The sequence below is a fragment of the Saccharopolyspora sp. 6M genome (assembly GCF_020176775.1).
In the GTDB taxonomy this organism is placed as follows: Bacteria; Actinomycetota; Actinomycetes; order Mycobacteriales; family Pseudonocardiaceae; genus Saccharopolyspora_C; species Saccharopolyspora_C gregorii.
In genome coordinates this window covers 1-40,875 of sequence record NZ_JAIUJZ010000067.1, presented here as the reverse complement: position 1 = coordinate 40,875, position 40,875 = coordinate 1, and the positions used below count along the sequence as shown (strand labels likewise).

Annotated in this window: 32 protein-coding genes and 1 pseudogene; 22 read left to right on the top strand and 11 right to left on the bottom strand. The window is 73.3% G+C overall.

The genetic code is table 11. The annotated features are described in order from the left end of the window. Window positions 1-109: 109 nt before the first annotated feature. Together LCD31_RS11135 and LCD31_RS11130 are read right to left on the bottom strand one after the other, a co-directional pair. The gene (locus LCD31_RS11135; RefSeq protein WP_224957800.1) at window positions 110-2,740 is read right to left on the bottom strand and encodes a DUF6493 family protein; all 2,631 of its coding nucleotides are present in this window, start codon (window positions 2,738-2,740) and stop codon (window positions 110-112) included. Then, on the bottom strand, window positions 2,737-4,092 hold the full coding sequence (locus LCD31_RS11130) for an SWIM zinc finger family protein (protein ID WP_224957798.1): 1,356 nt from the start codon (window positions 4,090-4,092) through the stop codon (window positions 2,737-2,739). Before LCD31_RS11130 ends, LCD31_RS11135 begins: the two co-directional genes overlap by 4 nt. Before the next feature lie 560 nt (window positions 4,093-4,652). On the opposite strand from LCD31_RS11130, the gene LCD31_RS11125 reads away from it, so the two are divergent. Together LCD31_RS11125 and LCD31_RS11120 are read left to right on the top strand one after the other, a co-directional pair. Further along, window positions 4,653-5,165 (top strand): DUF4190 domain-containing protein, encoded by a 513-nt coding sequence (locus tag LCD31_RS11125; protein ID WP_224957796.1) that lies wholly within the window; start codon window positions 4,653-4,655, stop codon window positions 5,163-5,165. Between the two features lie 43 nt (window positions 5,166-5,208). Beyond that, window positions 5,209-6,201, top strand: coding sequence for an LLM class flavin-dependent oxidoreductase (locus LCD31_RS11120; RefSeq protein ID WP_224957794.1), 993 nt, complete (start codon window positions 5,209-5,211; stop codon window positions 6,199-6,201). Between the two features lie 21 nt (window positions 6,202-6,222). On the opposite strand, the gene LCD31_RS11115 is transcribed toward LCD31_RS11120, so the two are convergent. The 4 genes and pseudogenes from LCD31_RS11115 to LCD31_RS11100 all read right to left on the bottom strand — a co-directional run. Then, on the bottom strand, window positions 6,223-6,690 hold the full coding sequence (locus LCD31_RS11115; RefSeq protein WP_224957792.1) for a flavodoxin family protein: 468 nt from the start codon (window positions 6,688-6,690) through the stop codon (window positions 6,223-6,225). 114 nt (window positions 6,691-6,804) lie between these two features. Further along, window positions 6,805-7,638, bottom strand: a complete 834-nt coding sequence (locus LCD31_RS11110) for a sugar phosphate isomerase/epimerase (RefSeq protein WP_224957790.1) — start codon at window positions 7,636-7,638, stop codon at window positions 6,805-6,807. A gap of 25 nt (window positions 7,639-7,663) precedes the next feature. After that, window positions 7,664-9,049 (bottom strand): alkaline phosphatase family protein, encoded by a 1,386-nt coding sequence (locus tag LCD31_RS11105; protein ID WP_224957788.1) that lies wholly within the window; start codon window positions 9,047-9,049, stop codon window positions 7,664-7,666. 259 nt (window positions 9,050-9,308) lie between these two features. Further along, a pseudogene (locus tag LCD31_RS11100) lies at window positions 9,309-9,899 on the bottom strand (sorbosone dehydrogenase family protein); the annotation flags it as partial. Between the two features lie 437 nt (window positions 9,900-10,336). Here LCD31_RS11100 and LCD31_RS11095 point away from each other — a divergent pair. From LCD31_RS11095 to LCD31_RS11075, 5 genes are all read left to right on the top strand, one after another. Further along, window positions 10,337-11,113 (top strand): E3 ubiquitin ligase family protein, encoded by a 777-nt coding sequence (locus LCD31_RS11095; protein ID WP_224957786.1) that lies wholly within the window; start codon window positions 10,337-10,339, stop codon window positions 11,111-11,113. A 287-nt stretch (window positions 11,114-11,400) separates the two neighbouring features. Next, a complete protein-coding gene (locus LCD31_RS11090; protein WP_224957784.1) occupies window positions 11,401-12,180 on the top strand; it encodes an isocitrate lyase/phosphoenolpyruvate mutase family protein in 780 nt (259 codons plus the stop codon). Between the two features lie 219 nt (window positions 12,181-12,399). Continuing rightward, complete coding sequence (locus LCD31_RS11085) at window positions 12,400-13,467, top strand: beta family protein (protein ID WP_224957782.1); 1,068 nt, start codon at window positions 12,400-12,402, stop codon at window positions 13,465-13,467. A gap of 127 nt (window positions 13,468-13,594) precedes the next feature. Beyond that, on the top strand, window positions 13,595-13,942 hold the full coding sequence (locus tag LCD31_RS11080) for a PadR family transcriptional regulator (protein WP_224957780.1): 348 nt from the start codon (window positions 13,595-13,597) through the stop codon (window positions 13,940-13,942). Next, on the top strand, window positions 13,939-14,571 hold the full coding sequence (locus LCD31_RS11075; protein ID WP_224957779.1) for a hypothetical protein: 633 nt from the start codon (window positions 13,939-13,941) through the stop codon (window positions 14,569-14,571). Before LCD31_RS11080 ends, LCD31_RS11075 begins: the two co-directional genes overlap by 4 nt. 154 nt (window positions 14,572-14,725) lie before the next feature. On the opposite strand, the gene LCD31_RS11070 is transcribed toward LCD31_RS11075, so the two are convergent. Beyond that, the gene (locus tag LCD31_RS11070) at window positions 14,726-15,559 is read right to left on the bottom strand and encodes an alpha/beta fold hydrolase (RefSeq protein WP_224957778.1); all 834 of its coding nucleotides are present in this window, start codon (window positions 15,557-15,559) and stop codon (window positions 14,726-14,728) included. A 149-nt stretch (window positions 15,560-15,708) separates the two neighbouring features. Then, the gene (locus LCD31_RS11065) at window positions 15,709-16,287 is read right to left on the bottom strand and encodes a TetR/AcrR family transcriptional regulator (protein ID WP_224957777.1); all 579 of its coding nucleotides are present in this window, start codon (window positions 16,285-16,287) and stop codon (window positions 15,709-15,711) included. 219 nt (window positions 16,288-16,506) lie between these two features. Here LCD31_RS11065 and LCD31_RS11060 point away from each other — a divergent pair, with 219 nt between their 5' ends. The 5 genes from LCD31_RS11060 (at window position 16,507) to LCD31_RS11040 (ending at window position 24,559) form a co-directional block, all read left to right on the top strand. After that, window positions 16,507-16,959, top strand: a complete 453-nt coding sequence (locus LCD31_RS11060; protein ID WP_224957776.1) for a (2Fe-2S)-binding protein — start codon at window positions 16,507-16,509, stop codon at window positions 16,957-16,959. Further along, the gene (locus tag LCD31_RS11055; protein WP_224957775.1) at window positions 16,946-17,905 is read left to right on the top strand and encodes a xanthine dehydrogenase family protein subunit M; all 960 of its coding nucleotides are present in this window, start codon (window positions 16,946-16,948) and stop codon (window positions 17,903-17,905) included. Before LCD31_RS11060 ends, LCD31_RS11055 begins: the two co-directional genes overlap by 14 nt. Beyond that, on the top strand, window positions 17,905-20,079 hold the full coding sequence (locus LCD31_RS11050) for a xanthine dehydrogenase family protein molybdopterin-binding subunit (RefSeq protein WP_224957774.1): 2,175 nt from the start codon (window positions 17,905-17,907) through the stop codon (window positions 20,077-20,079). Before LCD31_RS11055 ends, LCD31_RS11050 begins: the two co-directional genes overlap by 1 nt. Window positions 20,080-20,444: 365 nt before the next feature. Next, complete coding sequence (locus LCD31_RS11045) at window positions 20,445-20,825, top strand: hypothetical protein (RefSeq protein WP_224957773.1); 381 nt, start codon at window positions 20,445-20,447, stop codon at window positions 20,823-20,825. Beyond that, on the top strand, window positions 20,822-24,559 hold the full coding sequence (locus LCD31_RS11040) for an AAA domain-containing protein (RefSeq protein ID WP_224957771.1): 3,738 nt from the start codon (window positions 20,822-20,824) through the stop codon (window positions 24,557-24,559). Before LCD31_RS11045 ends, LCD31_RS11040 begins: the two co-directional genes overlap by 4 nt. Before the next feature lie 30 nt (window positions 24,560-24,589). Here LCD31_RS11040 and LCD31_RS11035 read toward each other — a convergent pair whose 3' ends face one another. Continuing rightward, on the bottom strand, window positions 24,590-25,963 hold the full coding sequence (locus tag LCD31_RS11035; RefSeq protein ID WP_224957769.1) for a class I SAM-dependent methyltransferase: 1,374 nt from the start codon (window positions 25,961-25,963) through the stop codon (window positions 24,590-24,592). Window positions 25,964-26,639: 676 nt separating this feature from the next. Between LCD31_RS11035 and LCD31_RS11030 the strand changes: the two genes are divergently transcribed. Next, entirely contained in the window at window positions 26,640-26,906 is a 267-nt protein-coding gene (locus LCD31_RS11030) for an acyl carrier protein (RefSeq protein ID WP_224957767.1), read from the top strand. Window positions 26,907-27,141: 235 nt separating this feature from the next. Further along, complete coding sequence (locus tag LCD31_RS11025) at window positions 27,142-29,373, top strand: germacradienol/geosmin synthase (RefSeq protein WP_224957766.1); 2,232 nt, start codon at window positions 27,142-27,144, stop codon at window positions 29,371-29,373. A 261-nt stretch (window positions 29,374-29,634) separates the two neighbouring features. Here the strand turns inward: LCD31_RS11025 and LCD31_RS11020 are convergent, their stop codons facing one another. After that, window positions 29,635-30,867 carry a sodium:proton exchanger gene (locus LCD31_RS11020; protein ID WP_224957764.1) on the bottom strand — a complete coding sequence of 411 codons (1,233 nt, stop codon included), beginning with the start codon at window positions 30,865-30,867 and terminating at the stop codon, window positions 29,635-29,637. A gap of 547 nt (window positions 30,868-31,414) precedes the next feature. On the opposite strand from LCD31_RS11020, the gene LCD31_RS11015 reads away from it, so the two are divergent. Both LCD31_RS11015 and LCD31_RS11010 read left to right on the top strand, forming a co-directional pair. Then, on the top strand, window positions 31,415-32,179 hold the full coding sequence (locus tag LCD31_RS11015; protein ID WP_224957762.1) for a class II glutamine amidotransferase: 765 nt from the start codon (window positions 31,415-31,417) through the stop codon (window positions 32,177-32,179). A gap of 290 nt (window positions 32,180-32,469) precedes the next feature. Next, the gene (locus tag LCD31_RS11010; protein ID WP_224957760.1) at window positions 32,470-34,086 is read left to right on the top strand and encodes an APC family permease; all 1,617 of its coding nucleotides are present in this window, start codon (window positions 32,470-32,472) and stop codon (window positions 34,084-34,086) included. Window positions 34,087-34,158: 72 nt separating this feature from the next. On the opposite strand, the gene LCD31_RS11005 is transcribed toward LCD31_RS11010, so the two are convergent. Continuing rightward, window positions 34,159-34,830, bottom strand: coding sequence for a GntR family transcriptional regulator (locus LCD31_RS11005; RefSeq protein WP_224957758.1), 672 nt, complete (start codon window positions 34,828-34,830; stop codon window positions 34,159-34,161). A 98-nt stretch (window positions 34,831-34,928) separates the two neighbouring features. Here LCD31_RS11005 and LCD31_RS11000 point away from each other — a divergent pair, with 98 nt between their 5' ends. The 6 genes from LCD31_RS11000 (at window position 34,929) to LCD31_RS10980 (ending at window position 40,763) form a co-directional block, all read left to right on the top strand. After that, on the top strand, window positions 34,929-35,834 hold the full coding sequence (locus tag LCD31_RS11000) for a rhodanese-like domain-containing protein (RefSeq protein WP_224957756.1): 906 nt from the start codon (window positions 34,929-34,931) through the stop codon (window positions 35,832-35,834). Between the two features lie 86 nt (window positions 35,835-35,920). Further along, window positions 35,921-36,760: a hydroxyethylthiazole kinase gene (gene thiM / locus LCD31_RS10995; protein WP_224957754.1), complete on the top strand. Its 840-nt coding sequence runs from the start codon at window positions 35,921-35,923 to the stop codon at window positions 36,758-36,760. Next, window positions 36,757-37,869, top strand: coding sequence for an LLM class flavin-dependent oxidoreductase (locus LCD31_RS10990; RefSeq protein WP_224957753.1), 1,113 nt, complete (start codon window positions 36,757-36,759; stop codon window positions 37,867-37,869). Before thiM ends, LCD31_RS10990 begins: the two co-directional genes overlap by 4 nt. A gap of 155 nt (window positions 37,870-38,024) precedes the next feature. Next, window positions 38,025-38,114: a putative leader peptide gene (locus tag LCD31_RS29740; protein ID WP_344928209.1), complete on the top strand. Its 90-nt coding sequence runs from the start codon at window positions 38,025-38,027 to the stop codon at window positions 38,112-38,114. 55 nt (window positions 38,115-38,169) lie between these two features. Beyond that, entirely contained in the window at window positions 38,170-39,402 is a 1,233-nt protein-coding gene (locus LCD31_RS10985) for an LLM class flavin-dependent oxidoreductase (protein WP_224957752.1), read from the top strand. Further along, window positions 39,399-40,763, top strand: a complete 1,365-nt coding sequence (locus LCD31_RS10980; RefSeq protein ID WP_224957751.1) for an NtaA/DmoA family FMN-dependent monooxygenase — start codon at window positions 39,399-39,401, stop codon at window positions 40,761-40,763. The genes LCD31_RS10985 and LCD31_RS10980 overlap by 4 nt, the downstream gene beginning before the upstream one ends. The last annotated feature ends 112 nt before the right edge of the window (window positions 40,764-40,875 follow it).

Sequence of the window (40,875 nt, the reverse complement as noted above, 5' to 3'; positions counted from 1 at the left end):
CGGCCCCCCCCCGGGGGGGGGCCCCCCCCCCCCCCGCCCCCCCCGCGCGGCGGGGGGGGGGGGGCCCCCCCCCCCCCCCCCCCCCCCCCCCCCCCCCCCCCCCGCGGTGCTAGGCCAGCGCGTCCCGCAGGGCGCGGGCGCTCTGCTGGGTGGACCCCTTGCGGGCGGCGACCTCCGCGACGGCCGGGATCTCGCCCGTGGCGCCGCAGCGCGCGGCGCATTCGGTGGCGAGCGCGAGCAGGCGTGCCGAATCGCGGGGGATGTCGCCGCCGAGCAGGCCGGGCAGCGCCGCGGCGAGCACGCACCAGGTGGTGCGGTAGGCACCGGTGTCGGCCGCGGCCTGGAGCGTGGCGTGCACGTCGCTCACCTTCATCCTGCCCCCGCTCAACATCGCCCCGAGCTGCTCGCCGAGCAGCCCGGTGTCCAGCTGCCCGCGGGCGGCCAGCACCAGGAACGAGTCGAGCACGAGGTCGCGCAGGGCAGGACGGCAGCTGCCGATCTCCCCGGCCAGCAGGCGGTGCACGGCGAAGCCCGCCGGGCCGCCCGCGGCGGCGAGGTGCGGCAGGAACCGCTCGTTGCCCCACCCCCGCACGAACGCGGTGTTGATGTCGCGGGCCACGACCTCGTCGCGGTGGTGCGGCAGCTGTGCGAGCCAGAAGGGGTCCAGCCCGCAGCGCACCCGCTCCCGCTGCGCGTCGCCGACCAGGTCTGCGGCCGCGGGCGGCAGCGGCAGCTCGATCCCCGGGCCGGGGTGCGCCGGGCGGCACAACGCGTCGCGGTGCGCGGCCGGTTCCGCCCAGCCGGCGGGGGTGGAGTCCTGGTGCGGCAGGCCGCCGCCGCGCAGCCACCGCGCGAGCCGCCGCCCCGGTTCGGAGCGCAACGCCTCGGCGGTGCGCACGACCCGCTCGCCGGGGGCCGGGTCGACCCGCAGCAGCGCTTGGGCGAAGTCGTGCTCGGCCGCCACCACCCCGAGCTCCTCGAACGCCGCGATCCGCTCCACCAGCACGTCCGCGTCGAGGGCGCCCGTGGACCACGTGGGCGTGGCGAGCAGGAACGGCTGCGAGCCGGACTCGACGATGCGCAGCACCTCCAGCATCCGCGCGTCCAACATGGACTCCGGCGGGGACAGCACGGCCTCGTCCCTCCGGTACCGGTTCCAGATCGCACCGGTGAGGGCGAACTCCCGCGGCTCGTCACCGCGCAGCGTCCGCACGACGTCGAACAGGTACGGCCCCTGCCCGAAGAGCCCACGCGGTTCCTTGCGGGCGACCGGGCGCAGCGCCTCGGTGAGTCCGGCCCGGTCGAGGGCGGCGTGGCGGACCACGCCGTCGAGGGCGCGCTCGAAACCGATCGGTTCCCAGTCGTCGGCGATGGCCACCGCCACCTCCTGCGCGACTTCGACCACCGTCTCGATCGGTCCCGGTACCGGTTCCGGTCGCGGGGCGGGCGGAAGCGCCTCGACGCAGGTGCCGCCCGCTTCCTCGCTGCCGAGGACTTCCGCGGCACGCGGTGCGAGGCTCGCGTGCAGCCGCGCGGCCGAGGTGCGCAGCCGGGGCAGCACGTCGTCCCCCGCGGACCGCAGGTGCCGGGCGATCACGTGGAGCGCGCGCTCCTGCAGCACCACGTCCCGGTTGTCGAAGGCGAGCGCGGCGTCGAGCACCACGCGGTGCGCGCGGGCGGGATCGCCCTTCGCCAGCCGGTCGAGCCAGGACAGCTGGGTGCGGACCAGCTTCTTCTCCTCCCGCAGCAGGATCCGCGCGGACGCGTCGGAGACGAGCTCCGGTTCCAGCGGTTCCACCCGGTCGACCTCGACCAGCTGTTCCTGGGCGAGCGCGGCCACCGGCAACGACTTGTCCAGCAACGCGAGGTGGTCCCGGACGTACCGGACGTTGTCCGCGGGATCGGCGAGCAGCACGCGCAGGTAGTCCCGCGTCGGCTCGGTGGTCTTCCGGGTGCCGTCCTGGTGCAGGCGGGTCAGCTGGGCCTCGACGATCGCGGCGAGGTCGTCGGCCAGTTCGGCCCGCTCCTCCCGGGTGGGGGCGAGCAGCTCCCACTCCTGCGCGTGGCCGAAGGGAACCTCGCCGTCCTGCCGCACCTCCGCCACGACCCGCCGCAGCAGCGCCCGCCGCTCCAGCAGTCCGTCCTCGGCGAGCTGGACGAACGGCAGCAGCCAGGACCGCACCGGCACTCCGGGCCGTTCCAGGGCCAGGGGCAGGAACACCGGGGTGAGCGGGTCCGCGCGCAGCCGCTCGACGTCCGCCGGGTCGAAGCGGGAGCTGCCGACGTGCCGGTAGTGCCCGAAGTGGTTGAACAGCCACGCGCGGAGGAACACGTCGCGGTCCGGCATCGGCGCCCCGGTTCCGCGGGCGATGTGCTCGACGAGCCGGAAACAGCACGAGTACCCCTCGTCGGGCACGGCGTCCCGGATCCGTGCCACCAGTTCGATCCGCCAGGCGACCGGGTGCACGTCGACGGCACCGCTGAGCTGCCCGCTCCGGTCGGTTGCGGTGCCGCGGAACCTGATGAGCTGCTCCGCGGCCTCCGCCGGGCTGATCGCGCAGCCCAGCGTCGCCGCGAGCCAGGCCCACTCCTGCGCGAACGTCCACTCGTCCGACCGCGCGCGTCGCGCCGCGAACAGCCGTTCGCCGCATTCGGCGTCGCGCTCCTCGGGCGGCAGCCCGGGCAGGGCCTCGATCACCCCGTCGCAGTCGGCCGCCTCCACCAGTTCGAGCAACGTCACTTCGCGACCTCCTGGAACATGCGGGTGGCGAGCACGTGCGCGCACGGCCCCCGTCCGCCGCGGTACCTCGCCCACCACGGGCAGGTGCAGCTCAGCGCCCCCGCTCCGTCCGCTCGGACCAGCTGGGCCCGGGCGGGCGTGCCCACCTGGAAGATCTCGCGGTCGCGCCGGACCAAGCCCTCGGCGATCAGCGCCCGCGCCCGCCGCAGCCGGGGGTTGCGGGTCTCGACGGCACCCGCCGAGAACGGCAGGCAGCGGTGGAAGTACGCCTGCTCGGCGAGGTCGTAGCCGACCTGCCCGGAGGTGCCGAGCACGGTCAGCGCGGCGCGCACCCGTTCCGGCGGCAGGTCCGCCTGCCGGGCCAGTTCGGGCACGTCGATCGTCGGCTCCCACGCCAGCAGCGCGGAGATCAGGTCGGCGTCGGCCTCGGCGCTGCCCGTCGCGAGATCGTCGAGCACGCCGCCTTCGCCGGAGAACCCGCGCCCGGGTTCCGGCGAGAGCATCAGGGTGAGCCGCAGGTGCGGCAGCTCCACCTCCCAGGCCACCGCGGTGCTCTCCTCGGCCGCCGGGGAGTACGCGCGCAACGCGACGGCGTGCGGCAGCACGTGCCGCACCGCGTGCAACCGCTCCGGACCGGGCAGCGGGATCGCGCCCGGCGCCGGCCGGGTGACGGGCCGCAGCGCGCCGCCCACCGGCAGCACCCACCGCGTGCCGCGGACGCCGGCGGACGGGTTCGGCCGGGGCAGCATCCGCAGCAGGGCCGCCGCTTCCGCCGCGGGCACCTCGGCACGCAGCTCGAAACCCGCGCCGAGCACCTGGGCTTCGGCGAAACCGCGCAACCAGCGCTCGGGCAGCGGGACCCGCTTCTCCACGAACCGGCCGTCGAAGGTGCGCACCGCCAGCTCGTCCGGGCCGATCGCCAGGTGCAGCGGGTCCAGACCGCCGAGCGTGGCGAGCGCCCGCTGCAACGGCGGGTTGACGTCGACGTTCGTGGTGCCGTGCCCGATCTCGTCGCCGTCGAGCCCCGGAGCCAGCACGTCGAGGCGCGCGTACACGCCGCCGCAGCCGGAGAAGGACTCCACCCGCAACCGGTCCCCGTTCGCGGTCACCACCGGGTCCCGGGACCGCGCGGCGTCCTGCCGGACGTAGCGGGCCTGCGCCACCTCCGCGACCGCCAGCACGCCTGCCGCGGCGGCGAGCGGCGCCGTCAGGAAACCGCGGAAGAACACCGGGTTGGCGACGTCCCCGCTCGGCGTGGAACCGCCGGAGGTCTCCAGCGCGAGCGCCCGGCCGGAACCGGATCCGCGCACGGCCGACGGCCGCACGTAGGAATACGTCTGGACTGCTGTCATGCGCGAACCCTACGAAGGGTCTACGACGATTCCCCCGCGGAACGCAGAACCGTGACCGACGCCTTCGAACGAGCATCCGCGCTGCTCGAACCGCAGGTCGAACGGGTGCGCACCAGTTCGTGTGCCGACGATTCCGGCGAAAGTCGCGGTGGCGCTGAGCCGATCAGCGCAATGCGCGATCGTCCCGTTCCGACCGCCCGGCATGCGGTCCTCCCGCGAATCGGCACGATCGGGCACGGGCATTTCCCCTTCGCCCGCCGAGAACGTTCTGCCCCGGTGATCCACCCGGGCGCTGATCCGCGGGAGGAACCGGAGCGGGCGGTGCTCGCGGCGCCGGGGCGCCGGACGGCCGAGGGGGCGGGGTTTGCCCGCCCTGGTGGGCGGGGCACCCGCACGGTGAGGCCAGGCCTCGGGGGGAAGACCGCCCGAGGTGCTCGCCGGGGAGGCGGACGGGCTCCGGCCCGCACCGCGAGGAGGCACGAGCGGCGTCCGCAGCCCGCGACGGTGTCGGCGAGCCTGGTCCTCCACCGGAGATCCGCGCGGGGGAAAGAGGAACCGCCATGGCGCACTCGTACGACTCGCACGACGTGGAACGGCAGACCGACCCGCGGCAGGTGCGGCAGACCGGCACCTCGGAGGCCGAGGCGCAGCACCCCGGGGCGAGCCAGGTCGACCCGCGGCAGACCGACACCGGGCAGCAGCCCGAGCAGGGAACTTCGTGGACGACGGGCGCCCCCACCGAGATGCCCAGGGCCAAGACCAGTCCGATGGCCGTGTTCGGCCTCGTGCTCGGGTTGCTGGCCCTGCTCTGCGGGCTGACCGGAGTGCTGGCGCCGCTGGCGATCGTGTTCGGGATCGTCGGCATCGTGCTCGGCATCCTCGGGCGCAAGGACGGCATGCAGCGCGAGCGCACCGGCAAGGGCGTGGCCACCGCGGGGCTCATCATGGCCATCATCGGACTGGTCCTGGGCGTGCTGGCCGGGATCGCGTTCGTGCTGGGCGCGATGAACCCGGACCTGTTCATCCCGGCGCAGCAGCAGGTCGGTGACCTGATGACGCAGGTGCCGCGCTGATCCGCGGGGCGGGCTCCCCGGGCCACCGGGGAGAATCCCGCGGGTGGCGTGCGATCTGACGTTGTCGGTGCTGGACACCTCGCCGATCGTCGAGGGTTCTTCGGCGGCGGAGGCGCTGCACCGGACGCTGGACCTGGCCCGCCTCGCCGATCGGACCGGGTTCCACCGCTACTGGGTTCCCGAGCACCACGGGATGCGCGGCGTGGCGTGCGCGGAGCCCGCGGTGCTGGCGGGAGCCATCGCGTCCGCCACGAGCGGGCTGCGCGTCGGCGCGGGCGGAGTGCTGCTGCCGAACCATCCGCCGCTGCTGGTGGCCGAGCGGTGGGGCATGCTCGCCGCCCTGCACCCGGGCCGAATCGACCTGGGGATCGGCCGGGCGCCCGGCGGCACGCCCGCGATGGCCGCGGCGCTGCGGCGGCCCCCGGAGGCGACGACGGCACCGGCCCACGCCACCGCGCTCGGCGAACTGCTGGCCTGCTTCGAACCGGAGTCGCGGGCGGTACCCGCGCGCGGGAACCGCCCGGAGATCTGGCTGCTGGGGTCGTCCGGCACCGGGGCGCGGTTGGCCGCCGAGCACGGGTTGCCGTGCGCGCACGCCCACCACCTCGATCCGGAGGGCGTGCCGGAAGCCGCGCGGGTCTACCGGGAGTCGTTCCGGCCGTCGGCGCAGCTGGCGGAGCCCGTGACGCTGGTCAGCGTGGCGGTGATCTGCGCGGAGAGCGACGCCGAGGCCGAGCGGCTCGCCGGGTCGACGCGCTGGAAGACGCTCAGCCGCCGGCGCGGTCGGCGCATCCTGCTACCGAGCCCGGAGCGGGCCGCCGCGGAGCTGGCCGGGCTGGACCGGGCGGAGGTCGAGTCCTGCTCCCCCGGCCTCGTCGCCGGATCTCCAGGAACAGTCCGGCGGGAACTGCTCGCCATCGCGGCGCGGACCGGCAGCACCGAGCTGATGATCACCACGCCGGTGCACGACCACGCGCGGCGGCGGCGCTCCTACGAACTCCTCGCCGACGCGGTGCACCCGGCCCGGCCGCGGTGACCGAGCCGGTTCCCCGCCTCGTCAGCCCACCGCCCGCCGCATCCGCCCGGCGAACTCCCGGGCCGCGGCCAGGTCCCGCTCGTCCGGCCGCCGCCGGTGCAGGCCGCCGACGAGCCCGAACGGCCCCCAGGTATCCCACGCCCGGCAGGTGAAGGTGCCGCGCACCGCCAACCCCGCGCCGGCGAGCGACCGGGCCAGCGGCCGGGTGAACGGCAGCAGCGGGAACTCGGGGAACCCGCTGGTGGCGAACGCGAAAGCGCTCCCCCGCCCGCGCGGCAGCGCCCGCGCGAGGCCGAGCAGGTCCGCGTGCATCCGCCCGTGGAAGACACCGGAGCCGAAGCCGACCAGGTCGGCGCGGGCGAGCAAGTCCGGATCGGCCCGCTGCGGCGGGACGACCTCGGCGTCCAGCACCCCGGCCATGGCCTCGGCGATCCGGCGGGTGCCGCCGTGCGACACCGACGTGCACACGATGACGTTCTTCGACTCCATCCGGTCCCTCCTCGTTCCAAGAGGGGGACGTGGTGGCCGCGGGAAGTGTGACGGCGTGCGTCGCACCACGGCGGATCGGGCGCCGGTGCCGGGCTGCGGCACCGGCGGCCCGCGTCACCAGCGGACGGCGCGGAGGTAGTCGAAGCCGACGCCCGCGGTGCGCAGCGGATCGGTCGGCTGGTCGTGCTCGACGATGTACTCGCAGGCGGACCGGGCGTGCGCGAAGATCGCCGGGAAGTCCATCGTGCCGGTGCCCGGGTCGGCCATCTCGCCGTCGGGGGCGCGGTCCTTGACGTGCAGCTGGCGGATGCGGTCGCGTTCGGCGTCGATCAGCGCGAGCACGTCCTGGCCCGCGTGCACCGCCCAGTACAGGTCGAGTTCGAAGTGGACGAACCTGCGATCGGTGCGCTCCCGCAGGACGTCGTACGGGAGGACGCCGTCCACCGGCGCGAATTCGTGGTCGTGGTTGTGGTAGCCGAACCGCAGCCCGGCGGCGCGGCACTTCCGGCCCGCTTCGTTGAGCTCGTCGGCGAACGCGCGCCAGCCGTCGGCCGTGTCGAACACGGCGTGCGGGACGACGACCTGCCGGTTTCCCAGCGCGCGGGCGTCCTCGATCAGCGCGTCCACCCCGCCGTCGAGGTCGGCGTGCCCGGAGGTGGCGCGCAGCCCGAGGTCGTCGAGGACGGTGCGGAACTCGGCGGCGGTGCGGCCGTGCGTGCCCGCCGTCTCGACGCTGCGGTAGCCGAGCTCGGCCACCTGGCGCAGCGTGCCCGGCACGTCCTCGTCGAGCAGGGTGCGCAGCGTGTAGAGCTGGATGCTGATGGCCTCGTGCGGGATGCGGCCCCGTGGATGTCCGGCGGCCGCGGCGGCGGTGCCCGTCGCGGCGGTCGCGCCGACGGCGGCCAGCAGGGCGGTGGTGTGCAGCAGGGTTCTGCGGGTGAGCGGCATTGCTCGTCCTTTCGAAGCGTCGTTCTCAGCGGATTCCGTGCAGCTCCAGCAGCAGGTCGTGCACATCGGTGGCGGCGAGGCGCCCGGTGCGCTCGACGGCGGCCGGGACGCGCGGGTCGGAGCACAGCAGGACCGGTCCGTCCGCCGGGGAGTCCGGCAACCTGCCGTGCGAACCGCGGACAGCGCGCCCGTCCAGCGGCACGACGTTCATCGCGTAGCGCAGACCGGTCTTCTTCTTCACCAGGTTCAGCGCGGCTTTGGCGCGCACCCACCGGTCGTCGGGGTCGAGGAACAGTTCGGCCGGGTCGTAGCCGGGTTTGCGGTGGATCTCCACTCCCCCGGCGAAATCGGGTGCGCGGTCCCGGTCCAGCCAGTAGTAGTAGGTGAACCAGGAATCGGGTTCGGCGACGGCGACGAGGTCCCCGGCGCGCGGGTGGTCCAGCCCGTACCGGGCCTGCGCGGCGCGGTCGAGCACCTCGTCGACGCCGGGCAGCGCGGCGATCAGCGCGCGGACCCGGTCCACATCGGACTCGTCGCGGACGTGCAGGTGCGCGACCTGGTGGTCGGCGACGGCGAACGCGCGGGAGGCCCACGGGTCGAGGTATTCCATGCCCGCCTGGGTGTGCACGTCGAGCAGACCTTCCGCGCGCAGCGCCCGGTTGAGGTGGACCTGCCGGTGCACCGGGGTCATGCCGTACTCGCTGAGCACCACCGTCGTCGCCCCCGCCTCGCGCGCGTCGGCGAGCAGCCCGCCGAGCACTCCGTCGACCTCGGCGGCCGCGGTGCGGGCCTGCGGGCTGTGCGGGCCGTGGCGCTGCAGGTCGTAGTCGAGGTGCGGGACGTAGCACAGCAGCAGGTCCGGCCGGTGGTCGCGCAGCACGCGGCGGGCCGCGGCGGCGATCCACCGGGAGGAGGCCAGGCCCGCGGTCGGCCCCCAGTAGTGGAACAGCGGGAAGGTGCCGAGCTCGGCGGTGAGCTCGTCGTGCAGCTCGGGCGGCCGGGTGTAGCAGTCCGGGGACTTGCGGCCGTCGGCGTGGTAGATCGGCCGCGGTGTGACCGTCCGGTCGGTGCCGGCGCCCATCGCGTACCACCAGCACACGTTGGCCGCGGTGTAGCCGGGGTGGTGGCGGCGGGCGCTGTCCCACACCTTGTCGCCGAGCACGAGACCGTTGTGCTGCCGCCAGAACAGGACCTCGCCGAGCTCCCGGAAGTACCAGCCGTTGCCGACGATCCCGTGCTCGGCGGGCATCGTCCCGGTCAGGAAGGTGGATTGCGCGCTGCAGGTGACCGCGGGCAGCACGGTGCCCAGTTCGGCCTGCCACCCGTCGGCGGCGACGGACCGCAGGTTCGGCATGTGGGCGAGCAGCGCGGGCGTGAGGCCCACGACGTCGAGCAGCAGCACGGGTTTCACGAGCCCTCCCGATCGTCGATCAGCCGCTGGGTGAACGCGAGTTCCGCGGCGATGCCCGCCGCCAGGTCGGTGGGCGGCTCGGGCAGCACGGTCCAGGTGTAGGTCTCCACCTCGACGTCCGGCAGCGGAGCGGGCAGTGCGGTGAGGACGTCGCGCAGCACCCCGGTCGTGGGCCGCACCGGCCCGTCGGACCGCCAGTGCACGGGCACGTGGAAGTGCACCCGCCACGGCCCGTCCCCGCGGAGTTCGTCGAAGGCCCGCTGGTGTTGCCCGCGGTGCGCTGCGCGTCGAACGCCGGGTTGTGCTCGGGGCGTTCGTCGATCGGCGTGTAGCCGTCCGAGGAGAACAGGTTGGTGTCGTCCCCGGTGGACAGGTACAGGTTCCCGTCGGCGTCGAAGTCGATCTCGCCACCGGCGTGGCAGCAGGTGCCGCGGTTCGCCGCGACACGCAGGATCTCCTGCCCGGCGTCGAGGTCGAGCGCGCCGTCGTCGGTGAGCGGGAACCGGGACAGCGAGTTGTAGCCGTCGAACGGCGCGAAGTCCGCCGCGGTGCCCTCCTCGGGGGCGTCGCCCTCCGGGGTGTCCAGCGGGGGCGCGTAGTACAGGTACACCCACCGGTTCTCGGCGAAGCCGGGGTCCACGGCGACGCCCTGCAACCCGTCCTCGTCGTGGTCGTAGACCGGCAGGTGCGCGGCCAGCGTGGTGGTGGCGTCCGGCGTGGTGAGGAGGACATCGCCGTCGCGGGAGGTGTGCAGCACGCGGCGGTCGGGCAGCACCGCCAGCGCCATCGGCTCGCCCAGCTTGGTCTCACCGCGGGCCAGCGTGATCTGGTCGAACGCGGTGTCCGGTGGTGGCGCTGCGGTCGCGGGCGGGAGGGTCAGGGCGGTCGCGGTCACGACCGCGAAGGTCGCGCAGGTGACCGATCCGGGTAATCGCACCAGGAGGCTCCTCATCTTCGCGGTCCCGTCGGCGGTGCCGGGACGGGTCGGGTGGTCCGCCCGGCGGCGGTGCGGAAGCCGCCGGGCGGCGGGCGAGACGGGTCGCGCCTCGACGACGCCCCGGACCCGACGCCTGACGTCCCAGCACCGCCCCATCGGCGCTTCGCCGGCTGTGCACAGCCGAACACGTGTGGTGAGCGGGTGAACCGGGCGCCGCACCGGTGCCGGACCGCCGAAGGGGATCGTCGAGAATCCGATCTCGCAGCAGAACTTCCGATCCGCACCCGCCGGTGCGGTGCGGCGAATACGATCTCCGACCGCAGGGTGGGAGCGAAGGACGGGAACGGGACATGTGGCTGGTGGGATTGGTCGTGGTGGCCCTGGCGGTCGCCGGGTTCTTCTGGATGCGCCGCACCCGCAGCGAGCTCCACGCGATGATCGGCACCGAGACCTCCACGATCGACGAGCTGGAGGAGCTGCGCCGCATCTCCGACGAGCTCGGCGCGCGGGGCGGGTTCCGCAGGACCGCCGAGGTCGTCGGCGCCGCCCACCCCCGCCCCGAAGGCCTGCTCACCGCCGCGCTCAGCGAAGCGCCCTGCGTCTGGTACCGCTACCAGGTGGAACGGATCTACGAGCAGGTCGAGCAGCGCGACGGCCGGACCAGGCGGGTCCGCAAGACCGAAACGGTCTCCGAGCACACCTCGGAGGAGGGCTACGCGCTGATCGACGAGCAGGGCCGGACCATCGGGATCGCCCCGGCGGGGACGAAGCCCGAGGGCGTCGAGCAGTCGGTCGAGCGGTTCGAACCGCACAACGGAGGCGGTGGCGGATTCGGGTTCCAGCTGGGCGGGTTCAGCTTCGGGAATCGGAGCTCCACGATCGGCATGCGCTACAAGGAATGGCTGATCCGCCCGGGCACCCGGCTCTACGCGCTCGGCGAGGTGCACGACGCCATCGGCCCGCTGGTCCTCGGGAAGCCGCAGGAGAAGGGGCACTTCATCATCGCCGCGAAGACCGAGCAGCAGCTGCGGGAGGAGCGCACGAAGCGCCACCGGCTGCTCGCCATCGGGGTGCCCGTCGCGTTCGTCGCGGGCGCCGCCCTCACGATCTTCGGCCTGGTCCGCTGATCCGCACAGGTCGCGGCGCCGGCGGCTGCGCACCGCAGAGCAGGGCATACTGCTGTCGTCGAACCTGCTCGGTGAGTTCTTCGGCTGTTTCCTGTCAGCGGCGAAGCCGATGAGCAGCGACCACCCGATCAACCGGACCACCCGCGGGTCCTCAGCGGTTCCCTCGCGAGGACAGCGATTTCTCCTGTGGCGGAGCCACCGGTGACATCGATCCCGCAGCGGGGGAACCGCTGAGGTTCTGCCACCCGAGTGCTACGCAACACGAGTTCGGAAGGCAGGCAGTTCACATGACATCGACCGTTGAGAAGGCCGCACGGCTGCAAGAACTGCACGCGGCACCCGAACTGCTGCTCGTCGTCAACGCGTGGGACGCGATCACCGCGAAGGTGGTGGCCGAGACCCCGGGCACGAAGGCGCTGGCCACCCCGAGCCACGGCATCGCGGCCTCCCGCGGCTACCCCGACGGGGAGCGGATCCCGCGCGACGAGATGATCGCCGAGGTCGGACTGATCGTGCGCGTCGCCGGGGACCTGCCGGTGACCGCGGACCTGGAGGCCGGCTACGGCGACCCGGGCGGCACCATCGCCCGCGCCATCGACGTCGGCGCCGTCGGCGCGAACCTCGAAGACCAGATGAAACCGCTGGACGAGGCGGTGCGGGCCGTGGAGGCCGCGGTGTCCGCCGCGCGCTCGGCCGGGGTGGACTTCGTGCTCAACGCGCGCACCGACGCGTTCCTCAAGGCGGGCGACCGGGACCCGGAGGCGGTGCTCGACGAGGCGATCACCCGGGGCCGGGCCTACCTGGACGCGGGCGCGTCGAACTTCTTCGCGCCCGGCAAGCTCACCGAGGACCAGATCTCCCGGCTCGTCGCGGAACTGGGCGAGCGGAAGGTGAACATCATCGGCGTGCCCGGCTCGGTGCCGCTGGAGACCGCGCAGCGGCTCGGGGTGTCCCGGGTGTCCTACGGGCCGTGGAGCCAGAACGTGGCGCTCACCGCACTCGCCGAGCTGGCCGAGGATGTCTACGCCGGCGGCGGCCTCCCCGAGGGGACCCGCAAGCTCAACTGACGCCTCGGGTGCGCGGCCCTTTCCCGTGTCCGCGCGGTCGGCACCCGCACCGCCTGCCAGCCCGGAGCGTGCCAGGCCGCCGGGTGCGCGGTGATGCCGGGCTGAGCGCACCGCTCCGCCGCACCGCCGGACGTCACGCTCGCGGCGGATGCTCCGCGGTGCTCGAGCTGCCTACGCTGGCGGTGCTGTAGGGCTTCGCGGTCGGCGGCGGGAGGGCCGGTGTCCACTTCCGGGGGGTTCGGAGCGCTGGTCGTGCTCCGCGCGAAGCAGGGCGAGTTCGCCGCGCTCCACGCCGTGGACGAGCGGGCGCACGTCGAGCGCGTGCAGCCGCTGCTCGAATTCATCCCGAACGGATCGACACCGGCGGGTCAGCTGGACGGGGCGGAGGCGGTGGCGCGGCGGCTGCACGGGCTCGGCCGCACGATCATGGTCGACGCCGCCGAAGTGACCGGCGCACCCGGGTTCGGTGCAGGCCCGGTGGGCGCACTCGGGGAACTGGCCGACCGGCTGGCGCACCCGGTGGACCTCTTCGACGAGCAGGTGCCGGTTCCCTTCATCCCGGTCGTCCGCGGCACCGCGACCGCCGCCGAGCTCCCCGCGCTCGGACGCCTCTGCCAGGAGCTCGGGGCGGGCGGGGCGCTGCGGATCGGGACGGCCGCGGCGGATCAGGACGTGGTCGAGCGGCTGCTCGACCGGCTGCGGGTCGTCCCCGCCGACCTCGATCTCATCGTCGATCTCGGTTATCTGCCGGAGCTGCCCGCGCGGGTCGTCGATCGGGCCGCCGCCGCGGTCGGTGCCGCGACCGGGTGCGGGCCGTTCCGATCGGTCAGCGTGCTGAGCGGTTCCATCCCCCGGTCGCTCGACCGCACCTCGCTCTGGGAGCAGCCGCGCGTCGAGGAGCGGCTGTGGCGCTCGATGGTCGAGGACGGGCGCACCGACCTCCGGCTCGGTGACTACGGCATCGCGCACCCGGTGATCGGCGAGGGGTATCGCAGCAAGCACGTCGCCCTCCGGTACTCCTGCCCGGACCACTGGCTGTACTCGCGCGAGCGGGAACCGGTCGCGGACGGCGCGGTGGAGGCGGAGAGCGGGCGGGCGCGCACCGTCCGGTCGGTGTGCCGGAACCTCGTCGAGTCCGACGGGTACGCGGGGCCCGAATTCTCCTGGGGCGACCGGGAAATTCTCGACGCGGCGGAGGGCCGGGGCAGCGGGCTCGGCGCGACGAGCAAGCCGCCCGCGCTCGCCACATCGCACCACCTCGCCTACCTCGCCGCCCACGCCGCGTAGCGGGAGCCCGGGGGTCCGCACGGGACTGACGTGTCCGATGTGGACTCCATCGGACACCGCCGCACCACCGCGCCCGAACCGGGGGGCGGCTTTGCGCGCAGCCGATCTTGCCGGTACCTTGCGTGGCATGGTTCTAGACGAGAGCGGCGTGCTCACCCACTTGCGCCGCGGAGTGCTGGAGTACTGCATCCTCGCGATGGTCGACGTCGAACCGCTGTACGGCCTGGAGATCGCGCGCAGGCTCGGCGAGCACGACATCCTGCTGCAGAGCGAGGGAACGCTGTACCCGCTGCTCGCACGCCTCCGGCGACAGGGACTCGTGGAGACCAGCCAGGTGAAGTCCACCTCCGGCCCGCCGCGCCGCTACTACGCGCTCACCGCGGAGGGCAGGACGGCGCTGGCCACCTTCCGCAGCACCTGGTCCACCTTCCGCAACGCCGTCGATTCCGCCATGACAGGAGAACAACGATCGTGACCAAGACCCACGCCCGCGTGCACAGCTACCTGGAAGAGCTCAACGACCTGTTGCGCGACGCACCCGCTTCCGTCCGCCGCGACGTGATCGCCGGCGTGCACGAGCACTTCGACGCCAGCGTCGGCCCGGACGCGGACGCGGCCACCGTCGACGACGCCATCGAGCGGATGGGCACCCCCGAGCAGGTCGCCGCGGAGGCGGGCGTCGAGCCCGGCCGCACGCAATCCGCCCGGCAGGGTTCCGTGCTCGCCGCAGCGCTGGCCTGCCTCGCCCTGGCAGGCGCCTGCTCGCTCACCTACCTCATCGGCGGCCTCATGGCGCTGTCCGCGGGCTTCGACGCCGACCCCGACTGGGAGATCAACGGCGCCACCGCGGCCGCCGCCATCGTGCTCTCGTTCGCGGCCTGGCTCTGCGGCACGGTGCTCGTGGCCGTGAACCGCTCCTGGTCGCGGCGGCAAAAGGCGCTGCTGATCGCCTCCTGGCCCGCGGCCCTGGTCCTCTCCGAGCTCTGCAACCTGCCCACCGGGCCGCTGTTCGCGGTCAACGTGATCAGCTTCGTCGTGCAGGGCGTCATCGGGGTCCTCGTCGTCGTCGCCCTCGCCAAGCTCTGGTTCGCGACACGGAGCTGACGGGAATGCCTGCCGCCCCGCGGGGGGGCCCCCCCCCCCCCCCGCGGGGGGCGCGGCCCCCCCCCCCCCCGGGGGGGCCCCCCCTGTGTGCTCTGGGCCGGCCCCCCCGCCGCCCCCCCCCCCCCCCCCCCCCCCCCCGGTTCCGCTGCCGACCTCAGCCGCGGAGGAAGCCCAGCAGCGCTTCGTTGAACCGCTCGGGGTGGGAGGCGTTGATGGCGTGCGGACCGTTCTCGACCACCACGAGTTCGCTGTTCGCGAGCGCCTCGGCGGAACGCCGCCCGCTGACCTCGAACGGCACGATGGCGTCCGAGTCGCCGTGGATCACGAGGGTCGGCACGGTGATCTCGGCGAGGTCGCCGCGGAAGTCGGTGCGGCCGAACGCGGCGATGCAGTCCAGGGTGCCCTTCGGGGACGCGAAGGACGCGATCGTCTGCGCGTGGGCGCGCTGCTGCTCGCTGACCAGCAGCCGCCCGTTCGCGGAGAAGAAGTCGGTGGTGAAGCCCTCCAGGAAGGCGATCCGGTCGGTGCGGACCCCGTCCTCGAACCGGGCGATCGTCGCGTCGTCCAGGCCACCGTCCGGGTTCTCAGCGGTCCGGTGCAGGTACGGCGGCACCGCGGCCGCGAGCACGGCCTTGTCGACCCGGCCGGAGCCGCGGGCGCCGAGGTAGCGGACCACTTCTCCCCCGCCCATGGAGAACCCGACGAGCGTCGCCCCGCGCACGTCGAGGTGGTCCAGCAAGGCGTGCAGGTCGGCCGCCAGGGTGTCGTAGTCGTACCCGCCCCACGGCTGGGAGGACCGGCCGAAACCGCGGCGGTCGTAGGTGATCACGCGGTACCCCGCGTCGATGAGCACCGGGACCTGCGGCTCCCAGGAACGTCCGCTGAGCGGCCAGCCGTGGATCAGCACGACGGGCGGGCCGGAGCCGTGGTCCTCGTAGTGCAGCTCGATCGGGCTGCCGTTCTCGGTCCCGACGGTGACGGCGGGCATGGGCTCCTCCGGTGCGGTCGATGCCGGTTGCGCGCCATCCGCATGCCCTCTCGGCCGCCGCACCAAACCTCCGGCCGAGCCGGTGCGCCGCGCGCGGAGCGCCCGCGCGACCGGTTCCGACCGCCCCGAAGCTCGGCGCGAGTCCTGGATCAGCGCCCGCAGCAGCGGGACATTCCGCGCCACAGCAGGTCGATGAGGGCTTCGGTCTGGGCCCGCCAGGGGCCGCGCTGGTCGAGGAAGAGGAGGCCGCCGAGGCCGCGCAGCACGACCTCGGGGTCGAGGCCTGCGCGGACGGTCCCGGCTTCGACGTTGGCGGCGAGCAGCGTGGCCACCGAGCCGACCAGTGCTTCGTGCGCGGTCTTGGGCAGCTCGCCGCGGGCGGCGGTGGCGGCGCTGAGCGCGTTCGCGAGGCCGCGCTTGGTCATCATGTAGTGCGCCAGGTGGTCGGTGGTCCACACCCGGAACGCCTGCTCCGGCGGGTGGTTCTCCAGCAGGCTGGGCACCACCTCGACCAGGTGCCGCACCTCCCGCTGGTAGACGGCGAGGATGAGGTCCTCCGGTGCCGGGAAGTGGCGGTAGACGGTGCCGACACCGACTCCGGCGTGCTTGGCGATCGCGTTGAACGACACCTCGCCGCAGCTCGTCAGCGATTCGGCGGCGGCCGCGAGGATCAGCTCGTGGTTGCGCCGCGTGTCGGCGCGCCGGTGGTTCACCGCTCCCGTGCTCATCGTTCCCTCCCCTTCCGCTCCGCCCCCGAGAGCCTCCTGACCTGCGTGAAAAGACCGCGCCTACGCATGTTTGCCGACCGGATACTAATCCGCTAGCCTCGATGAGGACAGCGGATTTTTATCCGGTTCCCGGCGCGGCGTCGTGCGCGACGTGGCCACCACCCCACCACATCATGCCGCCCGGCTCCGGGGCGCGGTTCCAGCGGAGAAAGAGTTCCTTTGCACATCTCACTCGAAGTCAACGGCAGCCAGGAGCAGCTCGACGCCGAACCCGGCGTGACGCTGCTGGACGCGCTGCGCGAACGGCTCGACATCACCGGCCCCAAGAAAGGTTGCGACCGCGGCCAGTGCGGTGCGTGCACCGTGCACGTCGACGGCCGCCCCGTGCTCTCCTGCCTCACCCTCGCGGCCGCGGTGCGAGCACCGGTGACCACTGTGGAGGGTCTGGCCGAAGGCGAGGAGCTGACCCCGCTGCAGCAGGCGTTCGTCGACCAGGACGCCATGCAGTGCGGGTTCTGCACCTCCGGGCAGATCATGTCGGCCCAGGCGGCCATCGACCAGGACGTCACCGACGTCCGCGAGTTCATGTCCGGCAACCTGTGCCGCTGCTCGGCCTACCCGAACATCATCGCCGCGATCGACCAAGCTAAGGGCACCGATGCGACAGTTTGAGCTCACCACCCCCGCCTCCGTCGAAGCGGCCACCGCGGAACCTGCCACCTTCCTGGCGGGCGGCACGACGCTGGTCGACCTGATGAAGCTGGACGTGCTGACCCCGCAGCGGGTGCTGGACATCAACGAGCTGCCGCTGCGCGGCCTCGACGCCGCCGACGGGCTGCGGATCGGCGCGCTGGAGCGGATGAGCGACGTCGCGGCGCACCCGGGCGTCTACCCGATGATCTCGCGGGCGCTGCTGCTCAGCGCCTCCCAGCAGCTGCGGAACATGGCCAGCATCGGCGGGAATCTGCTGCAGCGGACCCGCTGCACCTACTTCCGCGACGTCGCGATGCCCTGCAACAAGCGCGAACCCGGCAGCGGCTGCCCCGCGCTGGACGGGGCGAACCGGATGCACGCCGTGCTCGGCACCAGCGACTCCTGCCTGGCCACCCACGCCAGCGACGTGGCGGTCGCGTTCACCGCGCTCGACGCCGAGGTGCGGCTGCTGAGCTCCGAGGGCGCGCGCACCGTGCCGCTCGCCGAGTTCTACCGGCTGCCCGGCGACACCCCCGACGCCGAGAACGACCTGCGGCCGGGCGAGCTGATCACCGAGGTGGTGGTCCCGCGCCTGGACTGGGCCGCGAACTCCACCTACGTCAAGGTGCGCGACCGGCAGTCCTACGAGTTCGCGCTGTGCTCGGCGGCCGTCGCCCTGGACGTGCGGGACGGCCGGATCGCCGACGCCCGGGTCGCCGTCGGCGGCGTGGCCACCGTGCCGTGGCGGCTGCACACCGTCGAAGAGGCGCTGCGCGGCGCACCCGCCACCGAGGAGTCCTTCGAGCACGCCGCCGGAGCGGCGGGCGAGGGCGCCCGGACGCGGGGCGCGAACGGCTTCAAACCGGCCCTGCTGAAGCGGACCGTGATCCGCGCGCTGCTCGAACTGACCGAGGGGAACCGCTGATGCCCAGCCGACTCGACGGGCCGGTCAAGGCCACCGGCCGGGCCAAGTACGGGGTGGACCACAACCTGCCCGGCATGGCCTACGGATACCTGGTGCTCAGCACCGTCGCGCACGGCGAGATCGCGTCGATGGACCTCACCGCGGCCCGCGCCGCCGCCGGGGTGCTCGCCGCGTATTCGCCGTTCGACCCGCTGGAGCTGGGCACCCCGACGCTGCCCGCGTTCGGCGACACCTGGGTTCCGCTGCAGGACAAGGAGGTCGCCTACTACGGGCAGCCGATCGGGTTCGTGGTCGCCGAGACCTTCGAGCAGGCGCGCGACGCCGCGCTGCTCGTCGAGGTCGAGTACCACGAGCGGCCCGCGCTGACCTCGCTGGCGGACGGGCTCGCCACCGCCGAGGACGCGCCGACCTCCGGCCACGGCGGCGGGCCGTCCCTGGACATCCTCGCCGACGGCGTCGAGTCCATCGAGGACGCACTCGCCGCCAGCACCGTGGTGGTGTCCGAGACCTACTCGACCGCGGCGCAGAACCACGCACCGATGGAACCGCATTCGGCCGTGGCGTACTGGGATTCGACCGGACTGACCATCCACAGTGGAACCCAGGCGTCGGACATGCAGGCCGCGGAGCTGTCGATGGCGCTCGGGGTCGAGATCTCCCGCGTGCACGCGGTGAACCCGTACGTCGGGGGCGCGTTCGGCGGCAAGGGCCGCACCTCGGCGCCCGCGTTCCTCGCGGCGGCCGCGTCCCGCGACCTCGGCAGGCCGGTGAAGGCGTCGCTGACCCGCGAGCAGGTGTTCACCGCCACCGCGGGCCGCGCCGCCACCGTGCAGGAGGTCTCGCTCGGCGCCGACGCGGACGGGACGCTCGTCGCGGTGCGGCACGACTCGTGGTGCAGCACCGGCGCGGACCGCTCCTTCGTGGAACCGACCTCGCACGGCACCTCCCGCGAGTGGTACGCCACGCCGAACCTGTCGCTGCGACAGAAGATGGTGCCGCTGAACCTGCCGCCCACCACGTTCATGCGCGCCCCCGGCGAAGCACCCGGGTCGTTCGCGCTGGAGAGCGCGATGGACGAGCTCGCGGTGGCGCTGCGGATGGACCCGATCGAGCTGCGGCTGCGGAACAACTCGATCGCGCCGCCCGGCAAGGACCTGCAGTGGTCGGCGAAGTACCTCGACGACTGCTTCCGGATCGGCGCGCAGCGGTTCGGCTGGGACCAGCGCACCCCGAACGGGCGCACCGACGGCGACTGGCTGGTCGGGCTCGGCACCGCCACCGCCATGTTCCCGGCGCTGCGCTTCCCCGCCTCGGTGCGGGTCACGCTCGGCGCGGACGGCAGGGCGGAGGTCGCCACCAGCGGCGCCGACCCGGGCACCGGGCTGCTGACGGTGCTCTCACTGGTGGGTGCGGAGACGCTGGACATCGCGCCGGAGCGGGTGACGCCGAAGCTGGGCGACTCCTCGCTCCCGGCGGGCGGCATGTCCGGCGGTTCCACGGCGACCGCCAGCGCGGGTTCCTCGGTGATGCTCGCGGCCTCCACGGTGCTCGACTCGCTGCTGGAACTGGCCGCCGCACCGGGCGCGCCGTTCGAGGGCGCCGAGGTCACCTACGCGGACGGGCAGGTGTTCGCCGACGGGCGGAGCATGCCGTTCGGCGAGCTGCTGCGGGCGGTGGGCCGCGACTCCCTGTCGGCGACCGGCTCCACCGCGCCCGGGGAGGAGCTGACCAAGCACTCGTTCAGCTCCTTCGGCGCCCAGTTCTGCGAGGTCCGGGTGCACCGCTGGACCCGGGAGGCGCGGGTGTCCCGGTTGCTCGGGGTGTTCGACGCGGGCCGGATCGTCAACGAGAAGGCGGCCCGCAGCCAGCTCAGCGGCGGCATGATCTGGGGCGTCTCGGCGGCGCTGCACGAGGCGATGGAGGTCGAGCCGAACGGCCGCATCGCCAACGGCGACTTCGCCGGGTACCTGCTGCCGGTGCACGCGGACATCCCCGACATCGACGTGCAGTTCATCGAGCACCCGGACACGCTGCACAACCCGGTGGGGGCGAAGGGCGTCGGCGAGATCGGCACCGTCGGCCTGGCCGCCGCGATCGCCAACGCGATCTACAACGCCACCGGCACCCGCGTCCGCCACATCCCCATCACCATCGAGGACCTCCTCGACGACTGAAGCCCCCCCGGGGGGGGGGGGCCCGCCGCCCCCCCCCCCCCGCCCCCGGCGGCGCCGCGGCGGGGGCGGCCGGCGCCCCCCCCCCCCCCCCCCCCCGGCGGCCCCCCCCCCCCCCCCCCCCCCCCCGGGGGCGCGCCCCCCCCCCCGCCCCCCCGGGGGAGCTCGGCATTCGGGTGACGGTGCGCTGATCGCCTCCATCGCAGATCAGGCGGGCGCCATGCCGTTCTTCCTCGTGGCCGGCCCGCTCCGCCGCGACCCGCGCCGTACTCCGTCCGGGCGTAACTCGATCAACCTGTTCTGCGGAAGCGCCTGATCGTTCTACCCTCCCGAGCGATCTTGCTTCGCCGGACGATCGGGGAGATCACATGGCACAGGGCACGCCGTACCGGATCGAGGTCCTCGCGGGTGGAGACCCGTTGCGGACCGAGCGGTGGACCCGGTCGTTGCGGGACGACCTGGCCGAACTGGACGGGTTGTCGGTCGGGTTCGCCGAAACCGCCCCCGGCTCCCCCGGCAGCAAGGGTGGCGCGTTCACCGATCTCGTCCTGGCGGTGACCGCGCTCGTCGCCTCGAAGCAGGCAGCACCCGTGCTCATCGCGGCGATCACCGAGTGGTGCCGCCGAGAACGCCGTCGCGTCGTCCGCATCACCAAGGGCGACGCCACGCTTGAGATCACCGGCAAACCGGGTGCCGCTCAACAAGAGCTCGTGCGCGAATTCCTCCGCACGTTCGGAGACGAGGGGTGACGGGCCGAACGCTGCGCCGACACGCGCTCCTCATCCACACCGAGAACTACCAGGACGGGCACTTCGAGGCCCTGCCATCGACCCGCGCGGACGTCTGGCAGCTCAAGCAGGTGCTCGAACACCGCAGCATCGGCGGATTCGCCTCCGTGCGGATCGCGAGCGATCGCACCGCCGACGACATGCGCGTCGAGATCGCCGAATTCCTCGACGAACGCGAGCAGGACGAACTCGCCTTCCTCTACTTCTCCGGGCACGGGGTGCGGGCGCTGGAGACCACCGGTGAATTCCACTTCATCGCGTCCGACACGCTGCACGACCGGCTCGCCACCACGGGGGTGCCCGCCGGATTCGTCAACGGGGAATTGGAGCGGTGCTGGGCGGCGCACAAGGTCGCGATGCTGGACTCCTGCCGCAGCGGCGGATTCGCACTCGGATTCCGCACCGCCGACCCGGCGCGAGGCGCGGCGAAATCCGGGCAGGACGCACCGCTGAACAGCCGCGGCGTCTACGTGCTCAGCTCCTCGGGAGCCGCGGAGGAGTCGTTCTCCGGTGAGGACACGCCGGATGGCCCTGCACCCTCGGTCTTCACCGGCGCGGTGGTGGAAGCCCTGCGCACCGGCAAGGTCGCCAAGGATGGTTCCGGGACCGTATCGGTCGACGAGTTATTCGAGCACGTCAGCGAACGACTCCGCGGGAAGCGCGGCCAGGTCCCCACGAAGTCCTCGTTCGGGGTCACCGACCGGATCGTCATCGCTTCCTCCCCCGTGGGCGAACCCCCCGTGCTCAAACCGGCACGCCAAGCCGCAGCGGCGGAATCGCCGACGGGCACCGCTCATCCCGTCGGGAGAACGGCGAAGGGAGATCCCGGCTGGCAGGAGTTGATCGACTACTACCGGTCCTGCGTGCTGGATGACAAGGTGGAGACGCCGTACCTGGCGGTGTCCGAACACGGCCGCGATTACGCGTGCCTGCCCGGATCTGAACGCATCTTGTCCGGCGACCTGGACGAGGACGGCACCACCGAGGTCCCCGAATCGGCGGGCCCCTTCCTCGCGGCGGCCGGGCCGAACGACGAGCTGTGGGCCGGATACCCGGCCGTCATGCTCCACCGCGCGCGGCAACGGCCTGTCTGGGATTCGCCCAGATTCGCGCCGTTGCTGATGCGCCGGGTCGAACTCGTCGGCGGAGGCGACGGTGAGCGGCCTCGGCTCCGCCCGTACGGACCGGTGACCCCGCATCCTGGCTTGGCGGTTGATCAGCTCGGCGAGACGGAGGCGGCCGAGCTGATCGCGACGTACCAACCGACCTGGCACGCCGGCCAGCAGGACCGGATGGCCACCGATGCCCGCAACCTCCTGGCGACGGAGTTCGGCTTGGATTGCGTGCAGGAGCTCAAACCGGCTTTCCTCGAGGAGTCCATCGACGCGAAGTCGCCCGGCGACGGAGCCCGCAACGCAGCGGTGCTCATCCGCGTCTCCCGCTCCGATGACGGCGGCAACAGCCTGGTCAAAGACCTCGACCACATCGCCGCGCACGCCGACCGGATCCGGGACACCGCACTGGCCGCGCTGCTGCCCGAGCGTCGCGCGGAACCCACCACGGCGTCCGGACATCCGGTCACGCCGCTCGCGGCGAACGAGGCGCAGCTCGCTGTGCTGCGGTCGGCGAGTTCGCACCGGCTCACCGTGGCCACCGGACCGCCCGGCACCGGCAAGAGCCAGCTCGTCGCGAACGCGGTCGCGACCGCGGTCGCCCACCAGCAGTCCGTGCTGGTCGTGTCCACCAACAACGAAGCCGTGAACGAGATCTGGCGGCGCTGCGACGAGCTGCTGCCGGACAGCGTGGTCCGCACCGGGTCGAGCACCGGCGAGCAGGATTACCTGCAGCACGAGATCGACGCGCTGCAGCGGCTGACGAAACACCAGCGGCCGGAGTGGAACCTCGCCACCGCTCTCGCGGAGCACCGCCGGTCGGTCGACGACCGTGCAGGCGTGCAGCGAGAACTCGCGCGCAAGGCGCGACTGGAGGCGCGGATGCTCACCGCGGGGCGCGAGCGGAGCCGGCACGCGCGATCCCTCGGCCACACGATCGCGGGACTCGCTGCGCGACTCGGTTCCCGATCGGCGCGGTGGGAGGCCAGGGCCCGCAAGGTCGCTGCCGCACGACTCTTCGGAGCCTGGCGACGCGCTCGTCTGCTGCGGGCGCTCGACGTCCAGGTCGATTCGGAGCCGGCGAAGGCGTGCCTCGATGTCGCCGGCTTCGCCGCGGCTCAGACCATGTGGTCCCGCCACCGCGATGCAGTGCTCGGCATGCCCTCCGACGAATCGCTCGCCGCGTCGGCGGAAGCGGCGGAAACCGCACTGCGAGCCGCTTCCCGACGAGTCTGGCAGGTCGCCGCAGACACCGCGGTCAACGCGGGGAAAGCGGATCTCCGGGCCACGGTCCAAGATCTGTCGACGAAATCGCGCACCTGGTCGGCTCGGCTGACCGCGCTCCGGCACGTTCGGGCCTGGGCGACGACGAGCCTGTCCATCCGGCGATTCCCCCCTCGCCCGGGCATGTTCGACCTCGTGATCATCGATGAGGCCAGCCAGTGCTCCATCCCGCAGGTCCTGCCGCTGCTGTTCCGGGCGAAGCGCGCGCTGATCATCGGTGACGTCATGCAGCTCGAACACATCACCACTATCGAAGCGAGACGCGAAGCGCTCATCCGGCGCCGCACCGGCGTCACCGCGGGCTTCCTCGAACAGCGGCGGCTCGCCTACCAGCGCCACTCCGCGTTCCACGCGGCCGAGCGCGCCAACAGCGGCAGTCTCCTCCTGGACGAGCACTACCGGTGCCACCCCGACATCGCGGCGGTGTCCAACGAACTCTTCTACGGCGGCGCACTCACCGTGCTCACCGATGTCAGGGGACGTCCCGACGCAGGTCGAGCTGCAGTGAATTGGGCGGATGCACCTGGCCGGTCGGAACGTCCTCGCTCGGGCGATTCGTGGGTCAACCGCGCCGAAGTCGCCACGGTGCGCAACTGCGTCGCCTACCTCCTCGAAAGGCTCCCGGCGCACGCCACGATAGGCGTGGCCACGCCGTTCAAAGCCCAGAAGGACCTGCTCGCCGACGAACTGCGCGCCGAGGAACGCGTCCGCGTCGGAACGGTGCACACCTTCCAAGGCGGCGAGCGCGACGTCATCGTCCTGTCCCTGGTCGCCGCTCCGGAAATGCGCCGTGGCGCGGTCAACTGGGTGAACCGGCAGCTGAACCTGTGGAACGTCGCGATCACGCGAGCTCGCTCGCACCTCATCGTCGTCGGCGGCAGGGAATTCTGGCGGGGGCGAGGAATCGGTGGCGATCTGGTCCGCGCCGCCGAGCTCACCGATGCCGCCCGCACCGGACGGGACGGATCGCCCACGGACACCGCCCAGCGCCTGTACGAACTGATCTCCGATGCCCCGGACGTGCGGATCGAGCTGGGCGGCAGGGTGAACGGCTACGCGGTCGACGCCATCGTGCGGCGCGACGACGGACGGGAGCACCCGGTGCTGATCGACAGCGGTGGCACGGCGGACTCCGATGCCGGGCACCACCTGCACCGGATGATCCGCCGCTGTTCATTGCTCGACCCGGTCGATGCCGAGCCCGACGCCGTCCGCCTGCCCGAGTGGACGCTGTACGACGCCGGGACCGCGCTCGCCGGATTCGGCATCGCCGAGGCCGGAACGCCACCCGAGCGGTGAGTCCGGCCTCGGCCCTGCCGGAGCTAGCCATCACGCTCGTTTTCTGGTGGTGAGGAAGAGGAAGGTGCCCGGGCCGCTGGAGTCGACCACGTCCAGGCCCGCTTCGTCGAAGGCCACCGCCAGTTCTTCCGGTTCGAAGGAGCGCAGGCCGAATACCCGTTCGTGGCAGCGCTGGAAGTGGCGTTGGAACGAGCGGGCGCCGCGCCGGTAGGTGGTGGCGGTGAACGTCCCCGCCGGGTGCAGGCAGCGGGAGACCTCGGCGATCACCCGGCGCGGTTCCGGCAGCACGTGCAGCGCGTCGGAGCAGTTCGCGGCGCCGAGGAACCCGTCGGGGAACGGCAGGGCGCGGGCGTCGCCCTCGGTGAACAGCACCCCGGGCACCGCGAACCGCGCGACCTCCAGCACCGCCGCCGCCGAGTCCAGGCCGAGGACGCGTTCCGGGCCGACCTGTTCGGCCAGAACCCGGGTCCAGCGGCCCGCGCCGCACGCCACGTCGAGCACCGGGCCCGGCGCGGGACGCAGGTTGCGCCGCAGGTAGGCGTCCTCGTCGCGGACCGACACGGTCCCGCCCCAGTTGGCGCCGGGCACCGTGGCGGATGCGGGGCGCAGCAGTTCGGCGTGGCGTCCCGCCGTCGAGTCGTGCTCCAGCAGGCGCCGGTACGCGCCGGGCCGGACGGTGCCGGTGAACTCGGGGGGATCGGGCAGCTCCGGCCAGCCGATCTCCTGCTGCACCTGGTGTTCCGCGCGGGCGCCCTGGTACGCGAGCAGCGCCGCGGTCTCCGCGTCCCACAGGTCCGCGAGTTCCGTCCCGGTCCGCGCGGGACCGGGGCTCGGCGAGAGCCGCGCCCAGAACTCCGGGGACGGCCACGCGCGCCCGATCCCGGCGGCGCAGGCGGGATCGTCGAGGTCCGGCACGGTCAGGCAGCGCCGGACGCGCGCCAGTTCGTGCTCGTCGGCGACGCGCGCCACCACCGGCAGGATCCGGTCCCGGTGCGCCGGGAAGTGCGCCAGCAGGTAGAGGACCGCGGTGCGCAGGCACTGCTCGGTGTCCGGGCGTTCCAGCAGCCGCAGCGGTGCGGCGAGACGTTCGGTGAACACGTCCCTGATCTGACCGGGCAGGTAGGAGCGGGTCGCGTCCTCCCCGGCGAGCAACCCCAGCAGCAGCGCCACCCGCGGCCGGTTGGGGTGCGGCGGTCCGGTGAGGACCTCCATCGGCCCGATCAGGTCGGCGGGCCCGACGGCGGCCGGGTCGAGCAGCTGGCGGGCGAGCCGGGTGAAGGCCGCATCGGCCGTGTCCCGGTCCGGGTGCGCCAGCGCGGCCCGCAGGCCGCCCCAGCCCTGCCCGGGTTCCACACCGCCTCGGCCGGGGATCCGCTGGAGTTCCGGTTGCTCTTGAGCACGCATCGACTCGACTCCTTCGCTGTTCCACCGCTGCTCCCACCGACGCCGGAGCGGCCGGACCGGAGGGAGTCCGGGGCGCGGCGCCGGCGCGTTCGAGGAGCGATCAGTGACCCCGGTCCCGGGGTGGGATCGCGGTTGTTCCGGCAGCGGGCGCGTCGTTGCGCCGGCTCGCGGTCGGCGGAGATCCGCTCGATCGACCGCGGGGCCCGGACCTCCTCGGCCGGGGACGGCCCCGGCGGAGGGGATGGGTCGGGATCGATCCATCATGGACGAGCGGGACCTGCGGTGACGACCACCGAAAGCGTTTTCCTGCGTCCCCGCGTCGAGTGATCACCGGCTTGTTCGCGATCACCGACGGTCGATCGGGGTGGGCGACGCCGCCCCGCGAGCGCGGTGCACCTCCCTCCAACGGGTAGCCGTCGCGGATCTTCCTTGCCCGGCGCAGGAGGGCGCTGCCATGCGCGGCCGCGCCTGCCGGCGGTCGATCGCCGGCGCGCGCCGGTCGTCCCGATCCACGGACCTGAACCGCGGTCCGGCCGCGCGGCTTTTCCCGCGCCGCAACGCATTCCCGCCCCCGGCGCGACGGCGCGCGGGCGCCCCCGCACTCCCCCGCACCCGCGGAGATCCAGGAGAAGACGATGCGCATCCCGCTGTGCACGGCCGCGGCTCCGGTGACCCGATGAGCGGCGAAGACCTGGCCCGCGCCCAGGCGATCCTGAGCGACCTCTGCTTCGCCCCGTCCGCCCGCCACCCGGAGGACCGGATCCGCGACCACCTCGAACTCGACCCGATCGAGATCGCCGAGCTGGAGCTGCAGCTGCGCAGCAGGCACCACGTCCACCTCGACCTGTGGGAGGTCTACGACCACACCCTCGCCGAGCTCGCCGCCCGGCTGGCCAGGTGCACCGCACCACCGACCGGTCCCGCGCCGGAGGCCGACCGCTGAACCGCCACCCGATCAGACCAAGCACCTGACGGTGCGCGACGAATCCCGGGCCGGTTCCTTGGGCCGGGCGGGTGAGGCGTTCCCTCTCGATCGAGTGCACCTACCGGCGCGATCTTGGCCCGCTGATCGAAACCTGGTTGCCTGCTCCACCGGGACCACTCCCCTGGGCCGGACGGCGCATCCGACGGCCCCAGCCGACCACCGCCGCCCCGGCGGAGTAAGGACAGGTGCGCACGTGCAACCGTTCCAGCTGCCCGAGTTCTACGTGGCTCACCCGGCGAGGCTGAACCCGCACCTGGAGCGCGCCCGCCGCCACACCAAGGAATGGGCCTACCAGCAGGACATGATCGACGTCCCGCAGCAGGGCATCCCGATCTGGGACGAGCAGGACTTCGACGCGCACGACTACGCGCTGCTGTGCGCCTACACCCACCCCGACGCGCCCGGACCCGAGCTGGACCTGGTGACCGACTGGTACGTGTGGGTCTTCTACTTCGACGACCACTTCCTGGAGCTCTACAAACGCACCCACGACATGGCCGCCGCCCAGGAGCACCTGGACCGGCTCGCGCTGTTCATGCCGATCGAAGGTCCCATCACCGAGACCCCGCGCAACCCGGTCGAGGGCGGCCTGGCCGACCTGTGGAACCGGACCGTGCCCGCCCGGTCGGCGGATTGGCGGCGCCGGTTCGTGGAGAGCACCCGCAACCTGCTCGACGAATCGCTGTGGGAACTGCACAACATCAACCGCGGCCGGCTGTCCAACCCCATCGAGTACGTCGAGATGCGGCGCAAGGTCGGCGGCGCCCCCTGGTCGGCGAACCTGGTGGAGCACGCGGTGAACGCCGAGGTGCCCGCGGAGATCGCCGCGACCCGGCCGATGGAGGTGCTGCGCGACACGTTCTCCGACGCGGTGCACCTGCGCAACGACCTGTTCTCCTACGAGCGGGAAGTGCTCGACGAGGGCGAGCTGTCCAACGGGGTGCTCGTGTTCGAGCGGTTCCTCGACTGCTCCACCCAGGACGCCGCCGATGCGGTGAACGACCTGCTGACCTCGCGGCTGCACCAGTTCGAGCACACCGCGCTCACCGAGGTGCCCGCCCTGTTCGAGGAGCACCAGGTCGATCCGGCCGCGCGCGCCGGGGTGTTCGCCTACGTGAAGGGCCTGCAGGACTGGCAGTCCGGCGGGCACGAGTGGCACCTGCGCTCCAGCCGCTACATGAACGGCGAGACCCGCGACGACCCGATCCCGGCGAACGGGCTGTCCGGGCCGACGGGGCTCGGCACCTCCGCCGCGCACATCGCCACCTCGCTGCTGCGCACCGCACCGCAGCGCGCCCGGTCATTCCGGCACCAGCCGTACCAGCCGGTGGGCCCGGTCCCCCGCCAGGCGATGGACATGCCGTTCACCGCGAAGTCCAGCCCGCACCTGGACCACGCCCGCGAGCACACCGTGGAGTGGGCGCACCGGATGGGCCTGCTGGAGGGTTCGGTGTGGACCGAGCAGCTGATCCGGGACTTCGACCTGGCCCTGTGCGCCTCCGGCATCCACCCGGACGCCAGCGCCGAGCAGCTGGAGCTCAGCACCGACTGGCTGGCGTGGGGCACCTACGGCGACGACTTCTACCCGGTGGTGTTCGGCCGGACCGGCGACTACGCCTCGGCGAAGGCGTGCACCGAGCGGCTGCCGCTGTTCATGCCGGTCGAGGACGAGCCGGTGCCGGAACCGGCGAACGCGCTGGAGGTGTCGCTGCTCGACCTGTGGCGGCGCACCACCGCGCCGATGAGCACCGACGCGCGCCGCACGTTCCGCCGCACCATCGTGGTGATGATCGACAGCTGGCTGTGGGAGCTGGGCAACCAGCTGCAGAACCGGATCCCCGACCCGGTGGACTACATCGAGATGCGGCGCCGCACGTTCGGCTCGGACCTGACGATGAGCCTGTGCCGGCTCTCGCACGGGAACGTGGTGCCGCCGGAGATCTACCGGACGCGGACGCTGCGGTCCATCGAGAACGCGGCGGCGGACTACGCGTGCCTGCTCAACGATGTGTTCTCGTACCAGAAGGAGATCGAGTACGAGGGCGAGCTGCACAACTGCATCCTGGTGGTGCAGAACTTCCTGGACTGCGACAAGGACCGCGCGGTGCGGGTCGTGGTCGACCTGATGAACGCGCGGATGAGCCAGTTCCAGCACGTCGTGGCCGAGGAGCTGCCCGCGCTGTTCGAGCAGTTCGACCTGGACGACGCGGCCCGCGAAGTGCTGCTCGGCTACGTGGAGGAGCTGCGGAACTGGCTGTCCGGAATCCTGGTGTGGCACGACGGCTGCTACCGCTACCAGGAGTCGGCGCTGCGCAGGCAGCCCGCCGCGGCGCCGGTCGTGGCGACCGCGGTGCTGGGCGGTCCGACCGGGATCGGCACCTCGGCGGCCCGCATCGCGGAGACTCTGCGTGCCGGGGTGAGTTGATCCCGTTTCGTAGGACTCGGGTGGCGGAACCTCAGCGGTTTCCTCGCTGCGGGATCGTTTTCACCGGTGGCTCCGCCACAGGAGAAAACGCTGTCCTCGCGAGGGAACCGCTGAGAACCCGCGGCTGGTCACCTTGCTCTGGTGGTCGCTGCTCAGCGGCTGCGCCGCTGACAAGACACTGCAGGACCTGCGGCCTGGTTTCGACGACTGCGGTTCGGAGCCGCCCGTTCGGCCTCGGGGGCGGGCGGGCCGCTCCGTCCGTCAGGTGGCGGTGGTGATGGGCTGCGGGGTTTCCTCGTCATCTGTGCTGCGCCGGAACGGGGCCGCGAGGGTCGGCAGGACGTGGTGCCGGTTGCGGATCAGCGCGGCGATGGCGAGCACCGCGTACACCGCGCACAACACGTAGCGCGCCGTCTGACCGGGCAGCGCGAACTGGGCGGCGAACAGTCCCAGCAGCGTCCACGCGGCCCAGCGGGGGAACCGCAGCGCCAGCAGCGCGGCCACGCCCAGCAGCGTCTGGGTGGCGGTGAGCAGGAACTCCTCGACCTGCCGGGCGTCCAGGTGCAGCGCCGTTCCCCCGCCACCGGCGAGGTAGGCCAACGGGAGGCTGCCGACGAGCAGCGTCCACTGGTTCACCTTGCTGGAGATGAGGGTGCCGATCGCGTCGTCGCCCTTGCCGCGGACCGCGAACAGGATCGCCACGATGAACTCCGGCGCCTCCGAGGCCAGCGGCGCCAGCCACTGCACCAGCAGGAACCGGTCGATGCCGAGCTCCGTGCCCGCGGCGATCAGGTTGTGCGCGAACGGTTCCGCGCAGGCGAGGATGACCGCGGCGGCGAAGACGAACAGCAGCACCACCAGCGTGCGGCGCGGCCGCTTCGGCAGCCGCCCGATAGTGGCGGCCGGGCCGACCAGGTCCGGCTCCTCGGCTTCCGCGCGGGAGACCTTCCACAGGTAGAACGCGAAGAACCCGAGCAGCGCGAAGCCCAGCAGCAGCGAGATCTGCCCGGTGGCGGGCACGACGAACGCGACGACCGAGGCGATGGCCAGGAACCCGAGTTCCACCCGGTACGGCGAGTCCAGGGTCAGCTCGCGCACCGTGGCGCCGGTCCGCCTCTTCGCGACGGCGAGCCCGATCAGCACCACCGAGGACCAGCCGAGACCGAGCAGCAACCGGTTCGAGCCGGTCATGTTCGCGGCCGCGTAGGCGACGTACTCGGGGTTCGACCCGGCGGTGTAGGCGAAATACAGGTCGACGGCGTACTCGGGAAGCACGGCGATCACGGCGAGGATCGCGATCGCCAGGCCACCGGAGATGTCGACCTGCGCGGCCTCGGCGGCCCAGGCGAGCACGAACGAGGCGGCGACGACGGCCATGCCGAACAGCAGCAGCCCGAGCAGCGGCGCCGGATCCGCTCCGGTGGCGCGCACGACGAGCGCGGGCGCGGTGAGCGCGACGCACAGCCCGATCGGGCGCAGCAGCTTGACGAACACGGGGAGGGTTCCTTCCTGGGCGGTGGCGCCTCGCCGTGACGTCCAGGGGGTCTCGGCCAAGCGGTGCGACGGCTGGCCGAAGGTCTCGCCCACCCGGCCTGGACCGGGCGCCGCCGCCGGAGAACGCGGGGTTCTCAGCATGTCGACGGCGGGCTTGCGGGCTACTCCCCTTCGGAACGAACACGAGGCTGTCACCTGCGGCGATGTCGCCACAACCGATGATCGGAACGCCCCCGCGGCGAGATTTCCACCGCCCCGCACCGGATTCGCGCCGTCGGTGCGCCGAAACCCGCCGCGCGGCGCACCGCAGGACCGGGCGTGCCCAGCGGCGGCAGGCGGGTGGCACCCCCCGGGAGCGCCGGGCGGCCACGCCTGGGCGCCTCCGATGCGCGGTCGGTGGCGTGACCACGCTCACGCCGGGCCGTGCGGCGCACCGCACGGCGACCGGTGATCGGCGAATGGCGTAGTTTCACTCCCAGGAGACGGGATTCCCGGTGAGGGATTTCCCGACGCCCACCCCCGCCCGTTCCGCCCCCAGGGAGTAGCCATGTGCCGTTTGCTCGGTGTCGTCGCCCGCGAGCCCGCGGCGCTCGGCGACCTGCTGGCGGAGGAAATCCCTGAATTCCTGGCCTTGTCGCGGGAACACGCGGACGGCTGGGGAATCGCGTCCTGGGCGGGCGACGAGGCGGCGGTGGTGCGCGACGTCGCGGCCGCCCACGACTCGGCCCGGTTCGCGGCGGCGACGCGCACCGAACTGGATTCGGGACTGCTGCACATCCGGCTCGCCAGCTCGGGCTCCCCGGTGGCGCCGCAGAACACGCACCCGTTCGTCGGGCCGGGAATCGCCTTCGCGCACAACGGTTTCTTCGCTCCGAGGGACGCGCTGGACGCGGTGATCCCGGCGGAGCTGCTGGCCACCGCGGCGGGGAACACCGATTCGGAGCGCTACTTCCTGCTGCTGCGCGCGCTGCTGCGCGAGCACGACCCGGCGACGGCGATCTCGCTGGCGGCCGCGCGGATCCGGGCTCGTGCCACCGAATTCGCGAGCCTGAACTGCCTGCTGCTGACCGAGGAAGCGCTGTACGCGTACTCCGAGGAGGACCCGCGGTCGGAGGTGAGCAAGCGCCGCGGCCCGGACTTCTTCCGGCTGCGCTACCACGCGACCGCGGACCGGGTCGTGGTCGGCTCCAGCGGGCTGCCGACCGCGGAAGCGGAGTGGTCGTTGCTGCCCTACCGCCAGGTCCTGGAGATCCACCGGAGCGACCTGCGGGTGACGATCCACCCCGCGGACCCGGCCGCCACCGCGGCCTGATCCGCCCGGTTCGCCCGGGTTCCGGACGCCGGGCCTCCCGCGCCCGGATCATCCCTTCCCACGATGTGGTACGCGCTGGACCACCGCGGCCAGCGCGTTCCGCGCGCCGATTTCGGGGCGCCAAGCGGCTTTTGCGGCTCTCCGCCCGCTCGGGTACAAACGATCACGCACTCGATCAGGAAGTGCTCGCCCGCGGGCATCGCCGCCGCGGGCCGATTCCCCGTGACGCGCCCCGCCCTCCGGGTGCCCGCGCGCGTCCACCGCTGACCCCCGGGAAGCCGAGAAACACCATGAACAGCCCAGCACCACCCGCCGACACCACGTCCACATCGGACGGTTCGGCGAACACTCCCCGCCTGCGCAAGGAACTCGGCTTCTGGAGCCTGACCGCGATCGGGTTCAGCGGCATCATGGGCTCCGGCTGGTTGTTCGGCGCCCAGTACGCCGCCCAGGCGGCCGGTCCCGCCTCGCTGCTGTCCTGGCTGGTCGGCGGCGCGGCCTTCACCCTCATCGCGCTGGTGCTCATCGAACTCGGCGCGAGCCGGCCGGTGGCGGGCGGCATCGTGCGGTGGCCGTTCCTGTCCAACGGGCCGCTGACCGCCGGGATCGTCGGCTGGTCGGTGCTGCTGGCCACCAGCAGCGCCACCGCGGCCGAAGCCTCCGCGATCACCCAGTACGCCAGCCACTACCTGCCGTGGCTCTACGAGGACGGCGCGCTGACCGCCCCCGGCCTGGTGCTCTCCGCCGGGCTGCTGGCGCTGGTGATGCTGCTGAACTGGTTCGGCGTCCGGTTGTTCGCGCGGGTCAACTTCGTGCTCACCGCCATCAAGTTCGGCGTTCCGGTGATCACGCTGGCCGCGCTGCTGGCCTCCGGGTTCTCCCAGGGCGGCGATCCGGTCGCCGCGGGCGGCGGGTTCGCGCCGTACGGCTGGACGGCGGCGCTGAGCGCGGTCGCCACGGCCGGGATCATCTACACCATCAACGGTTTCGCACCGACGATCGACCTGGCCGCCGAGGCCCGCGACCCGCGCCGGGACATCCCGCGCGCGGTGCTCACCGCGATCGGCCTGGCGGTGCTGCTGTACCTGGGCCTGCAGGTGGCGTTCCTGTACGCGGTGCCGGAGAGCGCGCTCGCCGGCGGCTGGCACGGCATCGACTTCAGCTCCCCGTTCGGCGAGCTCGCGCTGCTGCTGAACCTGGGCTGGCTGGCCGCGCTGCTCTACGCCGATGCCGTGATCTCCCCCGGCGGGGCGCTGCTGGTGGGCATCGCGGGCAACAGCCGCGTCACCTACGCGATGGCGCGCAACGGCGCGCTGCCGAAGCGGGTCACCGAGGTGCACGCCGGGTCCGGGGTGCCGCGCGCGGCGCTGCTGGTCAACTTCACGCTGGCGCTGATCCTGCTCGCCCCGTTCGACGGCTGGCAGGACATCATCGGTGTGGCGGGCAACCTGTTCCTGCTGAACTACTCGGTGGCCGCGGTGTCGGCGGCCGCGTTCCGCCGGGCCCGCCCGGACGCGGTGTCCGGCTGGGTGCCGGGGATGCGCTGGATCACGCCGCTGAGCTTCGTGGTCTCCGCCGAGATCATCTACTGGTCGCAGTGGGAGAAGCTGAGCGTGGTGCTGCCGCTGGCGGTGCTCGCGGTGCCGCTGTTCGCGCTGATCACCAAGTACCGCGGGGTGTTCTTCGCGCAGCTGCGGCAGAGCGCGTGGCTGGTCACGTACCTGGTGGTGCTGTTCGCGATCTCGGCGCTGGGCGGTTTCGGCGGTACCGAGCTGATCCCGGCACCGCTGGACAGCGCGCTGGTCGCCGTCGTCGCGCTGCTGATCTACTTCTGGGGCGCGCGCTCCGGTGAGCGGCACCTGGCGAACTCCGCCGTCGACACCGACGAGCAGGAGACCACCGACTGATCGGCCGCGGCGGGACACCGCCGCGCACCGGAACGGCCCGCGGCGCACCACGCACCGCGGGCCGTCCCGCGTTCAGCCCTCCAGGGTGAGGCGGATGCGCTGCTCCAGGCTGCGCTGCAGGTGCGCCCGCATCGCGGCGCGGGCGTCGTCCGGAGACCGGTCGCGCAGTGCGCGCAGGATCCGCTCGTGCTCGGTGTTGAGCGTGTCGAAGTCGCCGTAGGCGCGCGGCGGCCCGCTGTCGTAGATCCGCAGCTGGGCGGTGAGCTTGACCAGCAGCCCGGTGATGGTGGCGTTGTGCCCGGCCTCCCACAACGCCTCGTGGAACCGGAAGTTCCCGGCGCGCACCTCGTCGTCCGCGGCGGAGCCGCAGCACTGCCGGTGGTGGTGTTCCAGGCGGGCGATGTCCAGGTCGGTGTGGCGCAGCGCGGCGGTGGCGGCGGCCTCGGATTCGAGGGCGAGCCGCGCTTCGTAGATCTCCACCACGTCTTCCGGGCGCCCGGCCCGAACTCGGTAGCCGCGTACCGCGCGTTCCAGCAGGCCGTCGTGTTCGAGCAGCGCGAGCGCTTCGCGGATCGGGGTGCGGGAGGCGCCGTACTCCGCGCTGAGCGCGGTCTCCATCAGCACCGCACCGGCGGGGAACGCGCCGTCGAGCACGTCCTGCCGGAGCCGCCAGTACTGCCGCGCCGCCTGGTCGAAACCCTCCTCGGTCCCGTCCGGCTTCTTCCGGTTCGCGCTCGCGGCCATTCGACTTCCTTCGTCCCGCACGTCCATCCGATCCCGCTCAGCCTATGCCACCCGTGTGTATGCTCGCGTATACGTACGTCGACGGAAAGAGGGATCTCGTGCCGGACCGCGGGGAAGTGCTGGTCGGGGCGCAGCAGCTCGCCGCGGAGCTCGCCGCGCGCCCCGATGAGCTGTTCGTCGCCGACGTGACCGTCGCGATGGCGAGCCCGCGCCACGACGGCGACTACCGCGCCGAGTCCGGCCGGGCGGGCTGGGAACGGGCTCGCATCCCGGGTTCCGCGCACCTCGACCTGCGCACCCGGTTCGCCGACCCGGCCGCCGGATTCCACTTCGGACGGACGAGCCCGGCGGAGGTCCGGGCGGAACTCGCGCGGTGCGGCGTCGGCCCCGGCACGTCGGTGGTGCTGCACGACGACGGGCGGATGCAGTGGGCGGCCCGCGCCTGGTGGATGCTGCGCGGCGCCGGGGTGCGCGCCCGGGTCCTCGACGGCGGACTGCCGGCCTGGCTGCGGCTTCCCGGCGCGCCCGTCGAGCGGGGCGCGCCGGTGCGCGAGCACGCAGCCGCCCCCGCGGAACCCGACGCGGAACCCGACGCGGAGCCGGTACCGGAAGCGTGGGCGGACCGGGACGAGGTGCTGGCCATCAGCACCGGCGCGCGGCCGGGCACGTTGCTCTGCGCACTGTCCCCCGAGCACTTCGCGGGCACCGTCCCCACCCGCTACCGCCGTCGCGGGCACATTCCGAACAGCCGGAACCTGCCCGCGGCCGGGTTCCTCGACGCCGACGGCACCGTCGCCGCCCCCGCGCGGCTGGCCGAACGACTGGGTCCCGCGCTCGCCGGCGCCGCCGAGCCGATCGTCGTGTACTGCGGCGGCGGCGTCTCCGCGTGCCTGAGCGCGCTGGCGTTGACCCTCGACGGGTACGACTCGGTGCGGGTCTACGACGGGTCGCTGGAGGAGTGGACGGCCGACCCGTCGCTGCCGGTGACGAGGTCCGGCACGTGAGCGCGCCCGCGCGGCGATGTCCGGGCCACCGCCCGCACCCGGCCACCGCCCCGCACCCAGCCACCACCTCGACGAGGACCGAACCCATGACCCACCCCTTCCCGGACGCCACCGCGGCCGCCGACACCTTGGCGTTGCTGCGCGAACGCACCCCGCTGGTGCAGTCGCTGACGAACCTGGTGTCGGCGAACCTGCTCACCAACGTGCTGCTCGCCGCGGGCGCCACCAACGCCGTCATCGACAACCCGCACGAGGCGGGCGGGTTCGCCCGGGTCGCCGACGCGGTCCTGATCAACCTGGGCACCCCGCACGACGAGCAGGCCGCCGCGTTCACCGCCGCCGCCGAGTCCGCGCGCGCCGCCGGTCACCCGTGGGTGCTGGACCCGGTGGGCGTCGGCGGGCTCCCGTGGCGCACCGAGCTCGCGGGCGGCCTGCTGGCCCACCACCCGACCGCGATCCGCGGCAACGCCTCCGAGATCACCGCGCTGGCCGGGACGGCCGCTTCCGGGCGCGGGGTGGACAGCGCCTCCGACGCGGCCGAGTCGGTGCCCGCCGCGCGTGCGCTGCTGGCGAGCACCGACGTGGTGTCGGCCTCCGGGCCCGTCGACCACATCACCGGGCGCACCGCGACCGGCGAGATCACCACCGTCCGGGTGCACGGCGGCAGCGCGCTGCTGCCGAAGGTCACCGCCACCGGATGCTCCCTCGGCGCTCTCAGCGCCGCCTACCTCGCCGTGGCCCCCGACCCGCTCACCGCGCTGGTCGCCGCGCACGCGCACTTCGCGGTCGCCGCCGAACGCGCCGAACCGCGCAGCGGCGGACCGGGCACGTTCGTGCCCGCGTTCCTCGACGCGCTCGCCGCGGTGGAACCCGCGGACCTGCGCGCCGGTGCGCGCATCGACCTCGCGCCGACCGGGCGGCGATGACCGTGGGCATCCGGACGCTGTGGTACCTCACCCCCGCCGACGGGCGGTACCCGTGGAGCCCGGGCGGGCTGCACCCGTTCGACGCGGACCGCTACGCGGAACTGGCTCGCACCATCGACCGCGGCGGGTTCCACGGGGCGCTGGTGGCGACCTGGCCGAACGACCCGTTCGTCTCGGCCGGTTTCGCCGCCGCGCAGACCCGGCGGATGAAGTTCCTCGTCGCCGTCTACGCCCGGATGATCCCGGCGCGGCTGCTGGCCGAGAAGGCGCTCGCCTTCGACGCGTTCAGCGGTGGCCGGTTGCTGATCAACGCGGTGAACGGGCGGGACAACATCCTCGCCCGCTACGACATGGACACCGAGCACGACGAACGCTACGAGCTCGGCCGGGACTACTGGAAGCGGTTCCGGGAGCTCTACGCCGAAGGTGCCGACTCGAACTTCCCGAACACGCCGCTGCGCCTGGAACCCACCCGGCCGGACGGGGTGCCGATCTGGGGCGCGGGTGATTCGGCCGCGGGGCTGGAGAACTCGGGGCACGTGCTCGACACGTACCTGACGATGATGCGCGATCCCGGTTTCCTGCGGGAGAAGTTCGACGCGGCCCGCGCCTCCGCCGCCGCGCAGCGCCGCGACCTGACCGGATTCGGGGCGCTGGCCGGCGTCATCACCCGCCGCACCGGGGCGGAGGCGCTGGAGCGGTTCCGCTCCCTGTTCGAGGAGACCGGCGTCGAGCGGATCACCGAGGTGCTGGACGGGGCCGTGCGCAGGCGCACCCACGGCAGGCAGGACCTCGCCACGTTCACCGCCCGCGACGCGCAGCGGCAGGGCTGGGTGGATTCGCTGCTGGCGGGGCGGATCCCGGAACCGGCGGACCTGGTCATCGGGGACGGGTTGTACGCGGGCATCACCGCCTGGTCGCCGCTGGACATCTTCGCGACCGGTTCGTCGGCGGTGTACTTCGTCGGGACCCCGGACCGGATCGCGGGGGTCGTCTCGGACGTGCGGGAACGCACCGGGCTCACCGACCTGATCCTCGCAGGGTGGCCGCTGGCCGCGGAGGCGGAGGTCGTCGCCGAGCACCTGGTGCCGCGGTTCGCCGAACTCTGACGCCGCAGCGGGACCCACCACCTGCGGTGTCCCGCATCGTGGCCACCCCGGTGCGATCTTGGCGCGACGGGGCGCGGCGAACGTAGAGTTCTCGGTGCGGTCAGCGAGAATCCCGGCTCCGCCCGGCTCGCCACCGCCCGGCGAGGGAGGAACCGATGCGGGACACCGTGCGCGGCCCCGGCTTCCGGGGCGCCCGCCGACGGCACGTGGACCTGCTGCGCGTCGCCAGCGCGGCCTGTCGCTGAACACGCCGCTCGCGTCCCGTCCGCGCCGTTCCCTCCGCAGGAGGTCCGTCCCCGCATGTCCGCACATCCCGAGCACCCGCTGCACCTGGCCGTCGCGCTCGACGGCGCCGGGTGGCATCCCACCGCGTGGCGCGACCCGCAGGCCACGCCGCAAGCGCTGTTCACCCCCGGCTACTGGACCGCGCTGGTCCGGGCCGCCGAACGGGGCCTGTTCGACTTCGCCACGATCGAAGACGCGCTGGGCCTGCAGTCCGACGACCACCTCAGCACCACCGACCGCCGCACCGACCGGGTGCGCGGGCGGCTCGACGCGGAGCTGATCGCGGCGTTCGTGGCACCGCTGACCAGCCGCATCGGCCTGGTTCCGACGATCACCACGACGCACACCGAGCCGTTCCACCTCGCCTCGGCGCTCGCCACGCTCGACCACGACAGCCTCGGCCGCGCCGGGTGGCGGGTGCAGACCTCGGTGCGCTCCGACGAGGCCGCCCACTTCGGTCGCCGCGCCCTGCCGGAGATCCGCCGCGACGCCCTCGGCACCCCGGAGGTCGACGCCGCGGTGGCCGACCTGTTCGAGGAGGCCGGGGACGCCGTCGAAGTGGTCCGCCGGTTGTGGGACAGCTGGGAGGACGGCACCGAGATCCGCGACGCCGCCACCGGCCGGTTCCTGGACCGGGACAAGCTGCACCACGTCGACTTCACCGGCCGGTTCTTCTCGGTGCGCGGGCCGGGGATCGTGCCGCGCCCGCCGCAGGGCCAGCCGCTGGTGGTGGTGCTGGCGCACAGCCGGACCGCCTACGAGCTGGCGGCGCGCTCGGCGGACCTGGTCCTCGTGACGCCGCAGCGGGCGAGCGACGTGCCGCGGATCGTCGCCGAGGTGCGGGCCGCCGAGCAGGCCGTGGGCCGCACCGGCGCCCCGCTGCGCGTCCTCGCCGAGCTGGTGGTCGCGGTGGACGCGGACCCCGCCGCCGCCCGGGAACGGGTGGGGCGGCTCGACGGGCTCGCCGGTGCCCCGCTGCGCTCCGACGCGGCGATCGTCACCGGCTCCCCCGGCGAGCTGGCCGACGTGCTGCTGGAGTGGCGGGCGGCGTCGCCGGAGCTCGACGGGTTCCGGCTGCGGCCCGCGGTGCTGCCCACCGACCTGGACGCGCTGGCCAACGAGCTGGTGCCCGAACTCCAGCGGCGCGGGGTGTTCCGCGGCGAGTACGACTCGGTCAGCCTGCGCGAGCGCTTCGGCTTGGCCCGACCGGCCAGCAGGTACGCGAGCACCCCGGAGGTGGCCCGATGAGCGCGGCCAAGCAGGTGATCCTCGGCGCCTACTTCCCCGGCGTCAACCACGACACCGTGTGGAGCGACCCGGCCTCGGGCAGCCACATCGACTTCGCGTCCTTCGAGCACTGGGCGCGCACCGCCGAGCGCGGCAAGCTGGACCTGCTGTTCCTGGCCGAGGGACTGCGGCTGCGCACTCGCGGCGAGGCGATCTTCGACCAGGACGTGGTGGGGCGGCCGGACACGTTCACCGTGCTGGCCTCGCTGGCGGCGATCACCGAGCACGTGGGGCTGGCCGGGACGATCAACTCGACGTTCAACGAGCCGTACGAGCTGGCCCGCAAGTTCGCCACCCTCGACCTGCTCTCCGGCGGGCGGGCGGCGTGGAACGTGGTGACCAGCTCCGACGCGCCCACCGGGGAGAACTTCCGGCGTGGCGGGTTCCTGCACCCCTCGCAGCGCTACGAGCGGGCCGGCGAGACGCTGGCGGCGACGCGGCGGTTGTGGGACTCGTGGGGCTCGGACGCGGTGGTGGCCGACCAGGACAGCGGCCGGTTCCTGCGCGACGAGCACGTCGGCGACTTCTCGTTCCGCGGCGAGCAGTTCGACATCGCCGGGCGGTTCTCCACGCCGCGCTCCCCGCAAGGGCACCCGGTGGTGCTGCAGGCCGGGGAGTCCCCGGCGGGGCGGGACTTCGCGGCGGCGAACTCGGATGCGATCTTCTCCCGGTACCAGCGGTTCGACGAGGCGCGCGCGTTCTACACCGACGTGAAGGCGCGGGTGCGCAAGGCGGGCCGGGACCCGGACGAGGTGAAGATCCTGCCGTCGGCGGCGATCATCCTCGGCGACACCGAGGCCGACGCCCGCGACCGGCACGCCGACATCCGCAGCCGCCAGGTGGATCCGTTCACGTCGATCGTGCTGGCCGAGATGGTGTGGAACCGGGATCTGTCCGATGTGGACCCGGACGGCCCGGTGCCGGACCTGGAACCCACGCCGGACGCCCCCAAGTGGATCAAGGGCCGAGCGCCGCTGACCCAGGACGCGCACGCCACCGCCGAAGCCTGGCGGGAACTGGGCCGCCGGGAAGGCCTCACGCTGCGCCAGGTGGTGACGAAGGTGTTCGACCGCAACGTCTTCGTCGGCACCCCGGCCTCGGTGGCCGCCGAGATCGACCGCTACGTGCGGGAGGAGGCCGTGGACGGGTTCATCCTCGGATCGCACGTCAGCCCGTCCGGCCTCGACGAGGTGGTGGACCGGGTCGTCCCGCTGCTGCAGGACCGCGGGGTGTTCCGCACCGAGTACACCGGCACGACGTTGCGGGACAACCTCGGGTTGGCACCGGCGTCCCGCTTCGGCGAACCCCGCGCCGCGGGCTGACCGGCCGCGGGGGGGGGCCCCCCCCGCGGGGGGGGGGGGGGGGGGGGGGGGGGGGGGGGGGGGGGGGGTGGGGGCCCGGGGGGGGGGGGCCGGGGGCGCCCGGCGGGGGGGG

What these genes read in the sequence shown, in the direction of transcription:
- LCD31_RS10990 (WP_224957753.1), top strand. Translation starts at nt 36,757, where the DNA reads ATGACCGTGGGCATCCGGACGCTGTGGTACCTCACCCCCGCCGACGGG.
- LCD31_RS11035 (WP_224957769.1), bottom strand. Translation starts at nt 25,963, where the DNA reads ATGCGTGCTCAAGAGCAACCGGAACTCCAGCGGATCCCCGGCCGAGGC.
- LCD31_RS11050 (WP_224957774.1), top strand. Translation starts at nt 17,905, where the DNA reads ATGCCCAGCCGACTCGACGGGCCGGTCAAGGCCACCGGCCGGGCCAAG.
- LCD31_RS11110 (WP_224957790.1), bottom strand. Translation starts at nt 7,638, where the DNA reads ATGCCGCTCACCCGCAGAACCCTGCTGCACACCACCGCCCTGCTGGCC.
- LCD31_RS29740 (WP_344928209.1), top strand. Translation starts at nt 38,025, where the DNA reads ATGCGGGACACCGTGCGCGGCCCCGGCTTCCGGGGCGCCCGCCGACGG.
- LCD31_RS11115 (WP_224957792.1), bottom strand. Translation starts at nt 6,690, where the DNA reads ATGGAGTCGAAGAACGTCATCGTGTGCACGTCGGTGTCGCACGGCGGC.
- LCD31_RS11045 (WP_224957773.1), top strand. Translation starts at nt 20,445, where the DNA reads ATGGCACAGGGCACGCCGTACCGGATCGAGGTCCTCGCGGGTGGAGAC.
- LCD31_RS11070 (WP_224957778.1), bottom strand. Translation starts at nt 15,559, where the DNA reads ATGCCCGCCGTCACCGTCGGGACCGAGAACGGCAGCCCGATCGAGCTG.
- LCD31_RS11125 (WP_224957796.1), top strand. Translation starts at nt 4,653, where the DNA reads ATGGCGCACTCGTACGACTCGCACGACGTGGAACGGCAGACCGACCCG.
- thiM (WP_224957754.1), top strand. Translation starts at nt 35,921, where the DNA reads ATGACCCACCCCTTCCCGGACGCCACCGCGGCCGCCGACACCTTGGCG.
- LCD31_RS11005 (WP_224957758.1), bottom strand. Translation starts at nt 34,830, where the DNA reads ATGGCCGCGAGCGCGAACCGGAAGAAGCCGGACGGGACCGAGGAGGGT.
- LCD31_RS11010 (WP_224957760.1), top strand. Translation starts at nt 32,470, where the DNA reads ATGAACAGCCCAGCACCACCCGCCGACACCACGTCCACATCGGACGGT.
- LCD31_RS10985 (WP_224957752.1), top strand. Translation starts at nt 38,170, where the DNA reads ATGTCCGCACATCCCGAGCACCCGCTGCACCTGGCCGTCGCGCTCGAC.
- LCD31_RS11015 (WP_224957762.1), top strand. Translation starts at nt 31,415, where the DNA reads ATGTGCCGTTTGCTCGGTGTCGTCGCCCGCGAGCCCGCGGCGCTCGGC.
- LCD31_RS11030 (WP_224957767.1), top strand. Translation starts at nt 26,640, where the DNA reads ATGAGCGGCGAAGACCTGGCCCGCGCCCAGGCGATCCTGAGCGACCTC.
- LCD31_RS11130 (WP_224957798.1), bottom strand. Translation starts at nt 4,092, where the DNA reads ATGACAGCAGTCCAGACGTATTCCTACGTGCGGCCGTCGGCCGTGCGC.
- LCD31_RS11080 (WP_224957780.1), top strand. Translation starts at nt 13,595, where the DNA reads ATGGTTCTAGACGAGAGCGGCGTGCTCACCCACTTGCGCCGCGGAGTG.
- LCD31_RS11055 (WP_224957775.1), top strand. Translation starts at nt 16,946, where the DNA reads ATGCGACAGTTTGAGCTCACCACCCCCGCCTCCGTCGAAGCGGCCACC.
- LCD31_RS11065 (WP_224957777.1), bottom strand. Translation starts at nt 16,287, where the DNA reads ATGAGCACGGGAGCGGTGAACCACCGGCGCGCCGACACGCGGCGCAAC.
- LCD31_RS10980 (WP_224957751.1), top strand. Translation starts at nt 39,399, where the DNA reads ATGAGCGCGGCCAAGCAGGTGATCCTCGGCGCCTACTTCCCCGGCGTC.
- LCD31_RS11090 (WP_224957784.1), top strand. Translation starts at nt 11,401, where the DNA reads ATGACATCGACCGTTGAGAAGGCCGCACGGCTGCAAGAACTGCACGCG.
- LCD31_RS11095 (WP_224957786.1), top strand. Translation starts at nt 10,337, where the DNA reads ATGTGGCTGGTGGGATTGGTCGTGGTGGCCCTGGCGGTCGCCGGGTTC.